Genomic DNA, 52,000 nt, shown 5'->3' on the forward strand with positions numbered 1-52,000 from the left:
CGGCGACCTGGACCTGGCCATCCCCAAACTGCGGTCGGGGAGCTTCTTTCCCGTGCTGCTGGAGCGGCGGCGCCGGATCGACCAGGCCCTGTATGCGGTCATCATGGAGGCCTACGTCCATGGCGTGTCCACGCGGTCGGTCGACGACCTGGTCAAGGCCCTCGGCGCGGACACAGGGATCTCCAAGAGCGAGGTCTCGCGGATCTGCCAGGACCTGGACGGCCAGCTGACCGCGTTCCGTAGCAGGCCACTTGACCACGTCCGCTTCCCCTACGTCTATCTGGACGCGACCTACTGCAAGGCGCGGGTCGGGCACCAGATCGTGTCGAGGGCCGTGGTGATCGCCACCGGAATCACCGAGGACGGTGGCCGCGAGGTGCTGGGAGTGATGGTCGGCGACAGCGAGACCGAGGTGTTCTGGACCGAGTTCCTGCGTCACCTGCGCGAACGCGGTCTGTCCGGGGTCCGGCTCGTGATCGGCGACCACCACTTGGGGCTGGTCAAGGCCATCCGGAAGGTCATGCTCGCGGCCGCCTACCAGCGCTGCAGGGTTCACTTCCTGCGCAACGTGTTCAGCGTGATCAACAAGGAAGCGGCCGAGATGGTCGCCGCGACGATCCGCACGATCTTCGCCCAGCCCACCGCCGACGCGGTCCGCACCCAGCTGGACACTGTCGCCGACATGCTCGGCAAGCAGTGCCCGAAGGTCAAGACGATGCTGCTGGAGGCGAAGGACGACCTGACTGCCTTCGCCTCTTTCCCGGACCGGCATTGGAAGAAGATCCAGTCCACCAACCCGCTGGAGCGGATCAACCGCGAGGTCAAGCGTCGCACCGACGTCGTTCAGGTCTTCCCCAACGACGACGCGCTCCTGCGACTGGTCACCGCCGTGCTCTTCGAACTGCACGACGAATGGGTCGCCTTCCCGCGCCGATACCTCCCCGAGGGCAGCATGGACCAGCTCTACCCCACCGAGCGCCCCGAAAGCGCCCCCGAGCTCCCCAACACCTCCAACACGACCACTGATTGATCGGCTACACCACAAGAAGGGACATGACCCCGGTATCTGCACAGACACCGTGGATGTCGTCGTCACTACCGCTGGTGGCACCAGCCCCTCGACCGGCACGGAGAGTCAGTACACCTATTACGACGCCTCGGTGGTCACAGGTCTGCGGCCTTCACGGCGTCGGTCAGCTCAACTTTCACGATCTCCGGCTCCTGCTTACTGGCAGCCACCAGGGTGACGTTCACTCCAACCGCAGGAGGTCATTTGGTGCAAGCCGACTACGTTGTCCTCTCTCCCTCGCAGATCAGCGCCATCGTTCCGCCGCACCTTTCTCAGAACACCTACGACGTCCAGGTCACCACCCCAGGTGGTCAAAGCCCCGTCGCCCCCGAGGCGGTATTCACAGTCTGACTGCGCACCGCCCGGCGTCCAGGGCCGTGGCGTCGGAGTGGCGGGGAGTTGGGCCCAGTCGGTGGAGATGAGACTGCTGGCGCCGGGCCGAGTGAGGCGGTAGGTCTCGGCGAGGACAAGCCACTACGTGTATCCGCGTTGGTCGCGTGCGCCTTGTGCGCGACGCTCGGAGTTGGTGCGGCCGCCGCTGTGGTAGGGCAGGTCGCAGATCACGGTGTCGACGGGTTTGTTGAGCGCCCCCAGAAACTCAGCGCGACTCGAACCGCACCAACTCCCCGTCATCACCCACGAAGGCCGTCACCTTGGCCCCCACCAGCCGCTCAGGCGGGATACCCGTCTCCTGAACCAGCCGGGCCACCGGCACCCGCTCCGGGGCCGACGCATCGCGGTGCGCCGTCGTGATCTCCGCCTGGTCACCGACCAGCAGCAGCACGCGCGCCTCGATCCGTTCACTCATGCGCTCTTGCCCTTCTCCGCCCCGCTCGGGGCTGCCGTGTCCGTTGGTTTCGTCCAGCTGCCGCGTGACGCCTGGTAGGTCCTCTCGTGGCCCGTCAGCCTGGGGTCGTCCGGCTTGATGGGCTTCGGGAATCCGAGTGCCATGATGGCGCTCCTGTCCCTTCGCGGGATGGGACCGGGGCGGCCGGGTCACCTGGCATCTGCCGGCCGCCCCGGGGCCACTGGTCGCGCACGGGGGACAGCTGCGCGCCCGTCACGCGCCGGCCTGTGCGGTGGGCGCGTGAAGGGCTGGCGCGGCTTTCGCGTAGGCGTGCGCACGGACGGTCACTCCGGCAGTGGCCACGGGCCCGGGTGTGGTATCGGGGTCGTACGCGGCGGGGCCGGTGTCATACCGGCGGGGCGGGGCGGACGGGGCGCGGTGCGACCTGGAGGACGCGGCGTCGTACTGGTGTGGCCAGGGGTGGGACGGGGTGTCCGCCATGGAAGGGAAGATAGGCCGGTAATTCCATGATCGGTTCCCACGGTGTTCCTATGGTGACGAGAAACACCAAGGGCTGACCTGTTCTCCCAGGTCAGCCCTTGATCATTCAGGGTGAGTGACGGGACTCGAACCCGCGACATCCTGGACCACAACCAGGTGCTCTACCAGCTGAGCTACACCCACCATGACCGGCGGTCACTGTGTGGAATCCCCGACCGGCCGAGAAAAAGTGTACAGGGTCCGAAGGGGTGCTCGCGCACGGCTTTCGCGGCGCCCTCCGCCGGACCTGGTACGCCGTCTCCGTTCAGAGCCGTCGGGGCCGTCGGCCCTGGCCCGTACCGCCGGGGGCTAGCGTGTCGCGGGCAGGACGTGCTTGGCCGCGATCGACCGCGCGGTGTCCGAGTCGGGGCCCGGCTGGGGGACGAAGACGGCCTCGCGGTAGTAGCGCAGCTCCGCGATGGACTCGCGGATGTCGGCGAGCGCGCGGTGGTTGCCGTTCTTCTCCGGGCTGTTGAAGTACGCGCGCGGGTACCAGCGGCGGGCCAGCTCCTTGATGCTGGAGACGTCCACGATCCGGTAGTGGAGGTAGTCCTCAAGGGTGGGCATGTCGCGCAGCAGGAAGCCGCGGTCGGTGCCGACGGAGTTGCCGCACAGCGGGGCCTTGCCCGGCTCCTTCACATGCTCCCGTACGTAGGCCAGGACCTGCTCTTCCGCGTCGGCCAGCGTGGTGCCGCCGGGCAGTTCGGCGAGCAGCCCGGACGCGGTGTGCATCTGGCGCACCACCTCGGGCATCGTCTCCAGCGCCGAGTCCGGCGGACGGATGACGATGTCCACCCCCTCGCCGAGTACGTTCAGCTCCGAGTCGGTGACCAGGGCGGCCACCTCGATGAGCGCGTCGTCGGACAGCGAGAGACCGGTCATCTCGCAGTCGATCCACACCATGCGATCGTTCATATGCCTAACCTTACGGCCCGTAGCCGCTTCCGGTGCCGGTCGTGCGCGGCGTCACGGCGAGCCGCCGTGGAGGCCGCCGATATCGAGCGGGGTCCGGGGCAGTGCCCCGGACCCCGGCCCGTCACGTCCGACCCGTCAGCGCGTCATGCGCCGGTGCGCGGTCCGGGCAGGCTCATCGCGGCGGTGCGCCGCGACTGCATCGGTACGGCGCTCTCCGGGTGCAGCAGGGCGGGTACCGGTCCGACCGGCCCGGCGAGTCCGGCCGCCCCCGGGCCCGCGGCCCCCGGCTGCGGCACCGCTGGCTCCCCGTCCCCCGGCCGGTCGCCCTGCGGCCTGCGCGCCCGGTAGGCGGCGCGATAGGCGGCGGGGGACGAGCCCAACTGGCGGCGGAAGTGCCCGCGCAGCGCCACCGGGGAGCGGAAGCCGCAGCGGCCCGCGACCTCGTCCACCGAGTAGTCCGACGTCTCCAGCAGACGCTGGGCCTGCAGCACGCGCTGGGTGATCAGCCACTGCAGCGGCGCGCTCCCGGTCAGCGAGCGGAAGCGGCGGTCGAACGTACGGCGGCTCATGTACGCGCGCGCGGCCAGCGTTTCCACGTCGAACTGCTCGTGGAGGTGTTCCAGCGCCCAGGCGACGACCTCGGCGAGCGGGTCGGCGCCGATCTCCTCTGGTAAAGACCGATCGAGGTAGCGCTCCTGACCGCCGCTGCGGCGCGGCGGGACCACCAGGCGCCGGGCGAGCGCGCCGGCCGCCTCGTTGCCGTGGTCCGTCCGCACGATGTGCAGGCACAGGTCGATCCCGGCGGCCGTCCCGGCCGACGTCAGTACGTCGCCGTCGTCGACGAACAGCTCCCTGGGATCGACGTGCACCGACGGATAGCGCTTGGCCAGCGTCGGCGCGTACATCCAGTGGGTCGTGGCCGGCCGGCCGTCCAGCAGGCCCGCCGCCGCCAGGACGAACGCCCCGGTGCACAGACCCACGATGCGGGCGCCCTCCTCGTGCGCGCGGCGCAGCGCGTCCAGTGCCTCCTCGGGCGGAGGCGAGGTGATCGATCGCCAGGCCGGCACGACGACCGTGCCCGCGCGTGAGATCGCTTCCAGGCCGTGTGGCGCGGTGAGTTCGAGGCCCCCTGTGGTCCGCAGCGGGCCTTCCTCACCGGCGGCCACCAGCAGCCGGTAGCGCGGCACTCCGGCGTCCTGGCGGTCGATACCGAACACCGAAAGCGGTATGGAACTCTCGAAGATGGGGCCGCCGCTGAACAGCAGCACCGCGACGATCTCCTTGCGGCGTCGCCCGGAGAGTTTCCGGACCGCGGCTTCCGGCGCGGCAGTGGAGTCGTGGCTCATCCTGCTAAGCCCCCCTCGGTGGTCGCGGCTCCTCGGTTGTGTCGCTCCTGCACGTTTCCCCTCGGTCCTGCACGAGTCCCCCGCCGTAAGACAGTCAAGATCGAATCTACTGTGTCCCGCGGTGCCGCGGTGACCAGTTCCACACGCGGCACATTGTCGACATGACAACTTGGCGTAAAGCATTCGATCACGAAGCGTTGCACTCGTGGGCCGTGCAGGGAAGTGCGCCTCGTGGCGGTGGCCAATCCGCGTAGGGTGCGCAGGGCGTCCGAGACCCTTTCCGTGCAGGTGGAACGGGGGGTGGGGGGTGCTCGGCACGTGGCCTTGACGGGATCCGGAAGTTGGCTGAAAAGCAGCGGGCGCGTGCGCGGAAACCGGTCAGCTGACCGGTGTACCGCCCCGGGTGTGACGTCCGCCTCTTTGTGCGGCGCACCGTTCGGAGCGGCGCAGCAGGACGCGGCAGGCGGCGGTCACGGCGGCCAGGCCGAAGGCGGTGCCGGCGGCGCCGGCCAGCGAGGTGCCGTACCAGAGGAGTACCACGGGGACCAGGAAGCAGCTGAAGGCCGCCCAGCGGACGACATCGGTCGCCGTGTCGGCGGCGGACGGCGACGACTGTGCGGGCCGTGCGGACGGCGTGCGGGGCGTGGGTGATACAGGTGGTGTTCCTGGCGCTGCGGGGGCAGTTGGGGTGTACGGGGGATACGGCCCCGTGCGGCGCGACCGGCCGGACCCGGCGTGCGGGGCGGGCGCGGCCGACGGGGTCGCGCGGTGTGCCCCGGAACGGGTGACGGGTCCGGACATGCGTGCTCCCTGTGGCGTGGCTCACGCTGATCAACGCGTGGTCGCGCGGTCGGTCACTGTGGGCGTGGCCTGCGTCGGTCACGTAACGGAATCCTGTACGAACCGCCTGTACAGCGCATCAAGCATTGCGTTACGGGCGCCCCCTCGTGCATGCTCCCTGGAACCCCGCGGAGCCCACGCGGGATCTGGGCTAAGGAGGCGTGCCGCCGTACCCTTGGGGGTATGGGGTTGGGAAGATGTTTCCCGGACACAGCTCCGCCGCACACTGTCGTCCCACCCACGAGGATCACAACGCCGAGAGACCCATGGCCGGTCACGAATTCTTCGAACCCGCGGACCGCAAGCGGCCCGTCGCCGACCCCACGGCGGCCGAGCCCCTGGCGGCGGAAGAGTCACGCCCCTCCTGCGACCCCGCCTTCAAGCACGGTGTCGTCGTCGGCTTCGACGGCTCCACCTCCAGTGAGCGCGCCCTCGCCTATGCGATCGGCATGGCCCACCGCTCCCACGCGGGCCTGATCATCGTCCATGTCGCCAACCGGCTGCCCACCACGGTATGGGCGGGCTGCGAGCCACCGGTCTTCGTCGACGTGCCCGATCACCGCACCGAGGTCCTGGGGCTCGAACTGGCCTGTGCGGACTATCTGGCCGAGGTGCCCTGGATCCTGGTCGAGCGCGGTGGCGACATCTGCCATGAACTCGAAGAGGTGGGGCGGGAGTACGAGGCCGACGCGATCGTCGTCGGCTCCACGCACGGCATCGTGGGCCGGATCTTCGGCTCGGTAGCCGGCCGCCTCGCCAAACGAGCACAACGCCCCGTGGTGGTCATCCCCTAACCCCAAGCCCACCACCCTCTGCGGCCCCGCCTTCGGCCAGCCGACTCCAACGGCCCGCGCAGACCCCGGATCCCGCCGCAACAACATGCGCCCCGCCGGGCCCGCCGCGTCGACTGCCGCGTGATACCGCCAACCCGCGCCCCTGGGCAGCCGGTCGCCCGCGCAGGTCGCGGGTCGCGTCGCGGCAGTGTGCGCCTTCGGAGGGCCCGCCGGGTCGACTCCCGCGTGATACCGCCAACCCGCGCCCCTGGGCCGCCGGTCGGCCGCGTAGGTTGCGGGCCCCGCCGCGGCGGCGTGCGCCCCGCCGGGCCGCCGTGTCGATTCCAGCGTCACGTCGCCAACCGCGCGCCCCGGGTCGTCGGTTGGCCGCGCAGGCCCGTGGGACGCGGGTCCCGGCGCGGACGCATGCTCCCAGTCGGGCCCGCCGTATCGGTGTCATGCCACCAATCCCGCGCACTCGACCCGCCGATCGGTGGCCGCAGGCCGTGGGCCCCGCCGCGGCGGCCCGCGCCCCCGCCGGGCCCGCCGGGGCGACTCCTGCGTTACGTGGTCAACACCCCGTGTCTCACTGCGAGCTTCCGGGGTATGTCGTCAACTCGGCTTGTTTCGGCGTCGGCTTCCGCGTGATGTCGGCAACTCCGGGCGTCGCGCGGTCGGCTCCTGCGTGCCGTCGTCAACTCCGGGCGTCGCGCCGCAGGCTTCCCTGTGTCGCCGTCAACTCCGCGGTGGGGGAAGCTACCGGGGCGTAGAGGTGTTTGTGCGCTTGTGAAGGGCATATATCGGTCACCGCGCAACCGCACATGCATGAAGGGAGCCCGCCGTGGACAACGACGTCTCTGCGGGAAGCACCACCACGGTCGTCGGCCGACTCGCCCTCGGTGTCACCCTGTTGGCCTTCGGGCTCGGGTACACCGATGTGATCGACGGCGTGACGGCCTCCGATGCCGTGTCACTGGCCCACTACCTGGGCGGTGTCGCGCTCTTCGTCGCCGGACTGCTGGCGTTCCGCGACCGGGACACCGCCACCGGTACGGCCTTCTCGGCACTCGGTGCCCTCTGGTTCACCTGGGCCGTCTCGGCGGGCAGCCAGGTGTCGGACAACGCCGCCGGACTCTTCCTGCTGCTGTTCGCCCTCGTGACGCTCACGCTCGCCCTGGCGGGCCGTGATCCGCTCACCCAGGGCACCTACGGACTGTTCTTCGTCTCCCTGGTGCTGCTCGCCATCGCCCAGTTCGCGGCCAACGGCAGCCTCGCGAAGGCGGGCGGCTGGTTCGCCGTCGCGGCGGGCGCGGCGGCCTGGTACGCGGCGACCGCGGCCCTCGCCCACTGGCCCACGGCACTTCCGCGCCGTGCCGCTTCCGGCCGGGGGGTGACGGCCGCCGGCTGAGGACGCAGCGGCACCGAAGGGACCCCCACGTGACGGGCGGTACACGTGGGGGTCCGCCGTCGCCGCGCCCGTGCGGGCGTTCCGGCGTGCGGCCGTGCCTACTCCACCGTCACCGACTTCGCCAGGTTCCTCGGCTTGTCGATGTCGCGGCCCAGGGCCTTCGCCGTGTGGTAGGCGAGCAACTGCAGCGGGATGCCCATCAGGATCGGGTCCAGCTCGTCCTCGTTCTTCGGTACGACGATCGTCCGGTCGGCCTTCACCTGCTCCTGGTGGGCCACCGCGAGGATCGGGCCGCTGCGGGCCTTGATCTCCTCAAGGGCGGCCCGGTTCTTCTCCAGCAGGTCGTCGTCCGGCACGATCGCGACCGTCGGCAGGGCGGGCTCGATCAGGGCGAGCGGGCCGTGCTTGAGCTCCGAGGCCGGGTAGGCCTCGGCGTGGATGTAGGAGACCTCCTTGAGTTTCAGGGATGCCTCGCGGGCCACCGGGTAGCCCCGGACGCGGCCGATGAAGAGCATGGAGCGGGCCTCGGCGTACCGCTCGGCCAGTTCCTTGATCTCCTCCTCCTGCTTCAGGATCTCGGTGATCTGCTCGGGCAGCCTGCGCAGGCCCTCGATGATCCGCTTGCCGTCGCGGACGGAGAGGTCGCGGGTGCGGCCCAGGTGCAGGGCGAGCAGGGCGAAGGCGACCGTGGTGTTGGTGAAGCACTTGGTGGAGACCACACACACCTCGGGGCCGGCGTGCACGTACATGCCGCCGTCCGCCTCGCGGGCGATCGCCGAGCCGACGACGTTGACGATGCCGAGCACCCGGGCGCCCTTGCGCTTCAGCTCCTGGACGGCCGCCAGCACGTCGTAGGTCTCGCCGGACTGGGAGACCGCGACGTACAGGGTGTCGGGGTCGACGACGGCGTTGCGGTAGCGGAACTCGGAGGCGGGCTCGGCGTCGGCGGGGATGCGGGCCAGCTCCTCGATCATCTGGGCGCCGATCATGCCCGCGTGGTACGAGGTGCCGCAGCCGAGGATCTTCACCCGGCGGATCCGGCGGGCCTCGCGGGCGTCCAGGTTCAGCCCGCCGAGGTGCACGGTGGAGAAGCGGTCGTCGATGCGGCCGCGCAGCACCCGGTCGACCGCCTCGGCCTGCTCGTGGATCTCCTTGTGCATATAGGTGTCGTGGCCGCCCATGTCGTACGACTCGGCCTCCCACTCCACGGTGGTCGGCTCGGCGGTGGTACGGGTGCCCTCGGTGGTGTAGGTGCGGAAGTCGTCGGCCTTCAGGGTGGCCAGTTCGCCGTCGTCGAGGGTCACGATCTGGCGGGTGTGGGCGACCAGCGCGGCGACGTCGGAGGCGACGAACATCTCCTTCTCGCCGATGCCGAGCACGACCGGGGAGCCGTTGCGGGCCACCACGATGCGGTCGGGGAAGTCGGCGTGCAGGACCGCGATGCCGTAGGTGCCCTCGATGGCGCGCAGCGTCTCGCGGACCTTGTCCTCCAGCTTCTCGGCCGCCGAACGGGCGATCAGATGGGTGAGCACTTCGGTGTCGGTCTCGGAAAGGAACTCGACGCCCTCCGCCTCCAGCTTGCGGCGCAGGTCGGCGGCGTTGTCGATGATGCCGTTGTGCACGACGGCGACCTTGTTGTCGGCCGACAGATGCGGGTGGGCGTTCACGTCGGAGGGGGCGCCGTGCGTGGCCCAGCGGGTGTGGGCGATGCCGGTGGTGCCCTTGAAGCGCGCCGGGACCTTGGCCTCCAGGTCACGTACCCGGCCCTTGGCCTTGACCATCTTCAGGGCGGGCGCCTTCGGGGCGGTGACGACGATGCCCGCGGAGTCGTAGCCGCGGTACTCCAGGCGCTGCAGGCCCTCCAGGAGCAGCGGCGCGACGTCACGCTTCCCGATGTATCCGACAATTCCGCACATATAGCAGATATCCCTCTGTCCGTGGCCGGCCGGTCGGCCGGCCGTCGGTTCTCAGCCGTAGACGATGCGCCGCAACTGCCTGAGCGTCAGCTCGGGCGGTGCCACCGCTCGGTACCTCAGGTCCGCCTCGATCCGTTCGAAGATCGTCGCGTTCACCAGGCCCTGGGCCTGGAGCTCGCGGTGGCGGCGACGGACGTAGTCCTCGGTCGTCTCGTCGAAATAGGCGAGCACGTCCTGGACCACCCGCAGCGCCTCGCCCCGGTCGAGCGTCGTGGACCGCGTCAGGTGATCAACAAGTTCGTCGTGCACCCGATGATCCTGAGGTATCGGGGACGGTTTCGCAAGAATTCTGCCCGAGATCGGGCAGAGGGCTGTTGAAACTCTTATGGGACGCTGTTTGCGAGCTGTCCATCCGGCGTCTTGTATGCGGTTGCCCGGGGAGACGAGTTTCAGACGCCATGGACATTCCACGCATGGGAGTACCCGAGCAGCTGGCCGCCCGCATGAGCATGGCCGAGCAGCATGAATACCTGCGCGCCAGGTTCTCGCGGCGCACGATGATCAGGGGCGGCGCGGTCACCCTGGGCGCCGTCGCGGGCGGCGCCTTCATCCAGGGGGCCACCGCGCAGGCGGCCGTCCCCACCCAGCGCACCGCACCGGCCACCGAGACGGTCGACGGCGCCCACGTCGCCCCCTTCGGGCGCCACCTCGCCTACGGCAACGACCCGCGGACCGAGATCACCGTGTCCTGGCAGGTGCCCGTCGCCGTCAAGAAGCCGTTCATCCGGATCGGCGCCCACCCCTGGGACCTCTCCCGCAAGATCGACGCCGAGGTCCGCGCCCTGTACACCCCGGCCGGCGTCGGCGCCAGCGGCGATCACACGCAGTACTACGTGCACGCCAAGCTCACCCATCTGCGGCCGGGCAGCACCTACTACTACGGCGTCGGCCACCAGGGCTTCGACCCGGCCGAGCCGCACCTCGCGAGCACCGTGGGCACCTTCACCACCGCCCCCGCGCACAAGGCGCCGTTCACCTTCACCGCCTTCGGCGACGAGGGCGTCAGCTACCACGGCCTGGCCAACAACGCGCTGATCCTCGGCCAGAACCCCGCCTTCCACCTGCACGCCGGTGACATCGCCTACGGCGACCCGGCCGGGCAGGGCAAGTCCACCGACACCGGCTTCGACTCCCGCGTCTGGGACCAGTTCCTCGCCCAGACCGAATCGGTCGCGAAGTCCGTGCCGTGGATGCCCGCGTACGGCAACCACGACATGGAGGCGTGGTACTCGCCCAACGGCTACGGCGGCGAGGACGCCCGCTGGACCCTGCCGGACAACGGGCCCGACAAGAAGAACCTGCCGGGCGTCTACTCCTTCGTCTACGGCAACACCGCGGTCATCTCCCTCGACGCCAACGACGTCTCCTTCGAGATCCCGGCCAACCTCGGCATCTCCGGTGGCACCCAGACCAAGTGGCTGGAGGGGCAGCTGCGGAGGTTCCGGGCCGCCAAGGACATCGACTTCATCGTCGTCTTCTTCCATCACTGCGCCTACTGCACCTCCACCGCGCACGCCTCGGAGGGCGGGGTGCGCCAGGAGTGGGTGCCGCTGTTCGAGAAGTACACCGTGGACCTGGTCATCAACGGCCACAACCACCAGTACGAGCGCACCGACGTCCTCAAGGCGGGCGCCGTCACCAAGAAGCTGCCGATCGGCGGTACCGCGTACCCCGAGACCGAGGGCGTCGTCTATGTGACGGCGGGCGCGGCCGGCCGCAGCCTGTACGCGTTCAGCGCCCCGCTGTCCTACGAGGGCCACCAGAACGAGGTCGACTCCGTGGCCTCCTTCATCAACACCAAGGACGGCAAGCAGAACGAGACGGTCGCCTGGTCGCGCGTGCGCTACCTCGACTACTCGTTCCTGCGCGTGGACGTCACCCCGGCCGCCAAGGGCCACCACGCCACACTGACGGTACGCGGCATCGCCGAAACGGGCGCCCAGATAGACCACTTCACGGTGTCCCGCAGGGCCAAGTAACCAGGACCCCACCCAGAAGGCAGGGCGCCCCCCTACGACCCCTCCAGGCCCCGAACCCCCCGCCGCCCGCGTCCGGTTGGGTTACCGCCCGGTGTTTCCGGGGCCGGGGTGGTGCCTTCCGGTGTTTTCGGGCGCCGTTCCGGATGGCGGGCTGGCGCCTCCGGTGTCTGCCCGGCCCCGCCGGGGGCGTTGTGTTATCGCTCGGAGTCTTTGGGGCTGGAACGGCGCTTCCCGGCACCGCCTCGGCCCCGGACCGGCCGCCGTCCGCGTCCGGTGCCGGTGGGGTACCGCCCGGTGTTTCCGGGGGCCGGGGAGGCGCCTTCTGGCTGTCTCCGGGCATGGTCACGGGCGGCGGGCCGGCACCGCTCGGTCCCGTCGGGGGCGGTGCGTCATCGCTCGGCGTCTTCGGTGCCGGAACGGTGCTTCCCGGTGCCGTCTGGGCGCCGGACCGGCTGCCGCCCGGCTGGCATCGCCGGGTGTGGTGGGTTGCGGTTCGGTGGCTGCCGGAGCTGCGGCCCCTCGTGCTGGCCGGGGCCGTGCGGTGCCCGTATGGGCCGGCGTCGGTGCTGGTGGCTGTCGGCGCCGGGACGGCGTCTCGTGGGGGTCAGAGGCGTTTGAGGATCGCTTGCTTGGCCATCGTGAACTCCTCGGTCGTCAGGGTGCCTGAGCGGTGGAGGTCGCCCAGTTCGCGGAGCCGGCGCAGGAGCGCGTCGTGGTCGTCCGCGGGCGTCGGCGGCTCGTGAACCGCCTGGCCGGGCGCCGACGGGTGCGGCAGGCGGGCCTGGACGGCGGCGGCGACCAGGGCCATCAGCGGGTCCCTCTTGAAGCCCCACAGTTCCACGGCGTGGGGGTCGTACTTGGGCGGCGCCTTGGTGGCCGCGCCCCGCACGGTGAAGCGCAGATGCCCGTTCTCAAGACCGGCGGCCGGCTGCCACTCCACGTCGGTGATGTCGGCGACGGCCACGGTGCGGGCCCCGGCGGCGGCCTTGGCGTCCTCGGTCTTCCAGTTCCACTCGAGGCGCAGCCGCTCCCCGTCGAACGCGGCCGTGCCGTCCCCGGCGGAGACCGACAGCGGGACGGACGGGCCGGGCAGCAGAAAGCCGGTCACCGGCCCGTCCGGCACCCGGTTCAGCAGCAGGGCGGTGCGGACCTCGTCCGTGAAGTACTCGGCGACGCCGTACCGGTCCGGTTCGACGGTGAGCCGGTAGGGGTCGTGCGGTTCGGTGAGCCGTCCGCCGGTGGCGTGCAGCAGCGGGTCGGCGCCGTCGCGCAGCCGAAGCCGCAGCCGGCCCGACTTCTTGCCCTGTTCGAAGGAGATCCCGGCCACCGCGGCCAGCGGGACCAGCACTTCCCCCAGGGTCCGCCGGAGCAGGCTGACGTTCTTGTCCCGCCCCGGGGTCAGTCGGAGGGCGTCGCCGTCGAACACCCACGTGCCGTCCTTCTGGAGGATTTCCACCATGCGGTGATTGTTCCACCGCCCGTGCGGTCAGAGCCCCGCGATGGGATTCTTCAGGCTGCCCACGAGTTGGAGCGCGCCCGAGGGGTCCGCGAGGTCCAGCATCTGCCGGTTGTTCCGTAGCTGGAGCCGGTTGAGGCAGGACAGGGCGAACTCGGGGGCGAACATGTCGTACTGCCGGAACCTGTCCGCGAGTTCGGGCGCCGAGTCCTGATACTCGCGGACGACCTCCGCGACCGTACGCCAGAAGTCGTCCTCCTCCAGGACGCCTTCGGCCGCGAGGTGCGCGGCGAGGAAGCGGAAGAAGCAGTCGAAGACGTCCGTGAAGATCGACAGGAGTTTCTGCTCCTCGGGTACGTCGACGCGGATGCGCCGCACCTGAGGCGGCAGCGCCGCGTCCGGGTCCATGACCGCGATCTCCTCGGCGATGTCCTTGAAGACCGCGCGTTGCACGACGCCGTCCTTCAGGACCAGGATCACGTTCTCGCCGTGTGGCATGTAGACCAGGTCGTAGGCGTAGAAGCTGTGCAGCAGCGGGGTGAGGTAGGCCCGCAGATAGCGGCGCAGCCACCGCGTGGGCGTGAGCCCCGACCGTTCGACGAGCGCACCGGCGAAGGAGGCGCCCGTGTGGTCCACGTGCAGGAGCGAGGCCATGGTGGCGAGGGTTTCGCCGTCCTGGAGGGCGGGCACCGGGCTCTCCCGCCACAGCGCGGCCAGCATCTTGCGGTACGGCGAGTAGCGGTCCGTGGCCCGTTCGTACTCCAGGTGCCGGTAGCCGACCGCCGCCCGCTCGCGGATGACCGACAGGCCCGTCGCCTTGAGCACCGGGTCGTTGTCGATCAGCTGGGCCAGCCAGTCGTTGATCGCCGGGGTGGCTTCCATGTAGGCGGCGGACAGGCCGCGCATGAAGCCCATGTTGAGGACGGACAGCGCCGTCTTCACATAGTGCTTGTGCGGGTGGGAGGTGTTGAAGAAGGTCCGTATCGACTGCTGGGCCAGGTATGTGTCGTCGCTCTCGCCGAGGCAGACCAGGTGTCCGCGGGCCACCTCGGCGGCGAAGGTGACGGTGAGCTTGTTCCACCACTGCCAGGGGTGGACGGGGATCAGCAGATAGTCGGCGGGGTCCAGGCCCTGGTCGGTCAGCTGCCGTTCGAACCGGTCGACGGTCTCCTCGCCGAGTTCCTGCCGTACGAAGGACGCGTACTCGATGCCGGCACCGGCGGTGAACGCCGCCCGGGAGCGGTGCGCGGCGAGCCAGATCAGCCGGATGGGGCTCGCGGTCTCCGGGGCGTACGACAGGTACTCGTGGATGCCGAAGCCGAGCCGTCCGTTGTTGGCGACGAAGCAGGGGTGGCCCTCGGTCATGCCGGTCTCGATGTCCTGGAAACCGGCCCGTGCCAGCTGCGTCGAGGTCAGCTGCGGCTTGGTGAGCTTGTAGCAGGTGCCGGACAGGGTGGAGGAGATCTCCTCCAGGTACACCGGCAGGACCTCGTCGCTCAGGCCCAGCGACTGACGCAGTTCGGTGCAGAAGCTCAGTGCGTCGAGCGGGAGTCGGTCGCCGTCGCGGTGCCGGGTGAGGGAGTCGGCGTCGATCTGCCAGTGGTCGAGGGCCCGGCGTACGGCGGTGAAGCGGTAGCGGGTCAGCCCGTCGTCGCTGTGCACGACGTACCCGTCCCCGTCCGGTTCCGGGGTGATCAGCCGTTCGTGTGCGAACTCGGCGAGGGCCTTGCGGACCAGCAGGCGGTTGGCCCGCTCCCAGCGTTCGGGGGAGAGGTGGGCCACGGCGTCGGCGAGACTCATGCCGGCACCGCCCGCTGGAAGTGTTCCCGGGTGCAGAAGCTCAGCAGGGCCCGCTTCTCCGGCTTCTGGATCTCCCGTTCGGGCACGAACCCGACGGCTTCGTTCAGCGCGTGCACGGCCTTGTTGCGCACGTCCGGCTCGACCACGATCCGGGCGGTCGCCGGGTCCTCGAAGAGGTGTGCGACCACGGCGGTGATGACGGCCCGGGTGAACCCGTGCACGGGGGTGTCGGTGGCCGGCACCAGGAAGTGCATGCCGACGTCGCCCGGTTCGGGTTCGTACAGGCCGGTCAGTTCGCGGTGGGCCGGGTCGTAGCGTTCCATGAGGAAGGCGGGCTCGCCGTCCAGCAGGCCCAGCAGGGCCTCCTGGTGCTCGTCGGCCGCGATCTCCATGTAGGCGCGTTCGACGTCCTCCAGTTTCGCGTCCTGCATCATCCAGTACGCGGCCTTGGCGTGGGTGAGCCAGCCGTGCAGCAGCCCGGAGTCCTTGAGCGGGTCGAGCGGACGGAAGGTGAAGTTCATACGGCAAACTCCTGGAACGCGATCGTCTTCTCGACCGGGTAGTACTCGGTGCCGAGCAGTTCGCGGATGATGCAGCTGTTGCGGTAGGGGCCCATGCCCAGGTCGGGGCTGGTGATGCTGTGCGTGTGCACGCCGCCGTTCTGCAGGAAGACGCCCCGGCCGGTCACGTCGATCGCGTAGTTGCGGGCGATGTCGAGGTTGCCCTGGGTGTCGTAGCGCAGCCGGTCGCGGACGGGCTTCAGGAACTCGGGTTCGGCGTACCGGTAGCCGGTGGCGAGGACGAGTCCTTCGGAGCGCAGCTCGAAGTCCTTGCCCTGCTCCTCCTGGCGGAAGGTCAGGGTGTAGCCGCCGTCCTGGTAACTGGCCTTTTCCAGGGAGGAGTTGGTGAGCAGCCGGGTGGGGACGGGTCCGCCGAGGTTCTTCTGGTAGAGCAGGTCGAAGATGTCGTTGATCAGGTCGCCGTCGATGCCCTTGTACAGGCCCTTGTGCTGGGCGGCGAGGCGGTAGCGGGTGGCTTCCGGCAGCGCGTGGTAGTAGTCGATGTAGTCCGGGGAGGTCATCTCCAGGGTGAGTTTGGTGTACTCCAGCGGGAAGAAGCGCGGTGAGCGGGTGACCCAGTTCAGCCGGTAGCCGTGTACGTCGATCTCGCCGAGCAGGTCGTGGTAGATCTCGGCGGCGGACTGCCCGCTGCCCACCAGCGTGATCGACTCCTTGGCCTGCAAGCGCTTCTTGTGCTGGAGATAGCGGGAGGTGTGCAGGAAGTCGCCGCCCAGGTCCCGGCAGGCGTCCGGGAGGTGCGGCGAGGTGCCGGTGCCGAGCACCAGGTGGCGGGCGCGGAAGGTCTCGCCGGCCTGGGTGTGCACCGCGTACAGCCCGTCGTCGTACGTCACTTCGGTGACCGTCGTGCCGAAGCGGAGGCTGCTCAGTTTGCCCGCGGCCCAGCGGCAGTAGTCGTCGTACTCGATCCGCAGCGGGTAGAAGTTCTCGCGGATGTAGAACGAGTAGAGCCTGCCGTTGTCCTTCAGGTAGTTGAGGAAGGAGTACGGGGAGGTGGGGTCGGCGAGGGTGACCAGGTCCGACATGAACGGGGTCTGCAGGTGGGCGCCGTCGAGGAACATCCCGGCGTGCCACTCGAAGTCGGGCTTGGCGTCCAGGAAGACACCGTCGAGTTCGGCGATGGGCTCGGTGAGGCAGGCCAGGCCGAGGTTGAACGGACCCAGGCCGATCCCCGCGAAGTCGTAGGTCTTGGCGGGGTTTTCAGGACGCGCGGTCAAGGGACTCTCCCAGGTACTGCTCGGCGTGGCCGGCGATCAGGTCGAGGACGGCGGCGATGTCGTCCGTCGTGGTCTCGGGGTTGAGCAGGGTGAACTTCAGGTAGTGGCGGCCGCCCACCTTGGTGCCCGCGACCACCGCGTCGCCGGAGGCGAACAGGGCCTTGCGGGCGTACAGGTTGGCGCGGTCGATCCGGTCCGGGCCGGTGACGGCCGCCGGGATGTAGCGGAAGACGAGCGTGGAGAGCGCGGGCTGGACGACCACGTCGAAGCGGGGATCGGCGGCCAGCAGCCGCCAGCCCTCCCGGGCCAGGTCGCAGACCTGGTCGAAGAGTTCGCCGATGCCGTCGGCGCCCATGGTGCGCAGGGTCATCCACAGTTTGAGCGCGTCGAAGCGGCGGGTGGTCTGCAGGGACTTGTCGACCTGGTTGGGGATGCGCTCCTCCGCCATGCGCCGCGGGTTGAGGTAGTCGGCGTGATAGGTGGCGTGCCGCAGGGTGGCCGCGTCCCGGACCAGCACGGCGGACGAACTCACCGGCTGGAAGAAGGACTTGTGGTAGTCGACGGTGACCGAGTCGGCGCGTCCGATGCCCTCGATGCGGTCCCGGTACTTGACGGAGGCGAGCAGCCCGCAGCCGTAGGCCGCGTCCACGTGCAGCCACACCCCGTACTGGGCGCACAGTTCGGCGATCTCGGGCAGCGGGTCGATGGACCCGAAGTCGGTGGTGCCGGCCGTGGCGACGACGGCCATCGGGGTCAGGCCGTCCCGCTTGCAGCGCTCCAGTTCGTGGGCGAGGGCGACGGTCCGCATCCGCTTGTCCTGGTCGACGGGGACCGGGATGACGGCGTCCTGGCTCAGACCGAGCAGTTTCGCCGACTTCTGCACGCTGAAGTGGCTCACCTCGGAGGCGAGGACGCGCAGGCCGGCGAGCGAGGCTCCGTCCTGCAACCCGGCAGGCCCCGGCTTGGCCTCCTCGCGGGCGAGCAGCAGCGCCTGGAGGTTGGACTGGGTGCCGCCGGAGGTGAACACGCCGTCGGCGGCCGGGCCGAGGCCGATGCGGGCGGCCGTCCAGTCGATGAGTCTGCGTTCGATGAGGGTGCCGCCGGCCGACTGGTCCCAGGTGTCCAGGGAGGAGTTGACGGCGGACAGGACGGCCTCGCCGAGCACCGCAGGGATGACCACCGGGCAGTTGAGGTGGGCGAGATAGCGGGGGTGGTGGAAGTACACCGCGTCGCGGAGGTAGATCTCCTCCAGTTCGTCGAGCACGGCGGTGGTGTCGGGCAGGGGCCGGTCGAGGTCGATCCGCTCGATGCGCGGGGCCAGGGCGTCGACCGTGACGCCGGTGAACGGTCGCTCGGTGGTGGCGAGTCTGGCCGCCACCCGCTCGACTCCTTCGGTCACGGAGCGGCGGTAGTGCTCCGCGGTGAGGTCATTGAGCAGGTGCGAGCGCATGTGGGGGTCCTCCGGGGGGACGGTCCGTGCGGGACGGGGAGAGGGACGGAGTCGCGCGGTGAACTTAGGTTAGCCTAACCTAAGTCACTTCGGTGAAGCCGCGCCCCACCGGTGACTGCCGTCACTTCAGAGGCAGTTACTCCGCCTCGCGCAGTTGCTCCTCGCTCAGGCCGCGGCGCCAGTAGCCGACGAATGTGACCCGCCGGCGGTCGAGCCCGCGCTCGGCGACGAAGTGCCGGCGCAGCTCCTTGACCCGTCCGGACTCGCCGGCGATCCAGACGTAGGGCTGCCGCGCGTCGGGCAGCCGTGCGGCCCGCAGGGCGTCGACGGCGGTGGGAGAGCCCTCGTCCTGGACGAGCCAGGTGATGTCCGCGTCCGCCTCGGTCGGCACGTCCTGGACATCGCCGGCGTGCGGCACCTCAAGCCAGGCGCGGACCCGCAGACCGGCCGGCAGGGACTCCAGGACGGCCGTGGCGGCGGGCACGGCGGTCTCGTCACCCCACAGCACGACCAGGTCGGTGTCCTCGGGCGGGCGGAAACGGATCGCGCGGTTGTCGGCGACCACCGGTCCGAGCACCAGGACGCGGTCGCCGGCCGCCGCCGCGGCGGCCCAGCGCGAGGCGGGGCCCGCGGGGACGGCCGCGCCCGGCTCGACACCGTGCAGCACGAAGTCGATGTCGATCTCGGTGGTGCGGCCGAGCGCGTCACGGCGCAGCGCGCGCAGCGTGTAGGAGCGCATCACCGCCCGGACGTCGTCCGGCAGTTCGCGCCAGGCCGGCCACCAGTTGTCGCCGAGGTCCAGCGGGACCACGGGCTCGCGCTGTCCCGGCCGGGGCAGGAACAGCGACAGGGACTGGTCGTGCCCGTGGGACCGGAAGTCGCGCAGGCCGGGCCCGGCGAAGCTTACCCGGACGAGGGACGGCCCCAGCCGCCTCGTCCGTACGACCTGGAGGGGGAAGAAGCGGTACGGGGCGGCCAGGGCCGTCGTCATGGGGGCTCCTGAGAGTCAGGGGCGGATCAACTGACCTTCTTCGCCTTCTCGATGGCCTCGGCGAGGTCGTCGAGAAGGGCGACGCACTTGTCGTACGACAGGATCGGCTCCGGGTTGCGGGAGATGACCTGGCCGGCCTTGACCGCGGGGAGCTTCTGCCAGGTGGCCTTGGTGATGTCGGCGGGCTGGATGGCCGAGGTGCGGTTGTCCATCATGATGATGTCCGCGGCGTACTTGTTGACGTTCTCCCAGCTCAGCGACTCGTACCAGCCGCCGCCCTGGGCCTTCGCCTTCTCCGGCGGCTCGACGAAGTCCACGCCGAGGGCCTTGAAGTACTCCAGGTCGATGGAGAGGTTGGTGCCGGAGACATAGAACAGGTCCTGGCTCGCGGAACCGGCCAGCACCTTGAGGCCGGGCTTGGCCTTGGCGGCGGCGCGTACCCGGCCGGCCGCCTCCTCGAACCGCTTCTTGGCGTCGGTGACCTTGCTCGATGCGGTGTCGGCGCCCAGGGACTCGGCGAGCGCGAGCATGCGCTGCAACGGCTCGGTGAGCTGGCGGTCGTAGACCGAGATGCCCACGCTCGGGGCGCCGACGGCCTCGATCTTCTTCTTCGACTCGTCCGGCACGTACCAGAGGGTGCCGGCGTCGTCGAACATGGTGGAGATGAGCACGTCGGGGGCGAGGGTCGCGTACTTCTCTATGTTGAACTGGCCCCACTCGTTGCCGAGGACGGTCAGCTTGCTGACGTCCATGTCGCCGGCCTGGACGTCGGCCTTGCCGTCCTTGGTGGTGGTCGGCCCGAACACGCCCTTGACCTCGACGCCGTAGTCGTACAGCGCGGCGGCCACGCCGACGAACGCGACGATGTTCGCCGGGGTCCTGTCGGCCTTGGCGGTCTGTCCGCGGTCGTCCTTGAAGGTCCAGGGGCCGGACGCGGCGCTCGCCCCACCGTCCGAGCCGCCGCTTTTCGAGCCGCCGCTTTTCGTGTCGTCGCCGCAGGCCGCGAGCACGGCGCCGAGTCCGAGGGCGCCGCCGGCTGCGAGCAGTCCACGACGGGAGAGGGCGGATCTGGCGTTCGACATGGGCGTGCTCTGCCTTCGTGCTAGGGGTCACGGGACCTAAGTCGCGATTAGGTTAGCCTAACCTCAACGTCACCCCAAGGGGCGGTACCGGGTGCCCGCTGCCGCACCGGCCCCGCGACCGGGTGCCGCCGGGGACACCCGGGCGCCCGATCAGCCCGCCAGGCCCAGTTCCCGCGCGATCAGCATCCGCTGCACCTCGCTCGTGCCCTCGCCGATCTCCAGGATCTTGGAGTCCCGCCACATCCGGGCCACCGGGTACTCGTTCATGAAGCCGTAGCCCCCGTGGATCTGGGTGGCGTCTCGGGCGTTGTCCACGGCGATCGTCGACGAGTACAGCTTGGCCAGCGCCGCCTCCTTCTTGAACGGCTCGCCCGCCACCAGCCGGGACGCCGCGTCCCGCCAGGCGAGGCGGGCGGTGTGCGCCTTCATCTCCATGTCGGCGATCTTGAACTGGATGGCCTGGTTGGCGCCGATCGGCCGCCCGAAGGCCTGCCGCTGCCTCGCGTACTTCACCGACTCGTCCACACATCCCTGCGCCAGACCCGTCGCCAGCGCCGCGATGGCGATGCGGCCCTCGTCGAGGATCCGCAGGAACTGCGCATAGCCGCGGCCCTGTTCGCCGAGCAGGTTGGCCGCCGGGACCCGGACGTCCACGAACGACAGCTCGCGGGTGTCCGAGGCGTTCCAGCCGACCTTCGAGTACGGGGCCGCGACCGTGAAGCCCGGCGTGCCGGACGGCACGATGATCGCGGAGATCAGCGGCCCGCCGTCCGGTTTGCGGCCCGTCACCGCGGTGACCGTCACCAGACCAGTGATGTCCGTGCCCGAGTTGGTGATGAAGCACTTCGAGCCGTTGATCACCCATTCGCCGGTGTCCGCGTCCAGCCGGGCCGTCGTGCGCGTCGCACCCGCGTCCGAGCCGCCGTCCGGCTCCGTGAGCCCGAACGCGCCCAGGATCTCGCCCGCGCACAGCCGCGGAAGCCAGGCGCGCTTCTGTTCCTCGGTGCCGAACAGATGGACCGGCATCGCGCCCAGCGACACCCCGGCCTCCAGCGTGATGGCCACGGACGAGTCGACCCGGGCCAGCTCCTCCAGGGCCAGACCCAGCGCCAGGTAGTCGCCGCCCATGCCGCCGTACTCCTCCGGGAACGGCAGCCCGAACAGGCCCATACGGCCCATCTCGCGGACGATCTCGTACGGGAACTCATGCCGCTCGTAGTAGTCGCCGATCTTCGGCGCCACCACGTCGTGCGCGAACTCCTCCACCGTGCGGCGGAGTTCCTCCAACTCGGGGCTGAGACGGTGGTCCATGCTGATCACTGGTCCTTGTGGGAGAGGGCGCGGACGGTGCGGGACGGGCTCGGCCGGCCCAGCTGCTTGGCCATCCACACGCTCGTGGCGGTGAGACGGCCCAGGTCGACCCCGGTCTCGATGCCGAGGCCCTGGAGCATCCACACCAGGTCCTCGGTGGCGAGGTTCCCGGTGGCGGACTTGGCGTACGGGCAGCCGCCCAGGCCGCCGGCCGAGGCGTCGACCGTCGTGACGCCGTGTTCCAGCGCCGCGTAGGTGTTGGCGAGGGCCTGGCCGTAGGTGTCGTGGAAGTGCACGCCCAGCACGTTCGTCGGCACGCCCTCCTCGTTGAGCGCGGCGAGGAGTTCCAGGACGTGTCCCGGGGTCGCGACGCCGATCGTGTCCCCGAGACTCAGCTCGTCGCAGCCCATGTCCACCAGCGTCCGGCACACCCGTACGACCTGGTGCACGGGGACCGGGCCCTCCCACGGGTCGCCGAAGCACATGGACACATAGCCGCGCACATGCAGACCCTCGTGCTTCGCGTGCCCGACGACCGGCTCGAACACGGCAAGCGACTCGTCCAGCGTGCGGTTGAGGTTGGCCTTCGCGAAGGACTCGGTGGCGCTGGCGAACACCGCGATCCTGCGGGCGCCCAGCGCCAGTGCCCGGTCCAGGCCGCGCCGGTTGGGCACCAGCACCGGCAGCGCGACCCCGCGCAGATCGCCGAGCAGCGGGAACAGCTGCTCCGCGTCGGCCAGTTGGGGCACCCACTCGGGGTGTACGAAGCTCGTCGCCTCGACGGTGCTCAGGCCCGCGTCGGCCAGCCGGTGGATGAACTCCGCCTTGACGTCGGTCGGCACGGCCGACTTCTCGTTCTGCAGCCCGTCGCGCGGGCCGACCTCGTGGATCCGCACCCGCTGGGGCAGCTCCTGCGCGGGTACGACCATCGGCAGTCCCGGTGCGGTCATTCCTCCGCCTCCTCGTGCGGCGCGACCACGGCCAGCACCTGGTCCATCGCGACCGTGCTGCCGGGCCGTACGTCCAGTTCGGTGACCGTGCCCGCGTGCGGGGCCGCGACGACGTGCTCCATCTTCATCGCCTCCACCACCAGCAGGCTCTGGCCCGCGGTCACCTCGTCGCCGACGGCGACCTTCACGACGGTGACCGTGCCGGGCATCGGCGCGGTGAGCGAGTCGGCGCCCGCGAGCCCGGCCCGGGTGAGCGAGGCGGCCACCGGATCGTGACCCCGCACCTGCCAGGCGTCGCCGTCGCGGCCCAGCCAGGTGCCGTCCGGCACAGCGGCGAAGGTGTGGACGACGCCGTCCAGCCGGACGGAGAACCGGTCCTCGCCCGCCTCCGCCCCCGGGAGGCGGCTCACGGACGCCGTCAGCGGGGTCCGCGCCCCGTCCGGCAGCACCTCGGTCGCGCCGTCCGGCGTGCGGCGCACGCGCACGGCGACGGGTTCGTGTCCCGGGACCCGCAGATGGTGCACCGTCCAGGCCCGCTCGCCGCCCAGCCGCCAGCCGTCCGCCGCGGAGAACGGGTCCACCCAGCCGGCTTCGGGTGCGGGGCCGAGCGCCGCCTGGCGCAGCAGCGCCGCCGCCGCGTAGACCTCCTCGGGCACCTGACCGGGCAGCAGGTCGGCCACCGCCCGTTCGACCAGCCCCGTGTCCAACTCGCCCGCCGCCACCGCCGGATGGGCCAGCAGCCGGCGCAGGAAGCCCGCGTTGGTCGGCACGCCCAGCGTGACCGTCTGCGCCAGGGCCGCGCGGAGCCGGCGCAGCGCCGTGCGACGGTCCGGCCCGTACGCGATCACCTTGGACAGCATCGGGTCGTACCGGCTGCCGACCTCCGTGCCCTCGGCGAGCCCGGAGTCGGTGCGCACCCCCTCGCCCTGCGGCTCGCGCAGCCGCAGCACCGTGCCGCCCGACGGCAGGAACCCGCGCGCGGGATCCTCCGCGCACACCCGTGCCTCGATCGCGTGCCCGGTCAGCCGGATCTCCCGCTGAGTGAACGGCAGCCGTTCGCCCGCGGCGACCCGCAGCTGCCATTCCACCAGGTCAAGACCGGTGACCAGTTCGGTGACCGGGTGTTCCACCTGGAGCCGGGTGTTCATCTCCATGAAGGAGTACGCCGCCGGGTCGCCGCCCGGCACGATGAACTCCACGGTGCCCGCGCCCCGGTAGCCGCAGGAGCGGGCCGCCCGCACGGCCGCCGCGCCCATCGCCGCCCGGGTCTCCTCGTCGAGGAGCACGCTCGGTGCCTCCTCGACCACCTTCTGGTGGCGGCGTTGCAGCGAGCACTCGCGCTCGCCGAGGTGCACCACATTGCCGTGCGCGTCGGCCAGGACCTGGATCTCGATGTGCCGGGGCCGCTCGATCCAGCGCTCCACCAGCAGTGTGTCGTCACCGAAGGAGGCGCGGGCCTCGCGCCGTGCGGCGGCGATCTCGTCGGCGAGCGCGTCCGCCTGACGCACCAGGCGCATGCCCTTGCCGCCGCCGCCCGCCGAGGGCTTGAGCAGCACCGGCATCCCGATCTCACGGGCGGCCTCGGCGAGCCGGGCGTCGGACAGACCGCTCCCGCTGGAGCCGGGGACGACGGGCACCCCGGCCGCCCGCACCGTCTCCTTGGCGCGGATCTTGTCCCCCATGAGGGCGATGGCCTCGGCCGGCGGGCCGATGAACACCAGCCCCGCCCGGGCGCAGGCCCGCGCGAAGTCCGCGTTCTCGGCGAGGAAGCCGTACCCCGGGTGGACGGCCTGCGCGCCCGTGCGGGCGGCGGCCTCCAGGAGCCGCGGCACGGACAGATAGCTCTCGGCGGCGGGCGCCGGACCGAGCCGCACCGCAGTGTCGGCCTCGCGCACGTGCCGTGCGTCGGCGTCCGCGTCGGAGAACACCGCCACCGAGCGCACGCCCAGCGCGCGCAGCGTGCGCACGACGCGCACCGCGATCTCGCCGCGGTTGGCCACCAGGACTGTCTCGAACATCGTCTTCGGTCCCCTCACATCCGGAAGACGCCGAACCGCGGCTCGCCCAGCGGGGCGTTCGCGCAGGCGGTCAGGGCCAGGCCCAGCACCTGCCGGGTCTCCAACGGGTCGATCACGCCGTCGTCCCAGAGCCGGGCGGTGGCGTAGTAGGCGTTGCCCTGCTGCTCGTACTGCCGGCGGATCGGGGCCTTGAAGGCTTCCTCCTCCTCGGCGGGCCAGGACTCGCCCCGCGTCTCCAACTGGTCCCGCTTGACGGTGGCGAGGACGGAGGCGGCCTGCTCGCCGCCCATGACGGAGATCTTGGCGCCCGGCCACATCCACAAAAAGCGCGGGGAGTAGGCCCGGCCGCACATGGAGTAGTTCCCGGCGCCGTAGGAACCGCCGACGACCACGGTCAGCTTGGGCACGCGCGTGCAGGCGACGGCGGTGACCATCTTGGCGCCGTGCTTGGCGATGCCACCGGCCTCGTAGTCCCTGCCGACCATGAAGCCGGAGATGTTCTGCAGGAACACCAGCGGAATCCCGCGCTGGTCGCACAGCTCGATGAAGTGGGCGCCCTTCTGGGCGGACTCGGAGAACAGGATGCCGTTGTTGGCGACGATCCCCACCGGGTGGCCGTGGATCCGGGCGAAGCCGGTGACCAGGGTCTGCCCGAACTCCGCCTTGAACTCGGCGAACCGCGAGCCGTCGACCACGCGCGCGATGATCTCGCGGACGTCGTAGGGGGTGCGCGGGTCGACGGGCACCGCGCCGTAGAGCCCGTAGGGGTCCACCTTCGGCTCGACGGCCGGCCGCACCTCCCAGGGCAGGGGCCCGCGCGCGGGGAGCGTGGCGACGATGCCGCGGACGATCCGCAGGGCGTGCGCGTCGTTCTCCGCGAGGTGGTCGGTGACGCCGGACACACGCGCGTGGACCTCGCCGCCGCCCAGTTCCTCGGCGGTGACGACCTCGCCGGTGGCGGCCTTCACCAGCGGGGGACCACCGAGGAAGATGGTCCCCTGGTTGCGGACGATCACGGCCTCGTCGCTCATCGCCGGGACGTAGGCGCCGCCCGCGGTGCAGGACCCGAGGACGGCGGCGATCTGCGGGATGCCGGCGCCCGACATGCGCGCCTGGTTGTAGAAGATGCGGCCGAAGTGCTCGCGGTCCGGGAACACCTCGTCCTGCATCGGCAGGAAGGCGCCGCCGGAGTCGACGAGGTAGAGGCAGGGGAGCCGGTTCTCCAGGGCGATCTCCTGGGCCCGCAGGTGCTTCTTCACCGTCATCGGGTAGTACGTGCCGCCCTTGACGGTGGCGTCGTTGGCGACGATCACGCAGTCCCGCCCGGCGACCCGGCCGATCCCGGCGATCACTCCGGCCGCCGGTGCCTGCCCGTCGTACATCCCGTCGGCCGCGAGCGGGGCCAGTTCGAGGAACGGCGAGCCGGGGTCGAGCAAGGTGTCCACGCGGTCCCGCGGCAGCAGCTTGCCGCGCGCGGTGTGCCGGGCCCGGGCCCGCTCGCCGCCGCCGAGCCGGGCCGCGGCCAGCTTGCCGCGCAGCTCCTCGGCGAGCGCGCGGTGCGCCTCCTCGTTGGCCCGCCAGGCCGCCGACGCGGGATCCGCCGCGCTCGTCAGCTCCGGTGCCTCCAGCATTCTGCGGTCCCCTCACCCAGTGGTCGACTGTTAATGAGCGTTAACCATTTCTCCCAGGTTAACGAGCGCTAACCCCGCTGTCTAGAATTGCTGCCATGGTCACCAGAACCGGCGCCCCCGGGCGCCGCGAGCAGATCCTCAAGGAGGCCGCCCGGCTGTTCGCCGAGCGCGGCTTCCACGGCGTCGGGGTCGACGAGATAGGGGCCGCGGTCGGCATCAGCGGCCCCGGTCTGTACCGGCACTTCGCGGGCAAGGACGCGATGCTCGCGGAGCTGCTGGTCGGGATCAGCGGACAGCTGCTGACCGGGGCCAAGCGGCGCCTGGCGGAGGCCGACGGCGCGGCCGGCCCCGTGGCGGTCCTCGACTCCCTCATCGAGGGCCACATCGACTTCGCCCTCGACGACCGCCCCCTGATCACCCTGCACGACCGGGAGCTGGACCGCCTGCGGGACAGCGACCGCAAACTGGTGCGCCAGCTCCAGCGGCAGTACGTGGAACTGTGGGTCGAGGCGCTGCGGGCGGCGTATCCGGGGCTCGCCGAGCCGGCCGCGCGCTCCGCGGTCCACTCGGTCTTCGGCCTGCTGAACTCGACCCCGCACCTGGGCCGGCCGGGCTCCCTGCCGGGCCGTGCGACGACCGCGGCCCTGCTGCACCGCATGGCCCGCGGGGCGTTCGCGGCGGCGGGCGCGCACGGATAGCGGCGGCGGCCCGGCCGGCGGCGGTGGCCGGGCGTGATCCGGGTTACCCCCGGGATGCCCTGGACGGGGCCCGTACTCGCCGGTACCTTGGTCTGAGCAAGCGCTTAGACATGCCTGAGGTACGTGGAGGTGGCGGCGTGCGCCGTACGGTGTTCAACGAGGATCACGAGGCGTTCCGGGAGACCCTTCGCGCCTTCATCGAGGCCGAGGTCGTGCCGGTGTACGACGAGTGGTTCGCCGCCGGCCAGGCCCCGCGCGAGTTCTACTACAAGCTCGCCGAGCTGGGCCTCTTCGGCATCAACGTCCCCGAGGAGTTCGGCGGCGCCGGCCTGGAGACGCACAAGTTCGAGGCGATCCAGTACGAGGAGACGGCACGCGCCGGCGTGAACTTCGGCGGCTCCGGCGTGCATGTGCTGCTCGCCCTTCCCTACCTCAAGATGCTCGCCACCGACGAGCAGAAGAAGCGCTACCTCCCGAAGTTCGTCTCCGCCGAGGAGATGTGGGCCATCGCGATGACCGAGCCCGGCACCGGCTCCGACCTCGCGGGCATGAAGACCACCGCCAAGCTCTCCGAGGACGGCACGCACTACGTCCTCAACGGCGCCAAGACCTTCATCACCGGTGGCGTCCACGCCGACCGCGTTATCGTCTGCGCCCGCACCGCCGCGCCCAGCGCCGAGGACCGCCGCTTCGGCATCTCCCTCTTCGCCGTCGACACCAGGTCCGAGGGCTACTCCATAGGCCGCAAGCTGGACAAGCTGGGCCTGAAGACCTCGGACACCGCGGAGCTGGCGTTCGTCGACGTCAAGGTGCCCGTCGAGGATCTGCTCGGCCAGGAGAACAAGGGCTTCTCCTACCTGGGCGCCAACTTGCCCTCCGAGCGCTGGGGCATCGCCTTCGGCGCCTACGCGCAGGCCAAGGCCGCCGTGCGGTTCGCCAAGAGTTACGTCCAGGAGCGCACCGTCTTCGGCAAGCCGGTCGCCCACTTCCAGAACACCAAGTTCGAGCTGGCCGCCTGCCAGGCCGAGGTGGACGCCGCCGAGGCGGTCGCCGACCGGGCCCTGGAGGCACTGGACGCGGGCGAGCTGACCCCCGCCGAGGCCGCGAGCGCCAAACTGTTCTGCACCGAGGTCGCGCACCGCGTCATCGACCGCTGCCTCCAGTTGCACGGCGGCTACGGCTATATGAACGAGTACCCGATCGCCCGCCTGTACGCGGACAACCGCGTCAACCGCATCTACGGCGGCACCAGCGAGATCATGAAGACGATCATCGCCAAGGACATGGGTCTGTAAAGGCCCGGGCAAGTCCACGAAAAGATTGCAGGGTACAACTGGCTCATGAGTCAGGCACTTCAGTCCCTGCTCGATCTGCTCGACCTGGAGCGGATCGAGCAGGACATCTTCCGCGGCCAGTCCTGCTCCGCTGTCGTTCCCCGCGTCTTCGGCGGGCAGGTCGCGGCCCAGGCGCTGGTCGCCGCCGGGCGCACGGTCCCGGCCGACCGGCACGCGCACTCCCTGCACGCCTACTTCCTGCGGCCGGGCGACCCGGGCGCCCCCATCGTCTACACCGTCGACCGCATCCGCGACGGCCGCTCCTTCACCACCCGCCGGGTGGTCGCGGTCCAGCACGGGCAGCCGATCTTCCATCTCTCGGCGTCCTTCCAGACGTACGAGGAGGGACTGGACCACCATGCGCCCATGCCCGCCGCGCCCGACCCGGAGATGCTGCCCACCTCCCAGGAGCGGCTGCGCGGCTACCGGCACCTGGACGCGCGGATCGTGGAGAAGTTCCAGGAGGCCCGCGAGGCGGTCGACCTGCGCTACGTCGACGAGCCGCCCTACGGCAGCTACGGAGTGCCGCGCGAGCCGCACTCTCAGGTGTGGTTCCGCACCAACGGCAAGCTGGACGGCGACATCGACGCACCCCTGCTGCACGTCGTGCTCGCCACCTACGTCTCCGACATGACGCTGCTCGACTCCGTGCTGCTCGCGCACGGCCGCGGCGGCTGGGCCGTCGGCGACGTGGTCGGGGCCTCGCTGGACCACGCCATGTGGTTCCACCGGCCGTTCCGTGCCGACGAATGGCTGCTGTACGACCAGGAGTCGCCGTCCGCACACGGCGGGCGCGGGCTCGGCCAGGCCCGCATCTACACCCGGGACGGCCGGCTCGCCGTCTCGGTGATCCAGGAAGGCGTGGTCCGTGTGCCCAGGGGCTGAACGACCGGGCGTACAGCGCCTGTCGGCGTCAAAAGGACTCTGATTCCTGCCCGAGGTGCCGATCCCAGAGGGCCGGGCTAGGCTGAATGGCGAGCCGCAAAAGAGGGCACGCCCCGTGCTGTTGAAGTTCCCCAGACGCGGAACTCCGGTCGTTGATCTCGCCCACGCGTATCGCGTGGCCCGACCTGGCGGCATCGGTGCCGAGACGTGCTCTTCATATCAAAGCGGTGAAGCCAGAGACCGCGCCGCACCTTTTCACACCACTGCGGTTGCGGCCATCCACTCGCCCGCCCCGAAAGCGGCGTGCGAGACGATGGAAGGAAAGGCAATCCCATGCGAGCACAACGCGCAAGGCGTCTCCTTGCGGTTTCCGCTGCCGGCGTTCTGATGGCCGGCGGCGCCGCGATCGGCGCAGCGGGTACCGCTTCGGCAGCCCCGGCGCACGTCAACTCCGGGTACTCCAGCAACGACCACGGCGGTCATGGTGGCTACGGCGGCCATGGCGGCTACGGCGGTCACGGTGGCTACGGCCACGGTGGCTACGGCGGTCACGGTGGCTACGGTCATGGCGGCTACGGCGGCCACGGCGGCTACGGCGGAGGCCACGGCGGTTACGGCGGCGGTCACGGCGGTGGCGGTCACGGTGGCGGAGGTCACGGTGGCGGAGGTCACGGTGGCGGAGGTCACGGTGGCGGAGGTCACGGTGGCGGCGGTCACGGTGGTGGCGGCGGACGCTGACCGTCCACGCACACAGCGCGATGTGCGGCTCCTCACCGGGGCCGCACATCGCGGCGTCTGGGGGCCGTTCGGTCCGTCAGTCGCCCTTGCCCAGGCCCGCTTCCGTCAGCAGATAGGCCGTCATCGGGTCGTAGTAGCGCGGGCTGCGTACGTGATCGTCGAGCGGCACCGCCACCTGGAGCGTGCCCTCGGACTCGGCGAGGAACAGCGCCGGGTCGTTGCAGTCGGCGTACCCGACGGAGTCGAGGCCGTGCTGCGCGGCGTAACCGGCCCAACCGTGGTCCGCGACGACCAGGTCGGGCAGCGGACGGCCCTCCCGCTCAAGTCCCGTCAGAATGGCCCGCATCGGCTCGCCGGAATGGGTGTGCCACAGCGTGGCGCCGTGCTCCAGGACGGCCACGTCCGCGAACTGCATGACATACCCCTCGTCCGTCTGCAGCCCGTCCGGGATGACCACGACCTCGCAGCCGGCGGTGCGCAGCGCGGCGGCCGTGGCCCTGTGCACGTCGAGCAGGCCGCCGGGGTGGCCGGTGGCGAACAGCACCCGCTGCCCGCCGTCGGCCGCCTTGCGCAGCCGCAGCGCAAGCCGGTCCAGGGCGTCGACCGTCAGCTCGGGGTCGATGGTGTCCTGTCCGTACCGGTACTCCGGGTCGTCGTTGACGCCCACCCGCTCCGCCATCACCGCGAGCACGTCCTGCTCGTCCTGCCAGCGGTCCCCCAGCTCGAGCCCGAGCCAGAAGTTGCGGTCGCCGTTGGCCAGCTTGCGGTAGTGGGAGAGGTTGTTCTCGCGGGGAGTGGCGACATCGCCCGCGATACGGGTGCTCACTAGATGGTCGACTAGCTCGGCGCGGCTGGGTGTCCCGGGTATCGGCATGCCTCCCATTGTGGGGCAGCGGGCGGTGCGATTCCCCTGGCGTATCGCACGCTGGGACGCGGGTCACTCACCGTGTTTCAGCGCGAACCACAGCTCCATGCGGACATCGGGATCGTCGAGGTCCGCGCCGAGCAGCGCCGCGCACCGGCCGATCCGCTGCCGCACGGTGTTGCGGTGCACACCGAGCGCGACCGCGGTGCGGTCCCAACTGCCGTGCAGGGAAAGCCAGCTGCGCAGGGTCTCGGCGAGGGCAGGCCGGCCGGCGAGCGGTGCGAGCAGCTCGCGCGCGAACCCCTCCGCCTCGTCCGCCGGGACCAGCCCCGCAAGCCCGGCCCGGCCGCCGTGGCGGACCAGCGCGGCAGCGGTGACGCGGGCCCGGGTCAGGGCGCGGGCCGCCTGGGTGTCGGCGGCCGGCCACTCGTGCGGGGCGGCCGGGGCGCTGACGCCGAGGGTCCAGCCGGGCTGCGGGGCGGGTTCGCGGTCGGCGGGCACCAGCACCCGTACCACGTCACGGCCGGCGTCCACCAGCGCGGAGCCCAGGGCCGCGCCCAGCGCGGAGCCGGCCACCGCGTCCGGCGCCTGGGTCTGCGGGCGGGCGTGCACGACGAGCCATGGCCCGTCGCCCAGCAGCGGCGCCACGTCCTGCGGTGCCGCGCCGAGCAGCAGCCGGACCAGCGCCGCGGAGCGCGCCGCCCCGGCACCGCTCTGGTGCTCCCCGGTGAGCAGCGACAACAGGACGGCGGCCACGGAGGCGATGGTGTGGTCCCCGGCCTCCCGCCCCGGCACCGCAACCCCGAGCACAAACCCCTGCCCGTTCCCCAGCGAGTAGGCGGCGAGATGAGTTCCCCCCAACGCATCGGTCGCGGAGGCCGGCCCGACTCGGCCACCCGCCCCGCCGCCACCGGCCACCACGCCCCGGGCACGGTCGACGGCACCGGGCCGCGTGCCGGGGCCGGTACGGCTGGATGCGGTGGCCGTGGCGGGTCCGGGCGTGGTGGTGGGCGCGGAGGCGTGGCCGGCGAAGTGTGTGCGGCCCGGGTCCACGGCTTGGGCGAGGGTGGCCGGTTCGGGTGCGTGCTGCGTGACGGCGCCGGTACCGCCGGTGGCAGGCGCGGCGGCGGTGCTGGGTGTGGAGGCGGTAAGAGGTGGGGGTGTCCGGTCATCGGCGCAGGTGCGGACCGGGGCCGCGGCCTGGGCGGGCTCGGCCGAAGGAGCCGCCTCCTCCGCGGGCGCCGGGGCCAGGTCGGGCGGGGCGGGGGTGTGGGAGCTCGGGGGCGGGTTGCCGGGCGGCTGGTCCCGGAGCGGTTGTTCCGGAGTGGGACGGGGGGTGTGGGGGAGGGGGCGTACCACCTGGGTCAGGTGGGTCAGGGCCGTGCGTACGTCTTCCTCGGGGGGTTGGCCGGCCGAGGCGATTTCCGTGCCGTCGGGGCCGTACAGGCACGCCCGGCCGCCCAGCCGCTGGGCCAGCCGGCGCAGCACCGCGGGGACCGGGTCGGGGCGGGCCGCCGCGGACGCGAGGCTCCGCTGGGCCTCCGTGACCCGGCGCAGCTCGGCCAGCCGGGCCTGGGCCATCAGCTGCCAGACCGCCCGGGCCACAGCCGAGAACGTCGTCTGCGGCGGGACCTCGACGAGCGGCAGTCCGTATGCCTCGCAGGCCGCGACCAGCGCCCGCGGCACCGTGTCGTGCACCGGCGCGACGCCGAAGCCCAGCGCCGCGCCGCCCGCCGCCACGATCCGGGACACGTAGGCGTCGAAGTAATCCCCCGGCCCCGCACGACCGGGTGCACCCCCGTCCGAGGCCGCCGCCTCGGGAATGTGCACGCCCGCGGTCAGCAGCAGCTCGCCGCCCAGCAGGTACGGATAGGGGTCGGACATCTCGGAGGTGTGCGCCCAGTGGACGGCGACCTGGGGCCCCGACGGTCCGGCGATCTGCCGCAGGGCCAGGTCCTCCCGGGCCAGCAGCGCCGCCAGCGGGACCGGCGGGGTGGGCGGGACCGCCGGTGTCGCCGGTACGGACCTGTCCGGCATTGTGTGCGTTCCCTCCACTCCGACGCGCTCGAATGGATGAAACGTACACTTCGCAGTCGCTTTCCGGCCACCTAATGTCGGTCCGGACCGGCAGCCGCGGGTACCGGCGTCTGTCCCCGTGATCCGCTGCCGGCGTCCCCGCTCCCGGAAACCCCCTTCCGGGACACCCCACTCGTCTCCGCACGACACGCCACCGACCGTGCGCGAAGGAGGGCCCACATGGCCGTCGACTACACCGTCATCGTCGTCTATCTCGTCGGCATGCTGGCCATGGGCTGGTGGGGCATGCGCCGCGCCAAGTCGAAGAGCGAGTTCCTGGTGGCCGGCCGCCGCCTCGGACCCGCCCTGTACTCCGGCACCATGGCGGCGATCGTCCTCGGCGGCGCCTCCACCATCGGCGGTGTGGGCCTCGGCTACAAGTACGGCCTGTCCGGCGCCTGGATGGTCTTCACCATCGGCCTCGGCCTGCTCGCGCTGAGCGTCTTCTTCTCCGCCCGCATCGCCCGCCTGAAGGTCTACACCGTCTCCGAGATGCTGGACCTGCGCTACGGCGGCCGGGCGGGCGTCATCTCCGGCATCGTCATGTGGGCGTACACCCTGATGCTCGCGGTGACCTCGACCATCGCCTACGCCACGATCTTCGACGTCCTCTTCGACCTCAACCGCACCGTCGCGATCGTCCTCGGCGGCTCGATCGTCGTCGCGTACTCCACGCTCGGCGGCATGTGGTCCATCACGCTGACGGACATGGTGCAGTTCGTCGTGAAGACGATCGGTGTGCTGCTGCTCCTGCTGCCCATCGCGGTCGTCAAGGCGGGCGGCTTCTCCGCGATGAAGGCCGAGCTGCCCACCGAGTACTTCGACCCGCTGGGCATCGGCGGTGAGACGATCTTCACCTATGTCCTGATCTATACCTTCGGCATGCTCATCGGTCAGGACATCTGGCAGCGCGTGTTCACCGCCCGCAGCGACCGGACCGCCAGGTGGGGCGGCACCGTCGCCGGCACCTACTGTCTCGGCTACGCCCTCGCGGGCGCCGTCATCGGCACCGCGGCCAAGGTGCTCTACCCCGAGCTGGGCAGCCCGGACGACGCGTTCGCGACCATCGTCAAGGACGAACTCCCCATCGGGGTACGCGGGTTGGTGCTGGCCGCCGCCCTGGCCGCCGTGATGTCCACCTCCTCCGGCGCGCTGATCGCCTGCGCCACCGTCGCCAACAACGACATCTGGTCCCGGTTGCGGGGCATGACGCGCCGTGCCGCGGACGCGCACGACGAGGTCAGGGGCAACCGTGTCTTCATCCTGATCATGGGCGTCGGCGTGATCGGCACGGCCATCGCGCTCAACGACGTCGTCGAGGCCCTGACCGTCGCCTACAACCTGCTCGTCGGCGGGCTCCTCGTCCCGATCCTCGGCGGGCTGCTGTGGCGGCGCGGCACCGCGCAGGGCGCCCTCGCCTCGGTGATCGTCGGCGGCCTCGCCGTCATCGGCCTGATGGCGTCCTTCGGCATCCTGGCCAACGAACCCGTCTACTACGGCCTGTTGTCCTCCCTGGTCGCCTACGTCGTCGTCTCCCTGCTGACGAAGCCGACCGACGCCGCCGTGCTCGCCGCCTGGCGTGAGCGCCTTGCCGGACGGTCGCCCGAACTCGCCTCCGAACCCGTCCCGGCCCACCAGTAGAGTCACCGGCAAAGCAGTACATGCGCGGACAAGCGCAGGAAAGAAGGCATTTCACCATGAGCAGCAGCGAGACGCCCCGCGGCCCCGTCGACTCCTCCCGCGTCCCCCGGTACGCCGGACCCGCGACGTTCGCCCGGCTGCCCCGCCTCGACGAGGTCGGCACCGCCGATGTCGCCGTCGTGGGCGTGCCGTTCGACTCCGGTGTCTCCTACCGGCCGGGCGCCCGCTTCGGCGGCAACGCCATCCGTGAGGCGTCCCGGCTGCTGCGCCCCTACAACCCGGCGCAGGACGCCTCCCCCTTCGCGCTCGCCCAGGTGGCCGACGCGGGTGACGTCGCCGTGAACCCGTTCCACATAGACGAGGCCGTGGAGACCATCGAGGCGGCGGCCGGTGAACTGCTCGGCACCGGCGCCCGACTGATGACCCTCGGCGGCGACCACACCATCGCGCTGCCCCTGCTGCGCGCGGTCGCGAAGAAGCACGGCCCGGTGGCCCTGCTGCACTTCGACGCCCACCTCGACACCTGGGACACCTATTTCGGCGCCGAGTACACGCACGGCACCCCGTTCCGCCGCGCCGTCGAGGAGGGCATCCTCGACACCTCCGCGCTCTCCCACGTCGGCACCCGCGGCCCGCTCTACGGCAAGCAGGACCTCAGCGACGACGAGAAGATGGGCTTCGGCATCGTCACCTCCGCGGACGTCTACCGGCGCGGCGCCGACGAGATCGCCGACCAGCTGCGCGGGCGCATCGGCGACCGGCCGCTGTACGTGTCCATCGACATCGACTGCCTCGACCCGGCGCACGCGCCCGGCACCGGCACCCCGGAGGCGGGCGGCATGACCTCCCGCGAGCTGCTGGAGATCCTGCGCGGCCTGGCGTCCTGCAACCTGGTGTCGGCGGACGTCGTCGAGGTGGCGCCCGCGTACGACCACGCCGAGATCACCTCCGTGGCCGCCTCCCACACGGCCTACGAGCTGACCACCCTGATGACCCGCCGCATCGCGGCCGCGTAGCTCCGCTGGTTCGGCGGTGTTGGGTCGTTGTTTCGTCTGCGGGGGTGTGGGGGCTGGTCGCGCAGTTCCTCGCGCCCCTTTGGGGTGGTGACTGGCGTGGTTTGGCTGCGGCTGCGTCGTGGCTGGTTGCGCAGTTCCTCGCGCCCCTTTGGGGTGGTGACTGGCGTGGTTTGGCTGCGGCCGCATCGTGGGTGGTTGCGCAGTTCCTCGCGCCCCTTTGGGGTGGTGACTGGCGTGGTTCGGTTGCGGCCGCATCGTGGGTGGTCGCGCAGTTCCTCGCGCCCCTTTGGGGCGCCGACTGGCGTCGTTCGTTTGCGGCTGCGTTGTGGCTGGTCGCGCAGTTCCTCGCGCCCCCTTCGGGGTGCCCGACTCGTTGAGGAGAGCTTGCTTCAGTGACGCATGACCACGATCTGGTACTCCGCCCGACGCCCGCGCAGACGGCCGCCGCCCTCGACCCGCCACCCGGCCGCAACGGCGGCGACCTGGTCGTGGAGACCCTGGCCGGGCTCGGCGCGACGACCGTGTTCGGGCTGCCCGGCCAGCACGCCCTCGGCATGTTCGACGCGCTGCGCCGCTCGGACCTGCGCTATGTGGGCCTGCGCGTGGAGAACAACGCCGCGTTCGCGGCGGACGCCTACGGCCGGATCACCGGCGAGGCCGCGCCGCTGCTGCTGTCGACGGGGCCGGGCGCGCTGACCTCGCTGGCCGCGCTCCAGGAGGCGGCGGCGGCATCCGCGCCCGTCCTCGCCATCAGCAGCCAGGTCCCGACGGCCGGGCTCGGCGGCGGCCGGCACGGCTATCTGCATGAACTCCCGGACCAGGCGGCCTCGTTCCGGGGCGTGGTCAAGTCGGTCCACACCGTCCGCGCCCAGTCCCAGATCCCGTCCGCCGTCACCGCCGCCTGGAAGTCGGCGCTGACCGCACCGCACGGCCCGGTGTGGGTGGAGATCCCGCAGGACGTGCTGCTGGCGCGTACGGCCCTGCCGGTGGTGACCGCGCTGGACGCCACCCCGGACGAGTTGGTCCCACGGCCCGAACTGACCGCGCTGGCCGCCGATCTGCTCGCGCGCTCCGCCCGCCCGGCGATCATCGCCGGCGGGGGAGTGGTCCGCGCGGACGCCGCAGGCAAGCTGCTGCGGCTGGCCGAGCGCCTCGACGCCCCGGTCGTGACGACCTTCGGCGGCAAGGGCGCCTTCCCGTGGGAGCATCCGCTGTCCCTCCAGTCGTGGCTGGAGGACCGGCACACCACGGACTTCCTGGAGGACGCGGACGTCCTGCTGGTGGTCGGCTCCGGACTCGGTGAACTCTCCTCCAACTACCACACGTTCGCGCCGCGCGGCCGGGTGATCCAGATCGAGGCCGACCTCGGCAAGCTGGAGTCCAACCACCCCGCCCTCGGCATCCACGCGGACGCCAGGCTCGCCCTTCAGGCGCTGCTGGAGACGGTGCCGGAGCGCACGGACGCCACGGCGCCGCGACGGGTCCGCGCCCTGCTCGCCAAGGTCGCCGACCGCATCGCCGGCCAGGAACTCACCCTGGAACAGGATGTGCTGGCCGCGGTCCGCCGGGCCCTGCCGGCGGGTGCCCCGTCCTTCTGGGACATGACGATCCTCGCCTACTGGGCCTGGTCGGCCTTCGACGCCCAGGCCCCGAACACCATGCACTCGGCGCAGGGCGCCGGCGGCCTCGGCTACGGCTTCCCGGCGGCCCTCGGCGCCGCCGCCGCCGACCCCGGCCGCCCGGTGCTGGCGGTCTCGGGCGACGGCGGCGCCCTCTACTCGATCGCCGAGCTGGCGACGGCCCGCCAGTACGGTCTGAACGTCACCTGGCTGATCGTCGACGACGGCGGCTACGGCATCCTGCGCGAGTACATGACGGATGCGTTCGGCCAGGCCACGGCGACGGAGCTGACACGCCCGGACTATGTGGCGCTCGCCGGGTCCTTCGGCGTCCCGGGGGTGCGCACCAGCCCCGAGACCCTGGAGGCGGACCTGGCGCAGGCACTCGCGTCACCGGGGCCGTCGGTGGTGGTGCTCCCCGCGGTGCTGCGGATGTTCGCGCCGACACACCTCGGCTGAGGGCGTCGGCTCCGGTCAGCAGGCGCCCGGGCCGACGCCGTCCATGCGGCCGCCGAAGTCCCCGAGGTAGCGCGAGCGCCAGTCGCCGTTGAACACGTCCCGCTTCTCGACGGGGGACCAGTTGATGAAGCAGGCGCGGGTGCTCGCGACGGCGGAGCCGACGTGGTCGTGCAGGCTGGGCGGCATGTCGCGGTAGCCGCTGCGGGAGGTCCACTCCCAGTAGGAGCCGCCGAATCCCTCCTTGCTCCAGAAGCACACCGATCCGTCCGGACAGGACGGGACGGTCTCCCGGGCCGAGGCGGCCTGGGCGGGCAGCATCAGGGCGGTCAGTGCGAGGGCGACGGCGAGGGACCAGGAACGCAGCTTCATGCGGCTCTCCGAAAAGGCGAGTTGGGGCGCCCCGGCCGAGCGGCCGGGGCGCCCCCATGCTCGGGTCCGGGCTCGGGGACACGCCCGGACCGGAGAGCGGTCTCACCGGTGTGAGCGAAGTAGTCGTTCAAGCACACACGGCGGCGGGAGCCGTGGCCGCTCGGCACGGCCGCGAGGCGCCTACCAGATGGCGTCCACCCACTCCGGGTGGTCCACGAACGGGTTCCGGTTGTGCTGGTAGGAGTCGTAGATGACCTGGTTGCGGCGTTCCTCGAAGGCGTCGGGCGGGTCCTCGTCGTTCCACCGCTTCAGGACCGACAGCTTGCCCATGTACGGGGTGCTGCCGTTGTTCACCTTGTCGTCGGGTTCGAGGTCGGCGAAGCCGTCGCCGCCCTCGTAGCGGACCGCCATGTACAGGATCATGCGTGCCACGTCGCCCTTGACGGCGTCGCGGGGCTCGAAGGAGTCCGCGTCGGTGCGGCTGCCGCCGGAGTTGGTGAAGGTGCTGCCGCCTTCGTCGAAGTCCTTGTTGCTGCGGGTGGAGTTGACCTGGACGTCCTCGGAGCGGATGTGGTGCAGATCGGTGCCGGGGCCGGTCGAGGTGGTCAGGTTGCCGTGCGAGATCGCCCAGACGTGCTCGCGGTTCCAGTCGCCGACGTCGCCGCCGTTGAGGGTCTTGCCGCGCGAGATGCCCGAGTACAGCAGGACGACGTTGTTGCTGTTGTTCGGGTCCTGGTCGGTCACCTTCAGCGCGTCCCACAATTGCGCGTAGGACAGCTTGCTCTGGCTGCTGATGATGGTGTGCAGGGCGGACTTGAGGCTCGTGCCCGACTTGCCGACCGCGTTCTTGTAGTACGTCGTGTCGTACGCGGTCGTCGTCGCGCGGGCCGGGGTCGCGGTGAGGGTGGGGGCGGTGAGCGCGACCAGGACGGTGGCCGTCGTCAACGCCACTGTCCTCCAGTGGCGCAGGGGTGTCGCCGGCATCATGTGGGGTCCGTTCTACGCGGGTTGAATGGAGGCGGCACCCTGCAGAGTGACATGGACATGTAGTAGTGATGGTGTACGGGAGGTGTCGGTTGCGTGACGGGATGCGGCACGCCCCGCCCGCCGCCGGCGCAACGGCCCCCCGCCACAAGTCTTTTCGGCGCGGCCGGCGGGGCGCGGGCGCCGGGGATTGCGAAGGATTTGCCCTCTGGGTGGGCCGGCGCGTACAACCCTTTGTTCGAAGCTGTGAGTCAACAGGTACATGACTCATCCGATATCCAGGCGCGCCGCGGTACTGGCCGCGGGCGTCGGCGCCGCGGTGCTCGTACCGGGCCTCGTCGTCGCCGCTCCGGCGTCCGCCGCCACCACGCCCACGGTCAGCTGCACGTCAGCCAAGGCGGGCCTCGCCACCAAGCTGAAGAAGGACATCACGGCCGCCCTCGCCACCCGCAAGGGCACCGTCGCCGTCGGCCTCTACGACCGCACCTCCAAGACGACCTGCACCCTGCGCCCCTCCACCGCCTACGACTCGGCCAGCGTCGTCAAGGTCACCGTCCTCGCCACGCTGCTGTGGGACGCGAAGAAGCACAACCGCTATCTGACCGACCGCGAGGTCACCCTCACCAAGGCCATGATCACCAAGTCGGACAACGACGCGACCAGCAAGCTGTGGAAACAACTGGGCCTGACAAAGATCAAGGGCTTCCTGTCCGCCGCGAAGATGACGCAGACCAAGCCGGGCGCGAACGGCTACTGGGGCCTGACCCAGATCACCGTGACCGACGAGCAGAAGCTGCTCAAACTCGTCACCGCCAAGAACACCGTGCTCAGCGACAACTCCCGCGCCTACATCCGCAAACTGATGGGGCAGGTCGTCTCGTCGCAGCGCTGGGGCACCCCGTACGGCGCGCCCTCCGGTGTCTCCGTACACGTCAAGAACGGCTGGCTGCAGCGCTCCACGCACGGCTGGCGGGTGCACAGCGTCGGCACGTTCGACGGCCGCGGGCACGACTACATGATCACCGTGCTGACCCACGGCAACAGCACGATGAACTACGGCATCAGCACCATCCAGGGCGTGGCCAAGGCCATCCACAAGGACCTCGCCGCGGCCGGAAGTTGAGCCTTCACTACGCGGACCCCACGGCGTCACCGAACTGCCCTACGGTGACGCCCATGCGCATGAGAACCGCACTCGCCACCTTCACCGCCGCGCTGGCAGCGGCCACCTGCCTCACCGCCGCGGGGACCGCGGGGGCGGCCCCCGCACGGGGCAACGCCTGCTCGCCCGCCGTCTCCGTCGACCGCTTCTCCGACGCGCTCGACAAGACGACGTACGAGGGCAGCTTCGTCGGCAACTTCTCCGCGCTCGCCGTGGACCGGGACGGCTCCCTCGCCGCACTCTCCGACCGCTCCGCGCTCTTCGGTCTTGACGCGAAGACCCTGAGGCCGACGTCGATCGTGCCGCTCGCCGACGAGAAGGGCGCCCCGCTGGACTCCGAGGGCCTGGTCGTGGACCGCGACGGCACCCGGCTGGTCAGCTCCGAGACCGAGCCCTCCGTGCGCCGCTACTCACGCGACGGCCGCATCCTCGACCGGCTGCCCGTGCCGTCCGCCCTGCTGGTCGCCCCGGCGGGCCGCCCCACGAACAACCTGACCTTCGAGGGCCTGACCCTGCTGCCCGGCGGGCGCACCCTGCTCGCGGCCATGGAGGGCCCGCTGTCCGGCGACGCCGCCGACACCGTCCGCTTCCAGACCTGGCAGCGGACGAAGGGCGACCACTTCCGGCTCTCCGCGCAGTACGCCTACCGCACCGACCCCGGTCTCGGCGTCCCCGAGGTCCAGGCGACCCCCGACGGCCGGCTGCTCGTCCTGGAACGCGGCTTCACCGCCGGCGTCGGCAACACCGTCCGGCTCTACCTGGCCGACCCGCGGCACGCCACGGACACCGCCGGCGTCGAGAACCTGACCGGCCAGAAGGGCGTACGGCCCGTCAAGAAGACCCTGCTGGCCGACCTCGCCGACTGCCCGTCCCTGGGCGCCACCGCCAAGCAGCCCCAGCCCAACCCGCTCCTCGACAACATCGAGGGCATGGCGATCACGGGCCGCGACCGGGGCCGCCTGAAGGTCGCCCTGGTCAGCGACGACAACCAGAACCAGGCCCAGACAACCCGCTTCTACCACCTGCGCGTCCGCGTCTGACCTCCGGCTCGGGTGTGGGTTTGTCCGCCTGGGGTGCGAGCGGATGGAGCTACGCGGCGCATGCCCCACCGGCTGCCGCCGCTCACGGCGCCGCCGGCTGTCCTGGTGCCGGCCGCGCCCCCTCGCCGAACACGTCGGGGAGCGTGCCCCGGCACACGGGCACCGCGCCGGCCGGGCCACGCCGACCCGGCCGGCCGCCCCGCCGCGCACCCCCGGGGCCCTGAGGGTGCGCCCCTTCGGGGGCGTATTCGCGGTCGTTCGGGTGCGGGAGGGTCGTGGTTTCTCGCGCTGTTCCCCGCGCCCCTTGGGGGGTGTACTCGCCGTTGTTCGGGTGCGGGAGGGTCGTGGTTTCTCGCGCTGTTCCCCGCGCCCCTTGGGGGGTGTACTCGCCGTTGTTCGGGTGCGGGTGTGTTGTGGTTTCTCGCGCTGTTCCCCGCGCCCCTTGGGGGGTGTACTCGCCGTTGTTCGGGTGCGGGTGTGTTGTGGTTTCTCGCGCCGTTCCCCGCGCCCCTTGGGGCGTGCACCTGCCGTGCTCGCTCACCCCTGTGCCCTCGGATCGGCCGTGTCCCTGGCCCCTCCCAGCCATCCGCACCCTCGATTCGGTCGAGCCCAGCGGAGCGGTTTGTTGCGGGGGGATGAAATCCGGTGCGGGCGGTGTTGGGGTGTTGCGGAGGATCGGGACTTGTGGGAGGCGGCGGCGTGGCAGTGGAACGGGGATGGGCCGGACGGCTGATCGGGTACGCCTGGCGTCACCCCAAGGACGTCGTCCTGGCACTCGGCTCCTCCCTCGCGGGCATGGCCGTCATGGCGCTGGTCCCGCTGGTCACCAAGGTGATCATCGACGATGTGATCGGCGACCAGAGCCGCCCCATGGCCCCCTGGGCCGGCACCCTGATCGGCGCCGCCCTGCTGGTCTACGTCTTCGCCTACATACGCCGCTACTACGGCGGCCGGCTCGCCCTCGACGTCCAGCACGACCTGCGCACCGAGATGTACGAGACGATCACCCGGCTCGACGGCCGCCGCCAGGACGAGCTGTCCACCGGCCAGGTGGTCGGCCGCGCCACCAGTGACCTCCAGCTGATCCAGGGCCTGCTCTTCATGCTCCCGATGACCATCGGGAACGTCCTGCTCTTCCTGGTCTCCCTGGCCGTCATGGCCTGGCTGTCGCTGCCGCTGACCCTGATCGCCCTCGCCGTGGCCCCCGCCCTCGGCTGGATCGCCCGGCGCAGCCGCACCCGGCTGCACCCCGCCACCTGGTACGCGCAGGCCCAGGCCGCCGCCGTCGCGGGCGTCGTCGACGGCGCCGTCACCGGCGTACGCGTGGTGAAGGGCTTCGGCCAGGAGGAGCAGGAGACCGGCAAGCTGCGCGACGTCGGCCGCCGGCTGTTCGCCGGGCGGCTGCGCACCATCCGGCTGAACAGCAGGTACACCCCCGCCCTCCAGGCCGTCCCGGCCCTCGGCCAGGTCGCCATGCTGGCCCTCGGCGGCTGGCTCGCCGTACGCGGCCACATCACCCTCGGCACATTCGTCGCGTTCTCCACCTACCTCGCCCAGCTGGTCGGCCCGGTCCGCATGCTTGCCATGGTGCTCACCGTCGGCCAGCAGGCCCGCGCCGGCACCGAGCGCGTCCTGGAGCTGATCGACACCGAGCCGAGCCTGCGCGAGGGCACCAAGAAGCTGCCCGCCGGCGCCCCCGCGACCGTCGAGTTCGACGACGTGTCCTTCGGCTACGACCCCCGGCACCCCGTCCTGCGAGGACTCAGCTTCGAGATCCGCCCGGGCGAGACGCTGGCCGTGGTCGGCTCCTCGGGCTCCGGCAAGTCGACGGTCTCCCTGCTGCTGCCACGCTTCTACGACGTCACCCACGGCGCCGTCCTGATCGGCGGCCACGACGTGCGCGAGCTGACCTACGACTCCCTGCGGGCCGCGATCGGCCTCGTCCCCGAGGACTCCTTCCTCTTCTCCGACAGCGTGCGCGCCAACATCGCCTACGGCCGCCCGGACGCCACCTTCGAGGAGATCGAGAAGGCCGCACGCGCCGCCCAGGCGGACCGCTTCATCGCCGCACTGCCCGACGGCTACGACACCAAGGTCGGCGAACACGGCCTCACCCTCTCCGGCGGCCAGCGCCAGCGCATCGCCCTGGCCCGCGCCCTGCTCACCGACCCGCGGCTGCTGGTCCTCGACGACGCCACCTCCGCCGTGGACGCCCGGGTCGAGCACGAGATCCACGAGGCGCTGAAGCAGGTCATGACCGGCCGGACCACCCTGCTTATCGCCCACCGCCGCTCCACCCTCGGCCTCGCCGACCGCATCGCCGTCCTCGACGCCGGCCGGCTCGCCGACATCGGCACCCACGACGAACTCCAGGAGCGGTCCGCCCTCTACCGCCGCCTGCTCACCGACCCCGACGAACTCGGCGGCGTCTCCCCGGGCCACGCCCGGCCCGCCGCGCCCCGCGAGGACACCTCGGTCCGCGAGGAACTGGACGCCGAGTTCGACGCCGAGCGCGGCGTGACCCCGCACCTGTGGAGCGGGGACCGCGAACCGAAGGACCCGAAGGACACGGCCCTCGCGGGCACCCCGGCCACCCCTGAACTGCTCGCCCAGGTCGAGGCGCTGCCCCCGGCGACCGACACCCCCGACATCGACGAGGCGCACGCCGTACGGCCCGAGCGGTCCTACGGCCTGCGGCGCCTGCTGCGCGGGTTCGGCCTGCCCCTCCTCGTCAGCCTGCTGCTCGTCGCCGTCGACGCGGGCATGGGCCTGCTGCTGCCGATCCTGATCCGGCACGGCATCGACCAGGGCGTCGGCCGGATGGCGCTCGGGGCCGTCTGGGCGGCCTCGCTGCTCGCCCTGGCCGCCGTCCTCGTGCAGTGGGCGGCGCAGATCGGCGAGACCCGGATGACCGGGCGCACCGGCGAACGTGTCCTGTACTCCCTGCGTCTGAAGATCTTCGCGCAGCTCCAGCGGCTCGGACTCGACTACTACGAGCGGGAGCTGACCGGCCGCATCATGACCCGGATGACCACGGACGTGGACGCGTTGTCCACGTTCCTGCAGACCGGCCTGGTCACCGCGTTCGTCTCCGTCGTCACCTTCTTCGGCATCATGGTCGTCCTGCTGGTGATCGACGTACAGCTCGCGCTGATCGTCTTCGCCACGCTGCCGCTGCTCGTCCTCGCCACCGTGTTCTTCCGCCGGGCCAGCGTGAAGGCGTACGAGCTGGCCCGCGAGCGGGTGTCGGTGGTCAACGCCGACCTCCAGGAGTCGGTGTCCGGGCTGCGCATCGTGCAGGCCTTCCGGCGGGAACGGGACGGGGCGCGCCGGTTCGCCGAGCGCAGCGACAGCTACCGCGGTGCCCGTATCCGCGGCCAGTGGCTGATCTCCGTGTACTTCCCCTTCGTCCAGCTGCTGGCCTCGGTCGCCGCGGCGGCCGTACTGATCGCGGGCGCGGGCCGGATCGAGGCGGCCACCCTGACCACCGGCGCGCTGGTCGCCTACCTCCTCTACATCGACCTGTTCTTCGCGCCCGTGCAGCAGCTGTCCCAGGTCTTCGACGGCTACCAGCAGGCGTCCGTCTCCCTCGGCCGCATCCAGGAGCTGCTGCGCGAGCCGACGTCCACCGAGTCCGCCGCCGCGCCGCTCGACGTGCTCTCGCTGCGCGGTGACATCGCCTTCGAGGACGTGCACTTCGCGTACCGCAGCGACGGGCCCGGCACGCCGGGCGAGGCGGCCCTCACCGGGATAGACCTGCGGATACCCGCCGGGCAGACCGTCGCCTTCGTCGGCGAGACCGGGGCCGGAAAGTCGACCCTGGTCAAGCTGGTGGCCCGGTTCTACGACCCCACCAGCGGCCGGGTCACGGTCGACGGGACCGACCTGCGCGCCCTCGACCTGGCCGCGTACCGCCACCGTCTGGGCGTCGTCCCGCAGGAGGCGTACCTCTTCCAGGGGACCGTGCGCGACGCCATCGCCTACGGCCGTCCCGACGCCACCGACGCGGAGGTGGAGGCCGCGGCCCGTGCGGTCGGCGCGCACGACATGATCGCCGGGCTCGGCGGCGGCTATCTGCACGAGGTCGCCGAGCGCGGCCGTAATCTCTCCGCCGGCCAGCGGCAGCTGATCGCGCTCGCCCGCGCGGAGCTGGTCGACCCCGACGTGCTGCTGCTCGACGAGGCCACGGCCGCCCTCGACCTGGCCACCGAGGCCCAGGTCAACCAGGCCACCGACCGGCTTTCGGGGCGCCGCACGACGCTCGTCGTCGCGCACCGGCTCACCACCGCCGCACGCGCCGACCGGGTCGTCGTGATGGACCAAGGGCGGGTCGCCGAGGACGGCACCCACGAGGAACTGCTGGCACGCGGCGGACGCTACGCCGACCTGTGGCAGACCTTCATCGGCCAACCCAAGCCAGAAGAACCCCTGGGCATAACCCCCTGACCCCACCCAACGACTCCCGTTCGGTCCGCGGCTGCCGCCAACCCCTGGGGTGTCGCCGGACCGGCGTCGGCTGGCGGGGCGTCGCTGTGGTGGAGCCGTTGCCGTTGCGAGGGGTATCGGTGGGTGGATTGGTGGGGGTGTCGGGGAGTGGGTGGGGGTGTGGGGCAGGCAACCGTCCGACGCTTGTTGTGCGTCCGTACATCAGTACGTTCGGTGGGTGGAACAGGGGAGGGTCGACGGTGGGCAGTGGTGCGATGCGCAGGCGGCTGGCGCTCGGCGTGGCCGTGCTGGCCGCCTCCGGGATGCTCGCCTTCGCGGCGCCCGGTGGCGCCCTGGCGGCGTCGGAGGGAGCCTGCGCCGGGCGCAAGGTGAAGACCCTGCCCTTCTCCACCGGCGCCGTACACGTCTACAAGCGCAACGGCTACGTCTGCGCGGTCACCCTCCCGAAGCGGCCCGGCACCAAGCGCATGATGTCGGTCAGCGTGCAGGCGCGCGGCAACCGCCCGGTGGTGGACGAGGGCCGTTACGCCCACCGGGCGGGCCCGGTCACCGTGCACGCCGGGCACCGCTGCGTGTGGGTGAAGGGTTCGGTGGCCCGCGGCTCGGTGAGTTCCGGCTGGATCCTGTGCTGACCCCGCCGGCCCCCGCCGACCGGGTGCCGACCCGATCCCCCCTGGTGTGAAGCGAGTTGCTCCGATAGCTTCCGGCGCACATCTGTTTCACAGGGAGGGTGCATGCGCAAGGCGCTCAGATGGCTGCTCGCGCTCACGGTGTTCATAGGCACGCTGAGCACGGCGGGCGCGGCCACCGCCGCCCCGTCGGCCACCACCGACGGCACGGACATCAGGGAACGGCTCCTCGCCGTACCGGGCATGAGCCTCGTCGAGGAGAAGCCCTACCCGGGCTACCGCTTCTTCGTCCTCACCTACACCCAGCCGGTGGACCACCGGCACCCGTCCAAGGGTACGTTCCAGCAGCGGATCACCGTGCTGCACAAGGACGTCTCCCGCCCGACGGTCTTCTACACCGGCGGCTACAACGTCTCCACCAACCCCGGCCGCCGCGAGCCGACCCAGATCGTGGACGGCAACCAGGTCTCCATGGAGTACCGGTTCTTCACGCCGTCCCGCCCGTCCCCGGCGGACTGGTCCAAGCTCGACATCTGGCAGGCGGCCAGCGACCAGCACCGCATCTTCACGGCCCTGAAGAAGATCTACCCCGCCAACTGGCTTGCGACGGGCGGCTCCAAGGGCGGCATGACCGCCACGTACTACGAGCGTTTCTACCCGCGTGACATGGACGGCGTGGTGGCGTACGTGGCCCCCAACGACGTGGTCGACAAGGAGGACTCGGCGTACGACCGGTTCTTCGCGACCGTCGGCACCAAGGAGTGCCGGGACCGGCTGAACGGGGTCCAGCGGGAGGCGCTGGTGCGCCGTCAGGCGCTGGAGAAGCGGTATGCGGCGTACGCCGCCGACAACGGCTACACCTTCGGCACCATCGGCAGCCTGGACCGCGCCTACGAGGCCGTCGTCCTCGACTACGTCTGGGGCTTTTGGCAGTACAGCGGGCTGTCCGACTGCGACACCGTCCCGGCGGACGCCGAGCACGCGAGCGACCAGGAGATCTGGGACTCCGTCGACACCATCTCCGGGTTCTCCGCCTACACCGACCAGGGCCTGGAGCCGTACACGCCGTACTACTACCAGGCGGGCACGCAGCTGGGCGCGCCGACGATCCACTTCCCGTACATCGAGAAGAAGTACATCAAGTACGGCTACCAGCCGCCCCGGAACTTCGTGCCCCGGTCCATCCCGATGACGTTCCAGCCGAACGCGATGCGCGACGTGGACACCTGGGTACGCCACCATGCGACGCGCATGCTCTTCGTCTACGGCCAGAACGACCCGTGGGGCTCCGAGCGGTTCCGCCCCGGACGCGGCGCACGGGACTCGTACGTGCTCACCGCGCCCGGCATGAACCACGGCGCGAACGTGGCCGGTCTGGTGGCCGACGAGAAGGCGCTCGCCACCGCCCGCATCCTGGACTGGGCCGGCGTCGCCTCCCCGGCGGTCGAGGCGGACCCGTCGGCGGCCAGACCACTGGCCCGCTTCGACGCCCGCCTCGACATCCGAGACGTGGAACGCGAACCGGCACTTCGCCCCTAACACACGGACCGCGCCCGCCCCACAAGCGGCGGGCGCGGCCCCCAAAGGGGTGCGGGGCCGTATCGATATGCGGCTCCGCCGCGCGGGCACGACCAGCCCCAACGGCGCCGCACACGGCCACGGCGCTGCGCACGCCTGACGGGGCTGCGCCCGTCCTGCACGCAACGGGCGCGGCCCGCCATAGCGCCCCCAAAGGGGGCGCGGGGAACTGCGCGACCAGCCACGACGCAGCCGCACACGACCGACGACGGTTGACGCCCTGAAGGGGCGCGAGGAACTGCGCGACAAGCCACGACGGCGCCGCAGCCGACCGTCGGCCATCGCCAAACCCAGCGGAGCGCCTAGAACGACAGCCCGTACCCGATAGGGAACAGCACCCGGCCCGGGTCGTCCGCCCGCTGCACCGGCACGGGCAGCCTGCCCCGCGGCGCGACGCGTCCGGCGATCACCCGGGCGGCGGCACGCAGTTCCACGTCGGTCCACGAGTACGTCGCCAGGTAGCCCGCTACGGACGGAAGGTGCGCGACGTCGTACGGGTTGCGGGCGGCGACGGCCACGACCGGCTTCCCGGTGGCGAGGAGCTGTTCGACGAGGGACTTCTGCGCGCCGCCCGCGGAGACGTTGTACGTCGCGACGATCACCGCGTCCGCGTCCCGCGCGGCGGTCACCGCCTTGGCGATGGTGGCGGCGGCAGGTGCCGTGCCGGTGGACAGCGCGGTGGCCGTGAAGCCCAGTTCGGTGAGGGCGGCGGCCAGGACGCCGGTGGGCGGGCCGGTCGTACCGGACGGGGAGGCCGGATCGGCGCCCACCACGAGGAGCCTGCGGTGGGTGCGGCGGGACAGCGGGAGGATGCCGCCCTCGTTGACGAGCAGGGTCGTCGTGCGCTCGGCGATCCGGTCGGCTGCGGCCAGGTGCGCGGGCGTGCCGACGGTGCGGCCGACCCGGTCGGGGTCGGCGTACGGGTGGTCGAACAGGCCGAGCCGGGCCTTGAGGCGCAGGATGCGCAGGATCGATTCGTCGAGCCGCGCCTCCGTGAGTTCGCCGCCGCGCACGGCCTCCAGTACGGCGTTCCAGGCCACGTCGAGCTTCGGCGGGTTGAGCAACTGGTCGACGCCCGCCTTCAGCGCGAGCACCGGCACCCGGTCGTCGCCGTACTTGGTCCGTACGCCCTCCATGCCGAGGGAGTCGGTCACCACGACGCCGTCGTAGCCCAGTTCCCCGCGCAGGATGCCGGTGAGGATGGGACGGGACAGGGTCGCCGGGTCGCCGGAGTCGTCCAGCGCCGGGAACTGGATGTGCGCGGTCATGACCGAGTCGATGCCGGCCCTGATCGCGGCGCGGAAGGGTGCCGCGTCCAGTGACTCCCACTGGTCCCGGCTGTGGGTGATCACGGGGAAGCCGTAGTGGCTGTCGACGGCGGTGTCGCCGTGTCCGGGGAAGTGCTTGGCGGTCGCCGCGACCCCGGCGGACTGATATCCCGTCACCTCGGCCGCCACCAGAGCGGCCACGGCGTCCGGGTCGGCCCCGAAGGACCGTACGCCGATGACCGGGTTGGCCGGGTTGACGTTCACATCGGCGTCGGGGGAGTAGTCCTGGTTGATGCCCATCGCGCGCAGCTCGGCGCCCGAGATGCGGCCCAGCGCGCGGGCGTCGGCGCGGGAGCCGCCCGCGCCGAGGGCCATCGCGCCCGGGAAGAGCGTGGCGGGCCTGCCGACCCGGCAGACGATGCCGTGCTCCTGGTCGGTGGCGATGAGGACGGGCAGCCCGCGGGGCCGGTCGAGGGAGGCCCGCTGGATGCCGTTGGACAACTCGGCGATCTGGCGGGGGTCCTTGGTGTTGTGCGCCCAGGTGAAGTAGATGATCCCGCCGACGCGGTACTCGGCGATCAGCTCGGCGGCGGTCCGTACGCCGATCTCGCTCAGGTTGGCGTCGATGTCGCCCTGGTCCGGGGCGGTGGCCGAGTGACCGTACACCCGCATGACGAAGAGCTGGCCGACCTTCTCTTCCAGGGTCATGCGGGAGATGAGGGCGCGGAGCCGTTTGTCGCCGCGTGCGGCGTCGGCGTGCGCGGTGCCGCCGACGGCGAGGGCGGCGGTGATGCCCGCGGTCGCGGCGAGGACCGTGCGTCTGGCGGGCTGAGCGGTGTTTCCCGTGCTCGTGTCGGGCACGTGCGCTCCTTCCGGAGGGGGATCCGTGGAGATGCGGGGGGTGGACCACTGAAGGAAACTTCCGAGGATTCACCAATATCCGGGAAGTTTCTGCCAGTCAAGGGAACGCACAGCACCCGCCGCGATCACGGACGTGCCGCTACGCCGCCTCGCTCAGCAGCCGCGCCAGGTGCGCGCGGCCCGCGCCCAGCAGGCCCGGCAGCGGCACGGCCGACTCGTACCAGCGCTTCTCGTACTCCCAGCACAGCCAGCCGTCCCACCCGAACCGGCACAGCACGTCGACGCACTCGGTCAGCGGCAGCACCCCGGCGCCGAGCGGCAGCGGGGTGGTGTCGTCGGCCGAGGCGATGTCCTTGACCTGGACGTAGCCGAGGTACGGGGCGAGCGCCCGGTAGGTCCCCGAGGGCTGCTCGCCGCCCAGCCAGCTGTGCATCACGTCCCACAGCGCACCGACCTGCGGCTGTCCGACCGCGCCGAGCACGCGGCTCGCGGCGGCCCCGGTGCGGTGCGAGTCATGGGTCTCCAGCAGGATGCGCACCCCGAGGGCCGCGGCCTGCCCGGCGGCGGCGGAGAGCCGTCGGACGGCGGTCGCGTCGGCCTCCGCCGCGGGCTGGTCGCCCCCGCCGGGGAAGACCCGCACGAACGGCGCGCCCAGGTCGTGGGCGAGTTGGAGCAGCCGCCCGATCTCGGTGAGCACGGGCTCGTCGGCGCCGGGCGCGGCGACCCGCGCGTACCCGGCGAGGCCCAGCACCTCGACCCCGGCCGCCCTGAACGCGGCGGCCGTCTCCGCCCGTTCGGCGGGTCCGAGGCCCGGATGCACCGGTTCCTCCGGATGGGCGCGCAGTTCGACACCGTGGTAGCCGTGCGCGGTCGCGAGGGCCAGCACCTCGGACAGGGGCAGCCCGGGAACGCCGAGAGTGGAGAAGGCGAACTTCATGACCACGGACCCTACTGGTCACGATCCCGTTCCGCGCAGATCCAGCCGCCAGTCCTGCCCGTTCAGGTCGCGACCGAAGGAGCGGTGCGGCTTCTCTGCGACGAGCGCGAAGCCGTGGCGCTGGTAGATGCGCCGGGCGGCGGTGAGCACGTCGTTGGTCCACAGCACCACGTCCCGGTAGCCGACCTCGCGCGCGAAGTCGACGACGGCCCCCACCAGCCGGTCCCCGACCCCGAGCCCGCGCGCCTCCGGTTCGACGAGGAGCAGCCGCAGCCGGGCGGTGGCGGGCGCCTCGTCCCGTACGCACATGACGCAGCCGACGGGCCGTCCGTCGCGGTTCTCGGCGATCCAGACCCGCTCCAGATGGGGGTCGTGGTCCTCCGCGAAGTCGGCGACGATGCGGGCGACCAGCCCCTCGTAGTCGGAGTTCCAGCCGTACTCGGCGGCGTACAGCGCGGCGTTGCGCTGCACGATCCAGCCGAGGTCGCCCGGGCGGGGCTCGCGCAGCGTGATGTCCTCGCGGCCGGCGGGGCGGGCGGGGCCGCGGCCGTCCGGGCCCAGGACGCCCTGGATGGTACGCATCGCCTCCGCGAGCCGCGGCCGGTCGCCGGGGTCGACGGAGCCGAGCAGGGAGCCGACGCTTTCCCGCGCCCGCTCGTCGAGCAGGTCCGCGGCCTCCCGGCCCCGCGCAGTGAGGCTGACCCTCCTGCGCCGCGGGTCCTTCTCGGACGGGGCGCGCTCGATCAGCCCGTCCTGCTCGAACTTGTTCAGGATCCGGCTCAGATACCCCGCGTCCAGGGACAGCTCGCCGCGCAGGTCGGCGGCGTCCGTACGGGAGGAGTGCGCGAGTTCGTACAGGACGCGGGACTCGGTGAGGGTGTACGGGGCGTACAGATGGCGGCCGTAGTCGAGGGCGCCGATGAGATTCGTGTAGAAGCGGTTGAAGGCACGGATGTCCTGGACGGTCATGATGCGCCCCCGATGGTCCGACCTCCGGTCAATCCCGAAGGCTCCGATAGTTGACTCAGTCAGAGATACCTCAACCCCGAGACTAACCCACCCCCCCGCCCCCGTCCATCCACCAGCACCCCAAAGGCCCGCGGGACCAATACCGACGGCGCTTGCCGCCCTGAAGGGGCGCGGGGAACGGCGCGACAAGCCACGATGGCGCCGCACATGACTGACGGCGCTTGCCGCCCTGAAGGGGCGCGGGGAACGGCGCGACAAGCCACGATGGCGCCGCACATGACTGACGGCGCTTGCCGCCCTGAAGGGGCG

42 protein-coding genes and 1 tRNA gene are annotated in these 52,000 nt (G+C 71.4%); 16 read left to right on the top strand and 27 right to left on the bottom strand.

What is annotated here, in order from left to right; translation table 11 throughout:
* Positions 1 to 1,030: IS256 family transposase (locus ACIRFL_RS27410; protein ID WP_404033528.1), on the top strand; the 1,030-nt coding region annotated here is incomplete at its 5' end.
* A gap of 213 nt (positions 1,031 to 1,243) precedes the next feature.
* The gene (locus tag ACIRFL_RS27415) at positions 1,244 to 1,420 is read left to right on the top strand and encodes a hypothetical protein (protein ID WP_404033530.1); all 177 of its coding nucleotides are present in this window, start codon (positions 1,244 to 1,246) and stop codon (positions 1,418 to 1,420) included.
* A gap of 247 nt (positions 1,421 to 1,667) precedes the next feature.
* Here ACIRFL_RS27415 and ACIRFL_RS27420 read toward each other — a convergent pair whose 3' ends face one another.
* The 6 genes from ACIRFL_RS27420 to ACIRFL_RS27445 all read right to left on the bottom strand — a co-directional run bounded on the left by ACIRFL_RS27420 (position 1,668) and on the right by ACIRFL_RS27445 (position 5,197).
* Positions 1,668 to 1,877, bottom strand: a complete 210-nt coding sequence (locus tag ACIRFL_RS27420) for a hypothetical protein (protein WP_404033532.1) — start codon at positions 1,875 to 1,877, stop codon at positions 1,668 to 1,670.
* Positions 1,874 to 2,020: a hypothetical protein gene (locus tag ACIRFL_RS27425; RefSeq protein WP_404033534.1), complete on the bottom strand. Its 147-nt coding sequence runs from the start codon at positions 2,018 to 2,020 to the stop codon at positions 1,874 to 1,876. Before ACIRFL_RS27425 ends, ACIRFL_RS27420 begins: the two co-directional genes overlap by 4 nt.
* Positions 2,021 to 2,467: 447 nt before the next feature.
* Positions 2,468 to 2,540, bottom strand: a tRNA-His gene (locus ACIRFL_RS27430).
* A 165-nt stretch (positions 2,541 to 2,705) separates the two neighbouring features.
* Entirely contained in the window at positions 2,706 to 3,311 is a 606-nt protein-coding gene (gene orn / locus ACIRFL_RS27435; protein WP_404033536.1) for an oligoribonuclease, read from the bottom strand.
* A 143-nt stretch (positions 3,312 to 3,454) separates the two neighbouring features.
* On the bottom strand, positions 3,455 to 4,657 hold the full coding sequence (locus tag ACIRFL_RS27440; RefSeq protein WP_404033538.1) for a helix-turn-helix domain-containing protein: 1,203 nt from the start codon (positions 4,655 to 4,657) through the stop codon (positions 3,455 to 3,457).
* 378 nt (positions 4,658 to 5,035) lie between these two features.
* A complete protein-coding gene (locus ACIRFL_RS27445) occupies positions 5,036 to 5,197 on the bottom strand; it encodes a hypothetical protein (RefSeq protein WP_404033540.1) in 162 nt (53 codons plus the stop codon).
* Positions 5,198 to 5,763: 566 nt separating this feature from the next.
* On the opposite strand from ACIRFL_RS27445, the gene ACIRFL_RS27450 reads away from it, so the two are divergent.
* Positions 5,764 to 6,291, top strand: coding sequence for a universal stress protein (locus ACIRFL_RS27450; protein ID WP_404033542.1), 528 nt, complete (start codon positions 5,764 to 5,766; stop codon positions 6,289 to 6,291).
* An 820-nt stretch (positions 6,292 to 7,111) separates the two neighbouring features.
* A complete protein-coding gene (locus ACIRFL_RS27455) occupies positions 7,112 to 7,678 on the top strand; it encodes a GPR1/FUN34/YaaH family transporter (protein WP_404033544.1) in 567 nt (188 codons plus the stop codon).
* A gap of 98 nt (positions 7,679 to 7,776) precedes the next feature.
* Here the strand turns inward: ACIRFL_RS27455 and glmS are convergent, their stop codons facing one another.
* Both glmS and ACIRFL_RS27465 read right to left on the bottom strand, forming a co-directional pair.
* Entirely contained in the window at positions 7,777 to 9,594 is a 1,818-nt protein-coding gene (gene glmS, locus ACIRFL_RS27460; RefSeq protein WP_404033546.1) for a glutamine--fructose-6-phosphate transaminase (isomerizing), read from the bottom strand.
* Between the two features lie 51 nt (positions 9,595 to 9,645).
* A complete protein-coding gene (locus ACIRFL_RS27465; RefSeq protein ID WP_404033548.1) occupies positions 9,646 to 9,903 on the bottom strand; it encodes a hypothetical protein in 258 nt (85 codons plus the stop codon).
* A 164-nt stretch (positions 9,904 to 10,067) separates the two neighbouring features.
* On the opposite strand from ACIRFL_RS27465, the gene ACIRFL_RS27470 reads away from it, so the two are divergent.
* The gene (locus ACIRFL_RS27470; RefSeq protein ID WP_404033550.1) at positions 10,068 to 11,633 is read left to right on the top strand and encodes a fibronectin type III domain-containing protein; all 1,566 of its coding nucleotides are present in this window, start codon (positions 10,068 to 10,070) and stop codon (positions 11,631 to 11,633) included.
* Between the two features lie 604 nt (positions 11,634 to 12,237).
* On the opposite strand, the gene ACIRFL_RS27475 is transcribed toward ACIRFL_RS27470, so the two are convergent.
* The 11 genes from ACIRFL_RS27475 to ACIRFL_RS27525 form a co-directional block, all read right to left on the bottom strand.
* Positions 12,238 to 13,092 (bottom strand): DUF4429 domain-containing protein, encoded by an 855-nt coding sequence (locus ACIRFL_RS27475; protein WP_404033552.1) that lies wholly within the window; start codon positions 13,090 to 13,092, stop codon positions 12,238 to 12,240.
* 27 nt (positions 13,093 to 13,119) lie between these two features.
* A complete protein-coding gene (locus ACIRFL_RS27480; RefSeq protein ID WP_404033554.1) occupies positions 13,120 to 14,889 on the bottom strand; it encodes an IucA/IucC family protein in 1,770 nt (589 codons plus the stop codon).
* The gene (locus tag ACIRFL_RS27485; protein WP_404033556.1) at positions 14,886 to 15,410 is read right to left on the bottom strand and encodes a GNAT family N-acetyltransferase; all 525 of its coding nucleotides are present in this window, start codon (positions 15,408 to 15,410) and stop codon (positions 14,886 to 14,888) included. Before ACIRFL_RS27485 ends, ACIRFL_RS27480 begins: the two co-directional genes overlap by 4 nt.
* Positions 15,407 to 16,684 (bottom strand): lysine N(6)-hydroxylase/L-ornithine N(5)-oxygenase family protein, encoded by a 1,278-nt coding sequence (locus ACIRFL_RS27490; protein ID WP_404033558.1) that lies wholly within the window; start codon positions 16,682 to 16,684, stop codon positions 15,407 to 15,409. The genes ACIRFL_RS27485 and ACIRFL_RS27490 overlap by 4 nt, the downstream gene beginning before the upstream one ends.
* A complete protein-coding gene (desA, locus tag ACIRFL_RS27495) occupies positions 16,668 to 18,134 on the bottom strand; it encodes a lysine decarboxylase DesA (RefSeq protein WP_404033560.1) in 1,467 nt (488 codons plus the stop codon). Before desA ends, ACIRFL_RS27490 begins: the two co-directional genes overlap by 17 nt.
* 136 nt (positions 18,135 to 18,270) lie before the next feature.
* The gene (locus tag ACIRFL_RS27500; RefSeq protein ID WP_404033562.1) at positions 18,271 to 19,125 is read right to left on the bottom strand and encodes a siderophore-interacting protein; all 855 of its coding nucleotides are present in this window, start codon (positions 19,123 to 19,125) and stop codon (positions 18,271 to 18,273) included.
* A gap of 26 nt (positions 19,126 to 19,151) precedes the next feature.
* Positions 19,152 to 20,207: an ABC transporter substrate-binding protein gene (locus ACIRFL_RS27505; RefSeq protein ID WP_404033564.1), complete on the bottom strand. Its 1,056-nt coding sequence runs from the start codon at positions 20,205 to 20,207 to the stop codon at positions 19,152 to 19,154.
* Positions 20,208 to 20,357: 150 nt separating this feature from the next.
* Complete coding sequence (locus tag ACIRFL_RS27510) at positions 20,358 to 21,518, bottom strand: acyl-CoA dehydrogenase family protein (protein WP_404033566.1); 1,161 nt, start codon at positions 21,516 to 21,518, stop codon at positions 20,358 to 20,360.
* 5 nt (positions 21,519 to 21,523) lie between these two features.
* A complete protein-coding gene (locus ACIRFL_RS27515; protein ID WP_404033568.1) occupies positions 21,524 to 22,468 on the bottom strand; it encodes a hydroxymethylglutaryl-CoA lyase in 945 nt (314 codons plus the stop codon).
* Positions 22,465 to 24,486, bottom strand: a complete 2,022-nt coding sequence (locus ACIRFL_RS27520; protein WP_404033570.1) for a biotin carboxylase N-terminal domain-containing protein — start codon at positions 24,484 to 24,486, stop codon at positions 22,465 to 22,467. Before ACIRFL_RS27520 ends, ACIRFL_RS27515 begins: the two co-directional genes overlap by 4 nt.
* Positions 24,487 to 24,500: 14 nt before the next feature.
* Positions 24,501 to 26,117, bottom strand: coding sequence for a carboxyl transferase domain-containing protein (locus tag ACIRFL_RS27525; RefSeq protein ID WP_404033572.1), 1,617 nt, complete (start codon positions 26,115 to 26,117; stop codon positions 24,501 to 24,503).
* Between the two features lie 95 nt (positions 26,118 to 26,212).
* Here ACIRFL_RS27525 and ACIRFL_RS27530 point away from each other — a divergent pair, with 95 nt between their 5' ends.
* The 3 genes from ACIRFL_RS27530 (at position 26,213) to ACIRFL_RS27540 (ending at position 29,034) form a co-directional block, all read left to right on the top strand.
* Positions 26,213 to 26,815 carry a TetR/AcrR family transcriptional regulator gene (locus ACIRFL_RS27530; RefSeq protein WP_404033574.1) on the top strand — a complete coding sequence of 201 codons (603 nt, stop codon included), beginning with the start codon at positions 26,213 to 26,215 and terminating at the stop codon, positions 26,813 to 26,815.
* 137 nt (positions 26,816 to 26,952) lie between these two features.
* Positions 26,953 to 28,110, top strand: a complete 1,158-nt coding sequence (locus tag ACIRFL_RS27535; protein WP_404033576.1) for an acyl-CoA dehydrogenase family protein — start codon at positions 26,953 to 26,955, stop codon at positions 28,108 to 28,110.
* A 45-nt stretch (positions 28,111 to 28,155) separates the two neighbouring features.
* The gene (locus tag ACIRFL_RS27540; RefSeq protein WP_404033578.1) at positions 28,156 to 29,034 is read left to right on the top strand and encodes an acyl-CoA thioesterase; all 879 of its coding nucleotides are present in this window, start codon (positions 28,156 to 28,158) and stop codon (positions 29,032 to 29,034) included.
* A 255-nt stretch (positions 29,035 to 29,289) separates the two neighbouring features.
* Here ACIRFL_RS27540 and ACIRFL_RS27545 read toward each other — a convergent pair whose 3' ends face one another.
* The 3 genes from ACIRFL_RS27545 to ACIRFL_RS27555 form a co-directional block, all read right to left on the bottom strand.
* On the bottom strand, positions 29,290 to 29,751 hold the full coding sequence (locus tag ACIRFL_RS27545; protein ID WP_404033580.1) for a hypothetical protein: 462 nt from the start codon (positions 29,749 to 29,751) through the stop codon (positions 29,290 to 29,292).
* 97 nt (positions 29,752 to 29,848) lie between these two features.
* On the bottom strand, positions 29,849 to 30,646 hold the full coding sequence (locus tag ACIRFL_RS27550; protein WP_404033582.1) for a phosphatase: 798 nt from the start codon (positions 30,644 to 30,646) through the stop codon (positions 29,849 to 29,851).
* Positions 30,647 to 30,709: 63 nt separating this feature from the next.
* A complete protein-coding gene (locus tag ACIRFL_RS27555; protein WP_404033584.1) occupies positions 30,710 to 32,674 on the bottom strand; it encodes a helix-turn-helix domain-containing protein in 1,965 nt (654 codons plus the stop codon).
* 219 nt (positions 32,675 to 32,893) lie between these two features.
* Between ACIRFL_RS27555 and ACIRFL_RS27560 the strand changes: the two genes are divergently transcribed.
* The 3 genes from ACIRFL_RS27560 to ACIRFL_RS27570 all read left to right on the top strand — a co-directional run bounded on the left by ACIRFL_RS27560 (position 32,894) and on the right by ACIRFL_RS27570 (position 37,448).
* Positions 32,894 to 34,354 (top strand): sodium:solute symporter, encoded by a 1,461-nt coding sequence (locus ACIRFL_RS27560; protein ID WP_404033586.1) that lies wholly within the window; start codon positions 32,894 to 32,896, stop codon positions 34,352 to 34,354.
* 56 nt (positions 34,355 to 34,410) lie between these two features.
* On the top strand, positions 34,411 to 35,370 hold the full coding sequence (speB, locus tag ACIRFL_RS27565; RefSeq protein WP_404033588.1) for an agmatinase: 960 nt from the start codon (positions 34,411 to 34,413) through the stop codon (positions 35,368 to 35,370).
* A gap of 392 nt (positions 35,371 to 35,762) precedes the next feature.
* Complete coding sequence (locus ACIRFL_RS27570; RefSeq protein WP_404033590.1) at positions 35,763 to 37,448, top strand: thiamine pyrophosphate-binding protein; 1,686 nt, start codon at positions 35,763 to 35,765, stop codon at positions 37,446 to 37,448.
* A gap of 15 nt (positions 37,449 to 37,463) precedes the next feature.
* On the opposite strand, the gene ACIRFL_RS27575 is transcribed toward ACIRFL_RS27570, so the two are convergent.
* Positions 37,464 to 37,817 carry a peptidase inhibitor family I36 protein gene (locus ACIRFL_RS27575; protein WP_404033592.1) on the bottom strand — a complete coding sequence of 118 codons (354 nt, stop codon included), beginning with the start codon at positions 37,815 to 37,817 and terminating at the stop codon, positions 37,464 to 37,466.
* A gap of 180 nt (positions 37,818 to 37,997) precedes the next feature.
* On the bottom strand, positions 37,998 to 38,801 hold the full coding sequence (locus tag ACIRFL_RS27580; protein WP_404033666.1) for an endonuclease I family protein: 804 nt from the start codon (positions 38,799 to 38,801) through the stop codon (positions 37,998 to 38,000).
* A gap of 262 nt (positions 38,802 to 39,063) precedes the next feature.
* On the opposite strand from ACIRFL_RS27580, the gene ACIRFL_RS27585 reads away from it, so the two are divergent.
* From ACIRFL_RS27585 to ACIRFL_RS27605, 5 genes are all read left to right on the top strand, one after another.
* A complete protein-coding gene (locus tag ACIRFL_RS27585) occupies positions 39,064 to 39,924 on the top strand; it encodes a serine hydrolase (RefSeq protein ID WP_404033594.1) in 861 nt (286 codons plus the stop codon).
* Positions 39,925 to 39,977: 53 nt separating this feature from the next.
* Positions 39,978 to 41,003, top strand: a complete 1,026-nt coding sequence (locus ACIRFL_RS27590; RefSeq protein ID WP_404033596.1) for an esterase-like activity of phytase family protein — start codon at positions 39,978 to 39,980, stop codon at positions 41,001 to 41,003.
* A 699-nt stretch (positions 41,004 to 41,702) separates the two neighbouring features.
* Positions 41,703 to 45,449: an ABC transporter ATP-binding protein gene (locus ACIRFL_RS27595; RefSeq protein ID WP_404033598.1), complete on the top strand. Its 3,747-nt coding sequence runs from the start codon at positions 41,703 to 41,705 to the stop codon at positions 45,447 to 45,449.
* Between the two features lie 239 nt (positions 45,450 to 45,688).
* A complete protein-coding gene (locus tag ACIRFL_RS27600) occupies positions 45,689 to 46,081 on the top strand; it encodes a hypothetical protein (RefSeq protein ID WP_404033600.1) in 393 nt (130 codons plus the stop codon).
* A 102-nt stretch (positions 46,082 to 46,183) separates the two neighbouring features.
* Positions 46,184 to 47,617 carry a S28 family serine protease gene (locus ACIRFL_RS27605; protein ID WP_404033602.1) on the top strand — a complete coding sequence of 478 codons (1,434 nt, stop codon included), beginning with the start codon at positions 46,184 to 46,186 and terminating at the stop codon, positions 47,615 to 47,617.
* A 341-nt stretch (positions 47,618 to 47,958) separates the two neighbouring features.
* Here the strand turns inward: ACIRFL_RS27605 and ACIRFL_RS27610 are convergent, their stop codons facing one another.
* From ACIRFL_RS27610 to ACIRFL_RS27620, 3 genes are all read right to left on the bottom strand, one after another.
* Positions 47,959 to 49,785: a glycoside hydrolase family 3 protein gene (locus ACIRFL_RS27610; protein ID WP_404033604.1), complete on the bottom strand. Its 1,827-nt coding sequence runs from the start codon at positions 49,783 to 49,785 to the stop codon at positions 47,959 to 47,961.
* A gap of 139 nt (positions 49,786 to 49,924) precedes the next feature.
* Positions 49,925 to 50,722, bottom strand: coding sequence for a sugar phosphate isomerase/epimerase family protein (locus ACIRFL_RS27615; RefSeq protein ID WP_404033606.1), 798 nt, complete (start codon positions 50,720 to 50,722; stop codon positions 49,925 to 49,927).
* Between the two features lie 18 nt (positions 50,723 to 50,740).
* Positions 50,741 to 51,691 (bottom strand): GNAT family N-acetyltransferase, encoded by a 951-nt coding sequence (locus tag ACIRFL_RS27620; RefSeq protein WP_404033608.1) that lies wholly within the window; start codon positions 51,689 to 51,691, stop codon positions 50,741 to 50,743.
* Positions 51,692 to 52,000 lie beyond the last annotated feature (309 nt).

The organism is Streptomyces sp. NPDC102462 (genome assembly GCF_044765425.1).
Taxonomy (GTDB): Bacteria; Actinomycetota; Actinomycetes; order Streptomycetales; family Streptomycetaceae; genus Streptomyces.

Excerpts from the sequence above, each read along its gene's own strand:
- ACIRFL_RS27585 (WP_404033594.1), top strand. The coding sequence starts at position 39,064 with ATGACTCATCCGATATCCAGGCGCGCCGCGGTACTGGCCGCGGGCGTC.
- ACIRFL_RS27555 (WP_404033584.1), bottom strand. The coding sequence starts at position 32,674 with ATGCCGGACAGGTCCGTACCGGCGACACCGGCGGTCCCGCCCACCCCG.
- ACIRFL_RS27470 (WP_404033550.1), top strand. The coding sequence starts at position 10,068 with ATGGGAGTACCCGAGCAGCTGGCCGCCCGCATGAGCATGGCCGAGCAG.
- ACIRFL_RS27510 (WP_404033566.1), bottom strand. The coding sequence starts at position 21,518 with ATGGACCACCGTCTCAGCCCCGAGTTGGAGGAACTCCGCCGCACGGTG.
- ACIRFL_RS27615 (WP_404033606.1), bottom strand. The coding sequence starts at position 50,722 with ATGAAGTTCGCCTTCTCCACTCTCGGCGTTCCCGGGCTGCCCCTGTCC.
- ACIRFL_RS27475 (WP_404033552.1), bottom strand. The coding sequence starts at position 13,092 with ATGGTGGAAATCCTCCAGAAGGACGGCACGTGGGTGTTCGACGGCGAC.
- orn (WP_404033536.1), bottom strand. The coding sequence starts at position 3,311 with ATGAACGATCGCATGGTGTGGATCGACTGCGAGATGACCGGTCTCTCG.
- ACIRFL_RS27480 (WP_404033554.1), bottom strand. The coding sequence starts at position 14,889 with ATGAGTCTCGCCGACGCCGTGGCCCACCTCTCCCCCGAACGCTGGGAG.
- ACIRFL_RS27620 (WP_404033608.1), bottom strand. The coding sequence starts at position 51,691 with ATGACCGTCCAGGACATCCGTGCCTTCAACCGCTTCTACACGAATCTC.
- ACIRFL_RS27575 (WP_404033592.1), bottom strand. The coding sequence starts at position 37,817 with ATGAAGCTGCGTTCCTGGTCCCTCGCCGTCGCCCTCGCACTGACCGCC.
- ACIRFL_RS27440 (WP_404033538.1), bottom strand. The coding sequence starts at position 4,657 with ATGAGCCACGACTCCACTGCCGCGCCGGAAGCCGCGGTCCGGAAACTC.
- ACIRFL_RS27485 (WP_404033556.1), bottom strand. The coding sequence starts at position 15,410 with ATGAACTTCACCTTCCGTCCGCTCGACCCGCTCAAGGACTCCGGGCTG.
- ACIRFL_RS27605 (WP_404033602.1), top strand. The coding sequence starts at position 46,184 with ATGCGCAAGGCGCTCAGATGGCTGCTCGCGCTCACGGTGTTCATAGGC.
- ACIRFL_RS27450 (WP_404033542.1), top strand. The coding sequence starts at position 5,764 with ATGGCCGGTCACGAATTCTTCGAACCCGCGGACCGCAAGCGGCCCGTC.
- ACIRFL_RS27425 (WP_404033534.1), bottom strand. The coding sequence starts at position 2,020 with ATGGCACTCGGATTCCCGAAGCCCATCAAGCCGGACGACCCCAGGCTG.
- ACIRFL_RS27520 (WP_404033570.1), bottom strand. The coding sequence starts at position 24,486 with ATGTTCGAGACAGTCCTGGTGGCCAACCGCGGCGAGATCGCGGTGCGC.
- ACIRFL_RS27590 (WP_404033596.1), top strand. The coding sequence starts at position 39,978 with ATGCGCATGAGAACCGCACTCGCCACCTTCACCGCCGCGCTGGCAGCG.
- ACIRFL_RS27420 (WP_404033532.1), bottom strand. The coding sequence starts at position 1,877 with ATGAGTGAACGGATCGAGGCGCGCGTGCTGCTGCTGGTCGGTGACCAG.
- speB (WP_404033588.1), top strand. The coding sequence starts at position 34,411 with ATGAGCAGCAGCGAGACGCCCCGCGGCCCCGTCGACTCCTCCCGCGTC.
- ACIRFL_RS27500 (WP_404033562.1), bottom strand. The coding sequence starts at position 19,125 with ATGACGACGGCCCTGGCCGCCCCGTACCGCTTCTTCCCCCTCCAGGTC.
- ACIRFL_RS27550 (WP_404033582.1), bottom strand. The coding sequence starts at position 30,646 with ATGCCGATACCCGGGACACCCAGCCGCGCCGAGCTAGTCGACCATCTA.
- ACIRFL_RS27525 (WP_404033572.1), bottom strand. The coding sequence starts at position 26,117 with ATGCTGGAGGCACCGGAGCTGACGAGCGCGGCGGATCCCGCGTCGGCG.
- glmS (WP_404033546.1), bottom strand. The coding sequence starts at position 9,594 with ATGTGCGGAATTGTCGGATACATCGGGAAGCGTGACGTCGCGCCGCTG.
- ACIRFL_RS27530 (WP_404033574.1), top strand. The coding sequence starts at position 26,213 with ATGGTCACCAGAACCGGCGCCCCCGGGCGCCGCGAGCAGATCCTCAAG.
- ACIRFL_RS27540 (WP_404033578.1), top strand. The coding sequence starts at position 28,156 with ATGAGTCAGGCACTTCAGTCCCTGCTCGATCTGCTCGACCTGGAGCGG.
- ACIRFL_RS27505 (WP_404033564.1), bottom strand. The coding sequence starts at position 20,207 with ATGTCGAACGCCAGATCCGCCCTCTCCCGTCGTGGACTGCTCGCAGCC.
- desA (WP_404033560.1), bottom strand. The coding sequence starts at position 18,134 with ATGCGCTCGCACCTGCTCAATGACCTCACCGCGGAGCACTACCGCCGC.
- ACIRFL_RS27560 (WP_404033586.1), top strand. The coding sequence starts at position 32,894 with ATGGCCGTCGACTACACCGTCATCGTCGTCTATCTCGTCGGCATGCTG.
- ACIRFL_RS27515 (WP_404033568.1), bottom strand. The coding sequence starts at position 22,468 with ATGACCGCACCGGGACTGCCGATGGTCGTACCCGCGCAGGAGCTGCCC.
- ACIRFL_RS27580 (WP_404033666.1), bottom strand. The coding sequence starts at position 38,801 with ATGCCGGCGACACCCCTGCGCCACTGGAGGACAGTGGCGTTGACGACG.